The sequence below is a fragment of the Vibrio sp. YT-16 genome (assembly GCF_033337405.1).
GTDB classification, from domain to species: domain Bacteria; phylum Pseudomonadota; class Gammaproteobacteria; order Enterobacterales; family Vibrionaceae; genus Vibrio; species Vibrio alginolyticus.
Genome location: NZ_JAWOQQ010000023.1, coordinates 1 through 51,592 on the forward strand (window position 1 = coordinate 1; position 51,592 = coordinate 51,592).

The window sequence follows — 51,592 nt, forward strand, 5'->3', positions numbered from 1 at the left end:
TGAAACCTAATTTGATACCGAAGTATCGAATTGGATTATCATCAACGAGTGCCCACACAGATTGATAGGTCTATATTGTTAAAGAGCAACTCTTCTTTGTGATTGACATCACTTCGGAAGAGGCGGCCATTCTAGCGAGATAATTTATCGTGTCAAACACTTTCTTCAAATTATTTCGTTTTTCTTTTCAGCCTTATCAACTTCGCTTAAACCCTTCTGAGCCCTTGCCCTGTCGACGAGGAGGCATTATAGAGATCGCGCTCACATTGGCAAGTGTTATTTTTCAAAAATTGCAAAAACAATGGTTAAACGATGAGTTTTCGATCAAACCTTTATTTATTCAACTTTACCCCAAACTCTCACACAACTTATCCACAGAGTTGTGCTTTGAGACGTATTTTTCAAGTACCATAAATAAAGAAAGCTGCTTTATTGCAGCTATCTTTATTAAACTTAACCTAAACTCTATTTAAAGAGTATTATGGCTATATGCCAGACCCATCTTGTTCAGAGCCATCATCTTCGTGTAGGCCACATTCTCGCTTTAAGCCAAAGAATCGAGTTTCTTCCTCTGACATTCCCGGCTCCCATTTACGAGTGGTATGTGTATCACCAACTGAAAGGTAACCTTCATCCCACAATGGGTGGTATTTAAGGCCGTGTTGTTCTAAGTAGTAATGAACGTCTTTATTAGTCCAATCAATTACTGGTAGAAATTTAAACACACCGTTCTGAATTGATAGAATCGGTAAACCTGCACGAGATTTACTTTGCTCTCGACGCAGTCCAGAGAACCACGTTCCAACATTAAGCTCTTTTAACGCTCGACGCATCGGCTCAACTTTATTGAGCTTGTTGTATTTTTCAATTCCCTCTACGCCTTGCTCCCATAATTTTCCATATCGAGCTTCTTGCCAATTCGCACTTTCCTTGGCTCGATAAACTTTTAAATTTAGGTTGAGAGCATCTGTCAGCTCATCGATAAATCGGTACGTCTCAGCAAACAGGTAACCAGTATCGGTTAGAATGACGGGGATGTCCGCTTTGGCGCGAGTAACTAAATGAAGCATAACCGCGGCTTGAATACCAAAACTAGAAGAAACCGCGAACTCGCCTTCTAGATTATCTAAAGCCCACGCTACTCTCTCTTGTGCTGAAAGCTTTTCGAGCTCGACATTAATTTGAGCAAGACGGAGGATTTGCTCCGTCTTTGTTAATGTCAGTAACTCTGTGAGCTCCAGCTTGGATGCTACAGAATCAAGCATGAAAGTCCCTCTTTGATACGAGCACTTCTTGGATAATGCCAGCACGAATAGTGAAATCGCCAAAGGCTTCGCCTTCTTCACGCTCTTTCGACCATCGAGCCACCAGCAGATCAATCTCTTCTAAGATTTGCTTATCCGTGATGTTCTCTTTATACATTTTTGGTACTCGAGTACCGGCACGGTTACCACCTAGGTGCAAGTTGTAACGACCCGGCGCTTTGCCAACTAGACCAATTTCAGCCAACATTGCGCGACCACAACCATTTGGACACCCAGTTACACGCAAAATGATGTTGTCATTTTCTGGTAGGTTGTGCTTCTCCAGAATCCCCTCAACATCAGTAACAAACTGAGGAAGGAAACGTTCAGCTTCTGCCATCGCTAGCGGACAAGTTGGAAAAGCAACACAAGCCATTGAGTTCTTACGCTGTTCACTTACGCCGTCGTCCATTAAGCCATGTTCACGAGCGATCTTTTCAATCTTCGTTTTTTCGTTTTTAGGTACACCCGCAACAATTAGGTTTTGGTTTGCTGTCATGCGGAAATCGCCTTTGTGGATTTTGGCAATTTCAGCAACACCCGTCTTAAGTGGTTTACCTGGAAAGTCTAATAAGCGACCATTTTCGATGAAAAGCGCTAAATGATATTTACCATCAATTCCTTCTACCCAGCCAATACGGTCACCACGTTCTGTGAATTCATATGGACGGCTTTGCTCAAACTTAACACCAGCACGTTTCTCGACTTCCGCTTTAAAGACATCGCTACCTACACGATCCAATGTGTATTTGGTTTTTGCGTTCTTACGGTTTGAACGGTTACCCCAGTCGCGCTGAGTTGTTACTACAGCTGCGGCAACATCAAGTGTCTTGTCCAGCGGAATAAAGCCAAAGTCGTCAGCGCGGCGCGGATAAGTTGATGTATCGCCATGCGTCATCGCTAAGCCGCCGCCGACCAGGACGTTAAAACCAACCAGCTTGCCGTTATCTGCAATCGCTACGAAGTTGAGATCGTTAGCGTGTACATCTACGTCATTTTGCGGTGGGATAACCACTGTGGTTTTAAACTTACGTGGTAAGTAGTTCTTGCCTAGAATCGGTTCGTCTTCTTCTGTGCTTTCTACTTTTTCACCGTCTAGCCAAATCTCTGCATAAGCGCGCGTCTTTGGTAATAGATGCTCACTGATCTTCTTCGCCCATTCGTAAGCTTCTTGGTGTAACTCTGACTCCACTGGGTTAGTGGTACACAACACGTTACGGTTTACATCACCCGCGGTTGCAATCGAATCAATGCCAATACTGTTGAGCGTTTGATGCATCAACTTAATATTCGGTTTTAATACCCCATGAAACTGGAACGTTTGGCGAGTCGTCAGACGAATACTTCCATATAAAGAGTGCTCCGTTGCGAACTTGTCGATCGCTAACCATTGCGTTGGCGTGATGATGCCTCCAGGCATACGAGCACGAAGCATCACATTATGTAATGGTTCCAGTTTTTGCTTTGTGCGTTCATTACGGATATCACGATCGTCTTGTTGATACATACCGTGGAAACGAATTAACTGGAAGTTGTCGGCAGTAAAGCCACCTGTAATAGGGTCCTGTAAATCTTGCTCAATAGTGCCACGTAATAAGTTGCTTTCTCGCTTCAGGCGCTCGTTATCAGATAGCGGCCCTAACTCTTCACCTAATACAACCTGCTTATTATTGTCCGTAGAAAAAGTCATTAGTAAACATCCCTCTGATAACGTTTCGCTTTACGTAGGTCATTAATAAATTGTTCTGCATCGTCACGCGGCATCTTGCCTTCTTGTTCAGCAACGATAACCAATGCGTCGTGCACATCTTTTGCCATACGCGTTGCATCACCGCAGACATAGATATAAGCGCCTTCTTGGATCCACTGCCACACTTGAGCTGCGTTTTCTAAGATGCGATGTTGTACGTAAACCTTTTCTACTTGGTCACGACTAAAGGCAACATCCAATCGGCTTAGTACTCCTGACTTGAGATACTTTTGCCATTCCACTTGGTACAAGAAGTCTTGAGTGAACGTGCGATCACCAAAGAACAACCAGTTTTTGCCTTCAGCATCGCGGTTTTCACGTTCCTGAATAAAGCTACGGAATGGTGCGATCCCTGTGCCAGGACCAACCATGATAATTGGAGTACTATCATCTTCCGGCAGTTTAAAGTTGTTGTTATGCTCAACAAATACTTTAACTTCATCTCCCTCTTCGAGACGCTGAGCTAAGAAACTAGACGCACCACCATATCGTTTTTCGTCGTTTTGTTCGTACTCAACCAAAGCAACCGTTAGGTGTACTTCTTCATCGACCTCTTCTTGGCTTGATGCAATAGAGTAAAGGCGTGGAGTAAGACGACGAAGCAAACCAATCAACTCATCTGCGGTTAACTTGGTTTTCTTTTCTGCCAGTACATCAACGATTTGAGTATTTGCAGAGTACTCGCGAAGCTTATCTTTATCTTCAACTAACTTTTGTAGCTTCTTGCTACCGGATAACTCGGCAAACTTTGTGATGAGCTGCGGGTTAGATGTTGTGATTTCATATTTACTCACGAGAGCACTGTGGATTGACAAGCTTTCACCATCAACGTCAACAGTCTCAACCCCAGACAAACCGACCTTACCAAGAATGGCATTTGCAAGTTCCGAGCTATTTTCAAACCACACACCTAGTGCATCACCTGGCTGATACGTTAAGCCCGAGCCTTCTAAGTCGATTTCTATATGACGAACGTCTTTTCCAGAGTCACGGCCCGTGATTTTTTGACTGGTCAGTAACGTCGCAGTGTACGGATTTTGTTTATTGTAAGGAGAGTGCGCAGTCGCAGCTTGACCCACAGGAAGTTGAACCACATCCGCTTCAGAGCCAGAAGAAAGTGTATCTTTTACCTTGTCTAACGCATTCTTACGCCATTCAGTTGCGGGGGCTTCATAATCCACATCGCAATCAAGACGCTCGATAAATGGAGTCGCGCCTAGCTTTGATAGGTAAGTGTCGAAGTCTTTACCGGTCTGACAGAAGAACTCGTAGCTAGAATCTCCCAATGCAATAACACCATATTGCAGGTTTGGCAGCTTAGGAGCCTTCTTCGATTGCAAAAACTCATGTAGCTCAATGGCATTGTCTGGCGCTTCGCCTTCGCCGTTAGTCGATGCCACAATAATGACATGCGTTTCTTTGGCTAAGTTTTTACCTTTGTAATCGCTTGCATCAAAAAGTTCGACTGCAATTCCTTCTGCTTTTGCTTCCTGTTCCAGAGCTTCAGCAACACCTTTAGCATTGCCCGTTTGGGAAGCAAAAATAATACTCAACTTACCTGCTGGCTTCGCTGATACGGCTGCCGTTGCTTGTGCAATTGGCGTTACCGCTGTGTTTGGTTGATTTTGAGCTAATCCCCAAAAATACCCACTGACCCAAGCAAGTTGCTGTGAAGACAACTCAGAGACAGTTTGTTGGAGTGAGCTAATTTGTTGGTCATTCAGAGGGCTTGCGATTGGAGGATTTCCTCCTTGCCCATTATTATCTTCAGACACATTCTTGTGAGAATACTCATTCTTTTGAAAAGACATTATCACGACATCCCTATTCATTGCGTGACGATAGAGTACCCACTCTCCTTAATAACAAGAAAGAATAGAAGTGAATGTTTTATAACTTTTTGGAAGTAAGAACGGCTTACTTTTTGCTCATCGATCTTCAATGCGGACTTGTTGAAAGCCTACTGCCATTGCCGATTTTGACGCAGTATCCAAATCTTCATAAAGACATTCTTCGCCGTGACTGTCCGTTAGAAAAACAAAACCACCGCGCGCATGTCTGAACTCTACAACCCAACCACCCTCTTGGATTGCAGGCTCAATAATCGCTTCGATAAGCTGATTTTCACGGAATAGATGTCTTAGTTCATTTATTGTCATCGCTATCCCTGCTTTAACTTTCACATTGCTCCTAGGTAAGCATGGTCTAAGTCAGCCAAATAGGGAGAAATTTCGATTAGATATAATGAAGTGATATAAAAAAACGCCGCTTATAAAGCGACGTTTTAAGTAAATCGAATATCTAACATGGCTGAATTTAGAACGCGTATTCCGCACTCACAAAGAAGCCGTTAGCAAAAATAAACTCTTTCCCTAGATCCGACATGAATTTATCGGACTCTAAATCAATCACACGGTAACCTCCACGAAAAGCCAGTCGAGCTTTTTCGAGCGGTACATTGTATTGAACACCTGCCATGAAATCGGTGCTTTTGATACCTTTGTTGTCACCAAAGTTTATCTCACCAATCACATCAAAGTTTGTATCCGGAACTTGAATTTCTGCGTAACCATACCAAGCCCAAATCAGCTCATCAAATTCTTCTACACGCCTGCTTGAGCCAGCATCAATGTATTTAGTGTCACTTAAATTACTGAACGTGAGACCCGCATCAAAGTGCAATAAATCATGCTCTAGAACGTGGTAATACAAGGTTAAATCGAGCTTATCGAACCCCATGTAATCCGCATCAACACTTGAGTAACGAAGGCGCGCATTAGGGACATATTTAACATCATGTTCAATCGCCGCGTAAAAAGTGCCTGCGGTACTGCTATCTCGTCTCACTTCATTAACTTTAGTGTCGGCAGCCCATACCTCTGCGCCGACTTTTGTCGATACAGAGTACTCTGCAAAAACAGGAAAAGATACTGCCAACGATAATGCCGTTAAAGCGATGTTCGCTTTATTTGTCATGTAGTATTTACTCCGAGATAGCTGATATTCACGTAGAGGACGTGAGAGGAAATATACCATATTCTCACGCCTCTCCATCAACTAAATGATGTTACTCATTATTTATAGCGGGGCTGAGCAACGTAATTCTTGAAGAACCAAATACCCAATGCAATCACGATTAACCATGGTAATAGTTTGAGTACCGCTCCAACCATTCCCAGTAAAAACATCACAACTAACGCAATACCAGTTGCTGCGAATACGGTCATCATTGTGATACCCGTAACCAACAAGGTCGCCGCAAATACTAAAATAAAGATTAGCTCCAACATAATCACTTCTCCATTTGTTTTCAATAAACAGAGCAGTTTCCATACCAACTTACAGAAACGAAGTTAAGATTATGATTTTTAATAAAAAACAAAGCCATAGGCATTTCTGCACTCTGGCTTTATCATTCTTTAGTTGGTAATTTTAGCCATTCACTGGCGAATTTTACACATTCAATTCTTTTGGAATCTTAGCTAGCGCGTCTTGCAATACTTCTAGACCAGAACCTGGTTTGTGCGCATTTTCACTGATATGACGACGCCATTGACGAGCACCGGGCATGCTTTGGAACAAACCTAACATGTGACGGGTAATGTGACCAAGGTACGCACCTTTCGCTAATTGCGCTTCAATGTATGGGTACATCTCTTCAACAATTTCGCTGCGTTTCTTCACTGGAGCATTAGAGCCAAACAACTCTTGGTCTACCGATGCCAGTAGATATGGGCTTTGGTATGCTTCACGACCAATCATCACACCGTCAAGATGCTGAAGATGTGCTTTTGCTTCTTCTAATGATTTCACGCCACCGTTAATCGCAATCGTTAGGTGTGAGAAGTCTTGCTTCAATTGGTAAGCGCGTGGGTAATCCAATGGTGGGATCTCGCGGTTTTCTTTTGGGCTTAAACCACTTAACCAAGCTTTACGAGCATGGATAGTGAACTGCTCACAGCCACCCTTTTCTGAAACAATAGAAACGAAATCCGTTAGGAACTCGTAAGAGTCTTGATCATCAATACCAATGCGAGTCTTGACTGTTACAGGGATATCGACCACGTCTTTCATTGCTGCGACACAATCCGCAACTAACTGCGGTTCAGCCATTAGGCAAGCACCAAATCGACCGTTTTGTACGCGGTCAGATGGACACCCCACATTTAGGTTAATCTCATCGTAGCCACGCTCTTGCGCTAGCTTGGCACACGTAGCCAAATCTGCTGGGTTTGAACCACCAAGTTGAAGGGCTAACGGATGCTCTTCTTCGTTATAAGCCAGGAAGTCTCCTTTTCCATGAATGATCGCACCTGTCGTCACCATTTCAGTGTACAGCAGGGTTTCTTTGGTCATTAAGCGATGGAAGTAGCGACAATGACGATCAGTCCAATCTAACATTGGTGCTACGGAGAGCCTGCAAGAATGAGTCATGATATAAACACCCGTTTTTATGTTGCCAAGGTCGAGCGCAGCAGTACGCTCAAAAAATAAGTCGGGTATTGTATACCCAAGCACCTCTGGGTGCTAGTTTCAGCGAGAATGATTTGGTTGGCTGACTAGCCAAGTGCTTAGGAATACGCAGAAGTAATACGAATCTGTCATTCGTTGATTCATTCTGTGATGATTATTCCGCCTTCACACCACCACCGACTTGCTTTAATTCATGATTTTCGTTCTGATAGTGGGTAAAATGAAGCATTTCTAAACGAACTTCGTATAGAAATGATTTATCATAGAGCACGTCCGATAGTTATGGTGAAAGGTTTGAATCCAACAATCATTGAACAAATTGAAAGTATCTGCGCAGAGCGTGGAGTACGACTGACTCCGCAACGCCGACGCGTATTTGAACTCATTTGTTCTAATCGCCGCGCCTCAAGTGCGTATGAGCTATTGGAGCAACTAAAAGAGAGTGAGCCTCAGGCTAAGCCGCCCACTGTTTATCGAGCATTAGATTTTCTCCTAGAACAAGGCTTCATCCACCGAGTGGAATCGACAAATAGCTTTATTACTTGTTGTTCTTTCAATACTCAGCAGCACTTTTTCCAATTACTAATTTGCGATAAATGTGGTGATGTCGTTGAACTCGAAGATGAGACGCTGATATCCTTGTTAGCCGAAAACGCCGAGAAGCATGGATTCAAACTGACCAACCAAGTTATTGAAACTCATGGTGAATGCCAGGCCTGTTCCTCCGAGACGAAAGAAAAAGTATAGAAGAACGTTATGCGCGCTGAATTTGTAAACCCGTTTTTAGCTTCTTTAATGAACGTGCTAAAAACTATGGCTTCTCTTGAGCTGAAGCCACAAAAACCGCGAATCAAAAAAGATGAGATCGCACGAGGTGACGTTTCTGGTCTGATTGGTATGGTAGGCCCACAAACTCGTGGTTCAATGTCGATCACCTTTGATGAAGCACTCGCCCTAGAAATCATGCAGAACATGCTTGGTGAACGTCCAAATGGGCTCAATGAAGAAGTGACCGATATGGTGGGTGAGATCACCAACATGGTTACTGGTGGTGCGAAACGCATTCTGGCGGAAAGTGGTTTTGACTTTGATATGGCAACACCGGTTGTGGTTTCGGGCCGAGGTCATACGATTCGCCACAAGTGTGAAGGCTCAATTATTATCATGCCTTTCTCTTCCCAATGGGGAAATGCCTTTATCGAAATTTGCTTCGAATAAAAGAGAAAAAATAGGTTGGCACTGGCCAACCTATTTTGTTTTTGCCTCAGGCAATAAAAAGGTCAGCATTTGCTGACCTTTTCTTTATCTATTCAAACATTAAGCTTTGAACGCTTTAAATGCGTTGATTAGACCGTTTGTTGAGCTGTCATGCGAGCTGATTTGAGACTCGTCTGCAAGCTCAGGTAGGATTTGGTTAGCCAGTTGTTTACCTAGCTCCACGCCCCACTGGTCAAAGCTGAAGATATTCCAGATAACACCTTGTACGAAAATTTTGTGTTCGTACATTGCGATCAAGTTACCTAGCGTACGAGGCGTGATTTGCTTCACTAGAATAGAGTTTGTTGGACGGTTACCTTCAAACACTTTGAATGGCGCAATCGCTGCCACTTCTTCAGCATTCTTACCTACTTTCACCAACTCTTCTTTCACGGTTTCTTCATTTTTACCAAACGCTAGAGCTTCAGTTTGCGCGAAGAAGTTAGACATCAGTTTTTGGTGATGATCGCTAGCTGGGTTGTGGCTAATTGCAGGTGCAATGAAGTCACATGGGATAAGCTTAGTACCTTGGTGAATTAGCTGGTAGAACGCGTGCTGACCGTTGGTACCTGGTTCACCCCAAATGATTGGGCCTGTTTGGTAAGTTACAGCATTGCCGTCACGGTCAACGTATTTACCGTTTGATTCCATGTTGCCTTGCTGGAAGTACGCCGCGAAACGGTGCATGTACTGATCGTAAGGCAGAATAGCTTCTGATTCCGCACCGTGGAAGTTGTTGTACCAAATACCGATAAGCGCAAGGATCACAGGGATGTTGCTTTCTAGATCTGTTGATACAAAGTGCTTGTCCATCTCGTGAGCGCCATCAAGCAGCTCAACGAAGTTATCGAAACCTACTGCTAGTGCAATTGATAGACCGATCGCAGACCATAGTGAGTAACGGCCACCAACCCAGTCCCAGAATTCAAACATGTTCGCTGTATCGATACCAAATTCAGACACGGCTGTCGCGTTTGTTGAAAGCGCAGCAAAGTGCTTAGCCACATGAGCCTGATCACCCGCCGATTCTAGGAACCAATCACGAGCAGTGTGCGCGTTAGTCATGGTTTCTTGTGTTGTAAACGTCTTAGACGCGATCAAGAATAACGTCGTTTCTGGGTTAACTTTCTTCAACGTTTCAACGATGTGTGTACCATCAACGTTAGATACGAAGTGAAGGTTTAGATGATTTTTGTATGGCGCTAGAGCTTCCGTCACCATGTAAGGGCCAAGGTCAGAACCGCCGATACCGATGTTCACAATATCGGTAATTGCTTTGCCTGTGTAACCTTTCCATTCACCGCCGATAACGCGCTCAGTGAATGATTTCATTTTTTCTAGAACCGCGTTCACTGCTGGCATTACGTCTTCGCCGTCTACCATAACTGGAGTATTAGCGCGGTTACGTAGTGCAGTGTGAAGAACAGCGCGACCTTCTGTTTGGTTGATCGCTTCACCACTGAACATCGCTTCAATTGCAGATTTCAGCTCGGTCTCTTTCGCAAGAGCAAACAGGTGCTTCAGAGTTTCCTCATTGATGAGGTTCTTTGAGTAATCGACTAGGATGTCTGAGCCGAAACGTGCAGAGTATTTGTCGAAACGCGCTGCGTCTTGAGCAAACAGCTCTTTAAGATCCATATCTTGTGCAGATTCGAAATGCGCCGTTAGCGCTTTCCAAGCTTGTGTTTGCGTTGGATTGATATTTTTCAACATGGTCTTTATCCCGATGTTACAGTAGGTTCCATTCCTTACAGTCTAGCGAAAACTGTGGAATCCCCGATTTAGCAAATAGAATATAAATTAGATGTTTGGGCAAATTGCCACAAAACAAGTCTTTGTAATTTTTTTTCAGGCGCCAATTATGACCGAGAGCTTTTACACTCACATTGAGTTAGGTCACGTTCCCTGCCCTGAAATTGAACATTCATTTACGATGACAAGAATCATATCATTTACTAATGACAGGCTCTAATTGGAATAGGATAGACGCCAATTTATAAATTTCCAAAGGAACACGTATGTGGGCACAAAAAACACTGCAATTAAAAGCGAGAAGCCGCGGTTTTCACCTGATAACTGATGAAATTGAACAACAATTACCACAAATAAACGAACTTTCAGTAGGTTTATTACACTTATTTATTCAGCACACCTCCGCCAGTTTGACCTTAAATGAGAATGCTGATCCAACCGTGCGTATGGACATGGAAGCGCACTTCAATAAGTTTGTGCCAGAGCGTGCTCCTTATTATCAGCACACCTATGAAGGTGACGACGACATGCCGGCACATATTAAAGCATCACTGCTTGGCAGTAGTGTGACGGTACCAATCCAAAATGGTCGATTAGCTTTAGGAACATGGCAAGGTATTTACTTGGGTGAGCATCGAGACTTTGGTGGCGGCCGCCGCGTTATTGCTACGATTAACGGTGAGTAGATAAAACAAAGGCTAACCTTGGGTTAGCCTTTCGTTGTTTATTTGGAGTATTCCATCTCGACGCGAGGCGTTAGCTTAGTCACGAGTTCATACGCAATCGTACCAATGTGACCCGCCACTTCTTCTACTGGGAGCTCTTTCCCCCAAAGAATCGCTTCGTCGCTGACTTTATCCGTTGCGTCTGGTCCCAAATCGACCGTCAGCATATCCATGGAAACTCGACCTGCAATAGGTACTTTACGGCCATTAACCCACACCGGCGTACCGTTTGGAGCACTTCTTGGGTAACCGTCGCCATACCCTACAGCGATGACCCCAACTTTTGTATCTCGCTCACTGGTCCAAATACCACCATAGCCAACACTTTCGCCCTTCTTCACTTCACGTACCGCAATAAGGTGGGATTTAAGTGTCATGACAGGCTGATACCCAAGATCTTGCGCCGTTTTGTCATCGAATGGCGACACACCATACATGATAATACCCGGACGAACCCAATCTAAATGGCTTTGAGGCCATGCCAATAACCCCGCAGATGCCGCCAGTGAACGTTCCCCTTGGCAACCAGAAGTCAACGATTTAAACAGCTCAATCTGTTGTGGGGTAATATCGCTATCCAGCTCATCTGCACAGCCAAAGTGGCTCATGTAACGCAACGGTTTCGCTACATTTGGACACTCCTTCAGCCGCGTTACAAAGTCGTCATATTGTTCAGGACGAACCCCAAGGCGGTGCATGCCACTGTCAATCTTCAGCCACACGACAACCGGAGTTTCAAGGTCTGCTTGCTCCAAGGCGATAAGCTGCTCTTCACAGTGCACCACGGTTTGGATGTTGTTCGTCACAAGAACAGGTAAATCACCAGGAGAGTAAAAACCTTCTAGCAATAGAATCGGCTTTACTACTCCACAAGCGCGCAGTTGCAATGCTTCTTCAATGCGAGCCACGCCAAACGCATCCGCATGGTTAGCATGTTTTGCGACATGACGTAATCCGTGACCATAACCATTGGCCTTGACGACAGCCATCACTTTACTTTGTGGCGCTTGAGCTTTTACGCGCTGTAAGTTGTGCTGCAACGCAGACAAATCAATGCACGCCTTGGCCGCTTTCATATAGCTCATGGAATTACTCATCATCAATATCGAATGCAGGACCCGCGTAGTTGTCGAAACGCGAATGTTGACCTTGGAAAGTGAGGCGAACAGAGCCGATAGGACCGTTACGCTGTTTACCAATAATGATTTCGGCCGTACCTTTGTACGGACTATCTGGGTGATAAACCTCATCACGGTAGATGAACATGATCAAGTCGGCATCCTGCTCGATGGAACCGGATTCACGCAAGTCCGAGTTTACTGGTCGTTTATCCGCACGTTGCTCTAGGGAACGGTTTAGCTGCGACAGTGCCACAACAGGCACATTTAGCTCTTTTGCCAGCGCCTTAAGAGAGCGAGAGATCTCAGCAATCTCAAGAGTACGGTTATCGGTTAACGAAGGCACGCGCATCAACTGAAGGTAGTCGACCATGATCATCGATAGACCGCCATGTTCACGAGCGATACGGCGAGCGCGCGAACGCACTTCGGTCGGAGTTAGACCAGAGCTATCATCAATGTACATATTTTTCTTCTGCATCAGGATACCCATAGTAGAAGAAATACGCGCCCAATCTTCGTCATCTAGCTGACCCGTACGGATCTTGGTTTGGTCTACACGAGACAAAGAGGCCAACATACGCATCATCAACTGTTCAGCTGGCATCTCTAACGAGAAAATAAGTACGGGCTTTTCTTGTTGCATGGCCGCATTTTCACACAAGTTCATCGCAAAGGTCGTTTTACCCATCGATGGACGCGCTGCGACAATCACCAAATCAGAGCCTTGCAAACCTGCGGTTTTCTTATTGAGATCTGTGAAACCGGTATCGACCCCCGTAACACCATCTTGTGGCGTTTTATACAACAACTCGATACGTTCTAACGTCTTTTCGAGGATGTTGTCGACGTTTTGTGGTCCTTCGTTTTCACTAGTTCGAGACTCGGCGATAGCAAAAACTTTACTCTCCGCCATGTCTATTAAATCTTCAGAACTGCGACCTTGAGGGTCATAGCCCGCGTCCGCAATTTCATTCGCGACACCAATAAGGCCACGAACAATCGCACGCTCAGCGACAATATCAGCATACGCATTGATGTTAGCTGCACTTGGCGTATTCTTCGCCAAGTCAGCGAGGTAAGCAAAACCGCCTACATCTTCTAACAACTCGTGACGCTCTAGATACTCCGATAAAGTAATAAGATCGAGAGGTTTACCCGCTTCAAGAATGGTTTTTACACCTTCAAAAATCAGGCGGTGTGGACGACTATAGAAATCACTGCTCACAACACGTTCGGCAACGGTGTCCCAACGTTCATTATCCAGTAAAAGACCACCAATTACTGATTGCTCGGCTTCTAGTGAGTGAGGTGGCACTTTGATTGCGTCGACCTGACTGTCTGAAGGTTTGCGATTTCTGTTTTCCGCCATGACTTTGCTCGATAACTACTATTGACCCACGATTATAACCTTAACCTAACTGAGATGCTTCCCCGAAGCGACAATTACTTGTTAAGAAATCATCATGTGAACCACCCAGGTAATAGCCTGGTTCTTCCGCCTAGCTCTAATAAAAATTAACCTACCATTGACCCAACCAAATATCTGTATCAGTATCATGCCCCTCCTTTTTGATTACGTTCGAGGTTGATGTGTCCCGATACTGGTTACTTAGCTTTAGCCTACTGTGCGCTAGTGCATCGTATGCTGACGAATCAGTACAGCCAGAGCAAAATATTGATGTACCCGACCCACTAAAAACCGAGGTGGAGTTCGGCTATCAAGCTCACACAGGTAACACGGACTCTCGTTCCCTGAATGCTCGTTTGAGTGCTGAATATACGTCAGGTCGACACCGTTCTAATGGTGAATGGAAGTACTACAACTTGTACAAAGACGGTGAAGAAGACAAACGCTCATCCACCTACTCCCTACAGAGTGACTACAAGTTAGGCCCTAAGACATATTTGTATGGCAGCTTTAAAGGGGTGGATTCTCGCTACAGTGCTTATTTTAAAGACTATACGTTGTCAGGTGGTTTGGGTTACCAGTTCTCCTACACTGAGAACTTCATTTTAGAGGTAGAGGTAGGCCCTGGTTTTCGCTATCAAGAGCCAAACTTAGACGAAATAGATGATGACGATATTGTCTTTCCCGATATCGTTAGAGAAGGCATTTTTCGAGGAAATATCAACACAACTTGGCATGCGTTGGATAATTTAAGTTTCGCAGCTGATATTACGTTGGTAACAGGTAGAAGTAACACACGTACTGATAGTGAACTCAGTGTAACCAATGATATTACTGAAGATATTGCACTGAAACTGGCGCACTCTCGTCAGTATCACGATAAAGTGCCTGAAGGCTTAAGCAAAGCAGACAGCGTATTTTCCGTTAATTTACTTTTCGCTTTTTAACCCTTTTTCTCTCAGTTTTAGAAATAAAAAAAGCACCTCCAAGGAGGTGCTTTTTAGTATTTCGTCTTGATACTGAATTACTCAGCAGCAACAACTTGTAGGTTCACAGTTGCGAAAACTTCAGAGTGAAGTTGAACGCTGATCTCGAACTCACCAGTTGTACGTAGAGCACCTTCAGGAAGGCGAACTTCGCTCTTAGCAACTTCAACGCCTGCAGCTGTGATAGCGTCAGCGATGTCACGAGTACCGATAGAACCGAATAGTTTGCCTTCGTCACCAGCTTTAGAAGCGATAACTACAGCTTCTAGAGCGTTAACTTTCTCTGCGCGAGCTTCTGCAGCAGCTAGTTGCTCAGCAACTTTAGCTTCTAGTTCAGCACGACGAGCTTCAAACATTTCAACGTTAGCTTTAGTTGCCATAACTGCTTTACCTTGTGGGATAAGGAAGTTACGAGCGTAGCCAGATTTAACGTTTGCAGTATCGCCAAGACCACCTAGGTTACCAATTTTATCAAGTAGAATAACTTGCATTGCTTAATCCTCTTTCTTAATAAAATGAACCGATTACTGATGCTTGTCAGTGTACGGTAGTAGAGCTAGGTAGCGTGAACGCTTGATAGCACGTGCTAGTTGACGCTGGTACTTAGCGCTTGTACCAGTGATACGGCTAGGTACGATTTTACCAGCTTCAGTGATGTAGTTTTTAAGAGTTGCTACGTCTTTGTAATCAATCTCTTGTACGCCTTCTGCAGTGAAACGGCAGAATTTACGACGACGGAAGAAACGAGCCATGGGCTATCTCCTGATCTTAAATTTGAGTAATGTTGTCGGCGTGTAACACTAATTTTCCCACGCCATTTCGGCCGGTTTGATAAGTGACAAAACCACTTACCTTAATGTTACTGCCTTGAACTAAATTCTGAGTTAGTGCTTGTGACCCAAGCCCGCTGACGACTACCGGCATACGACAATAAACTTGTCGAGGTAAGTCAGCTTCGATAATAGTAGAGCGATGCTCCAGCCAAAACCGACAGTGTTCAATGCCACCAGGGCTTTTACTACGAATGGGCGGTTTGGCAATGGTGCCGCTCAGCTCCATTCGATTGGCCATAAGAAAACTTACTCAGCAGCTTCTGACTTAGCTTCAGGCTTAGCTTCAGAACGCTCTTCACGACGTGGAGCACGCTCTTCTTTTTGCTTAAGCATGATAGATTGCTCAGTGATCGCTGCTTTAGTACGCATGATCATGTTACGTAGAACTGCATCGTTGAAACGGAAAGCAGTTTCTAGCTCATCAATTACAGCTTGGTCAGCTTCAACGTTCATAAGAACGTAGTGAGCTTTGTGAAGCTTGTTGATTGGGTAAGCCAGTTGACGACGGCCCCAGTCTTCTAGACGGTGGATTTTACCGCCAGCTTCAGTGATTGAACCAGTGTAACGCTCGATCATGCCAGCAACTTGCTCGCTTTGATCTGGGTGCACCATGAATACGATTTCGTAATGACGCATTGGTTGCTCCTTACGGATTATTCAGCTTCCACAAATGGCTCAGTCGTCCAGAGGAAGCAAGGAACTAAAGATAATTGACTGAGTTTAAGGAGCACGAATAGTACAGAAAGGGCGTAAAATAGGCAAGTGATTATTTGCTCATCGCAGCGGATATTTAATTTCTTCTAATACTAGAAAACACAAAGGCTGCCAACAACATGGCAGCCTTTAAAATCAGTGTGTTATTGCGCTGGCTTATCGGTGCTTATTTAACTTCAGCCAGTTCAGCGCGCATTTGATCGATCACTTGTTTGTAATCTGGCTCACCGAAAATCGCCGAGCCTGCGACAAACATGTCTGCGCCCGCTTCTGCAATTTCACGAATGTTGTCAACCTTTACACCGCCATCGATTTCTAAGCGGATATCACGACCAGACTCGTCAATCATCTTACGAACGGCACGCAGTTTATCTAGTGTATGAGGAATGAATGATTGACCACCAAAACCAGGGTTTACCGACATCAGTAGAATCATGTCGACTTTATCCATAATAAACTCAAGACTTGCAAGTGGCGTTGCTGGGTTTAGTACCACACCAGCCTGACAGCCGTGCTCTTTAATTAACTGCAGTGTACGGTCTACATGATCAGAAGCTTCTACATGGAACGTAATCATCGACGCACCCGCTTTTGCGAAATCAGGAATAATACGGTCAACGGGTTTCACCATTAGGTGAACATCGATTGGCGCCGTGATGCCATAATCGCGTAGTGCTTTACACACAGGCGCACCAAAAGTCAGGTTTGGTACATAGTGGTTATCCATAACGTCGAAATGCACCACATCCGCACCCGCTGCGAGTACTTTTTCTACATCTTCACCGAGACGAGCAAAATCTGCCGATAAAATGGATGGAGCAATAAGAAAATCTTTCATACCTGACCTCAGTAGTAATGAGCAAACAATCTGCGCGCAATTCTACCGAAGCCAGTGGGGAGATCCACTATTTAGATATAATAGTGTGAGAATTAAGAGTTTGATTTATCCATGTCTGGGGCATGAAAAAGCGCAAGTAGCTCATCAACTTTATTACGACCGTTACCATTACGGCTAATGGTACGCTTTACTTTAACCACATTAAGATCCGCACCGTGATACAACCGACGTGTCAAGGTAGTGTCGTGGTTAGAAATCAACACAGGAATGCCACGTTCAGTCGCTGTTCTTTCAGCAATGTCGGCTAATGCAGCTTGGTCGTCCAACGTGAAACCATTACCTGCGTATGAGGTGAAATTTGCCGTATTTGAAAGCGGCGCATAAGGTGGATCGCAATACACGACGCTCCCTTTGCGCGCACGACGAAATGTTTCAGGATAACCTTCACAAACGAACGTAGCTTTTTTGGCTTTTTCTGCAAAAAACTCCAGTTCCGCCTCAGGGAAATACGGCTTTTTGTAAGAGCCAAACGGTACATTGAAGCCACCTTTTTTGTTGTAACGGCATAGGCCATTAAAACCAAAGCGGTTCATATACAAAAACGCTAAAGAGCGGTACATCACGTCATCGGTTTTATTAAATTCAGCGCGAATGTGTAGGTAGGCTTCTTTGCGGTTGTTCTCAGCGACAAACCAACGCTTCGCTTCAGAGATATACTCTTCAGGGCGTTCTTTCAGCAGGTTGTACAGATTGATCAAATCTGGATTGATATCTGCAAGTAGATAATGGTCATAATCGGTATTCAGAAACACTGAGCCCGCACCAACAAAAGGTTCAACTAGCTTTCGAGCCGGCGGCAAATGACGTTGGATGTCTTCAACCAGTCCGTATTTTCCTCCTGCCCATTTAAGAAAGGCTCGTTGCTTTTTCATCTACTGCTCTATCTATCGACCAAAAATTAAGGCTGCGGAATGTAACATATTTTTCAGGGAAGCTCAGGTTTATTTCACTCGTTCAATTTCACGGTGAACCTGACGGAGTGATTTTGCCCAAGGACTCACCGACTTAACCGAATCTGGCAAGCTTGCGACGGCATCACGAGCCATTTGAATTGTCGGATAATCTTGATATGTGATGATATACCACTCGGTGTCATTACGAACGGTAGGATAAATTCGCACTTGATTATTCAGTTGATGCTCATTGAGAAAGGATTGTACATCTTCCATTGAGGTCATAGCTGCGAGTTGTAAAGTGTAAGCTCTTGGCGATAGCGCTTTTAGTTCTTCACGAGCAAATGAAAACTTCACAACAGGTTGGTTTGCGTCACCCTCTTCTGACTGAGCAGGTGCTTGCGTCATATCTTGATTCGGTTTTACGACTTTAATCAAAGGGGAGCTAGTTTCATCGGCGGTTTCTGTCTTCTCAGTACCTACGACATCATCAATCGCTTTTGTGTCTGCTGAATCAGCTTTACCTTCAAGCAATGCATCGACCACATTCGACTCAATCACCACTCTTTGTTGATTGTCATCACTGCCTACGCTCGCTACTTCTTCTGTCACTGCTGGCGGTAATGAATCAGAATCATCAACCGCACCAGACTTATCAGGACTGCTAGAGCCATCGGTTACAGGTTGCAGTGAAGACTGCGCTGCACTGATTCCTGACTCTTCAAAAGTTGGAATAGCCGTTTGCTCTAAACTGCCAGCAATTTGCTGCGCTTTATCATCAGGACTTGGTTGACTAAGCATCCACCAATAGCCACCAGCAGCAAGCAACAGTAAGACTAATACCACCAACGCAATATTCAGGGGTGAACCGACAATCGAGCGGATAATGATCCTTTTTTCCACTTTCATCTCTCCTAACGCCATGATGTCACCCGGTACTGGGTCGACTTTTTTAAATGCATCTCGAACCCGTTTCTCAGACTCATCATCGACGTAGCGCGCAACAAGTGACTCAAAGAAACGACGAGCTTCCACTTCGGACAACATATCAATATCAAGCTCAACAGGCTTTATCTCTTGTCCATAACTGAGACGTGCTAGCAAACCGTCTAAACGTCCAGACTGTGTAAACAGTAAGACATTGATGGTCCAATTTGGCTTATGGTGCGCCTCTAAGACCAGCATCCAAAGCTCAGAGATAAGTGTCTCACTCAATAAATGCGCATCATCTACAACAATTGCAATGTCACACGGCTCATCACCTAAAAGCCTTTCAAGGCTATCAAGTAAAGGCTCTTGCTGATTAAACAATGCGTCTGAAACCAGTTGATTCAAAATAAGGACGCGATGCTGCACATCGTCTTGATTAGAATGACAAAGTAACAAACATTGATTCTTGTTACTGGCACCCACTTCAAGGTATCGCTGCGCTAACCAAGATTTCCCGTACCCATCATGACCATTAATCGCAATGAGATTGGAACCAAAGTTAGTCAGTAGACCTAATCTATCAAGCAACTCGATTTGAGAATCTAATTCCAGTACGTGAGCAACACTCATCTAATAACCTTAATACACTACAAGAATGACGCCCAAAGGCGCCATTACAAGGTTAAATATCGCGACCGAAGTCTATTGCCTGTTTGAGTACGTCTTGTGTCGTATCAGCAATTACCTCGGCAGTGCCAATGCCTGTAGGCAAAACCAATCGTAATTGACCAGAGAGGACTTTCTTATCTCGCATCATGTGCTTGATGAAGTCATCGAAATTCATACTGTCTGGAGTATGCACAGGCAGTTTTGCACGACGCAAAATCGCAACAATACGCTCAAATTGCTCTTCCGAGATCAGACCGCGTAGATGCGACGTTTTGGCCGCCATAACAGTGCCGGAAGATACCGCTTCACCATGCAGCCAATTGCCATAGCCAAGTTCCGCTTCAATCGCATGACCAAAGGTGTGACCTAAGTTAAGCAAAGCACGGATGCCCGATTCTTTCTCATCCTGAGCCACCACTTCCGCTTTTATTTCACAGCAACGTGCGATCGCATAAGTTAGTGCTTCTTCATCCAACGCATACAAGCGCTCAAGATTGTCTTCTAACCATACAAAAAAATCTGCATCGTAAATAATGCCGTACTTAATGACTTCGGCGATACCCGCAGCGAACTCACGTTCAGGCAACGTCGACAGGCAGTTGGTATCAATGATCACGGCTTTAGGTTGGTAAAACGCACCTATCATGTTCTTACCCAACGGATGGTTAACCGCGGTTTTTCCACCAACCGAAGAGTCCACTTGGGATAGTAATGTGGTCGGTATTTGAATAAAATCGACCCCACGCTGGTAACAGGCAGACGCAAAACCCACAAGGTCGCCAATAACACCACCACCTAACGCGATGATCACAACATCACGAGCATAACTCCCTTCCAGTAAGAAGTTCATTACTTGATTAAATACATCCAAGTTTTTGTACTGTTCACCGTCAGGCAATTCTAACAAGGATGCACTACAACCGAGCTGCTCGAGTTGCTTTAAAATTTTGTCTGCATACAAAGGCGCCACTGTGACATTACTGATCACAACAACTTTTTGTTTTGCATTTTTGTTTGAGAGAACTTGAGAGAGGTACGCCGGGTCCTCAAATAACCCGGCGCCAATAGAGATTGGGTAGCTACGCTCAGCTAGGTTGACCGTAATCCGTTCCATCGGTTTGCTCCAATTAAAAAAAAGATAAAGACTTATCTCTCTTCTAGCATTTTTACGATCTGGTTGGCTACCACTTTTGCACTTTGATCGTCAGTGCGAACAGTGTAATCCGCTACTTCTTCATATAAAGGATTACGTTCTTCAGCTAATTGCTCCAGTACTTCGCGAGGGTTATCCGTTTGAAGTAAAGGACGCTTCTTGTCGCGGTTTGTACGCGCAAGTTGCTTTTCAATCGTCGTTTCTAAGTAAACAACAACACCACGTGCCGAAAGACGATTGCGGTTTTCTTTGCTCTTAACAGAGCCACCGCCAGTCGCAAGCACGATGCCTTGCTCTTGTGTTAGGTCTTCAAGTACCGCTTCTTCACGCTTGCGGAAGCCTTCTTCACCTTCTACATCAAAAACCCAAGAGATGTCTGCACCAGTGCGTTCTTCGATCACTGTATCGGAGTCAACAAACTCCATATGCAGTTGCTGTGCTAGATGTCTACCAATTGTACTTTTGCCGGCGCCCATTGGGCCAACAAGGAAAATATTACGTTTCTCAGCCATGTTTAGCAGTAATTTACAACATTGATTCAATAAGATCGCCACAAGAAAACACAGCTAAACTGCTGTTCTACAAGGCTTGTGGCACCAGTTCCTCACAGATAATTCGTGATAAGACCCGAAATTATCCAAGCATGGTGCCACTATTGCAACTTTATTTTTGATTTAATCAGTTTTTCCCGAGACAGAACTACTGAATCACCACCTTAGGCGTGACGAAAATTAACAGCTCACTTTTGCCAACATTCTCATAACTTCGACGAAAAAGAGCACCTAATAGCGGCAGGTCGCCCAACAAAGGTACTTTGTCCACCGAGTTAGTAATGCTGTGCTGAAAAATACCACCAAGAACGACCGTTTCACCGTTATTCACTAACACTTGCGTCCCGATACGTTGAGTATCAATCGCAACAGCTTCACCAGTGCCTGTCTTCACGACTTGTCCAGGTCTATCTTGCGTGACACTTAAATCCAACACTAAGCGGTTATCCGGTGTGATTTGCGGGGTCACTTTCAAACTTAATACCGCCTTTTTGAACGTCACCGTCGTTGCACCACTTGATGATGACTCAAGATAAGGAATCTCTGTACCTTGTTCAATATAGGCAGGCTTCTTATTGGTAGTGATCAAACGTGGGCTCGAGATAATCTCAGCTTTAGACTCTTGTTGCAGAGCAGAAAGCTCAAGATCCAACAAGGTGTCTGAACCTAACTTCGCAACTTGGAAAGCAAGACTGGTCGCATTCGGACTGGTTGCAGCTAAGTTTACATTTAGGAAGTCATCGATCCCTACTCCATCACCGTCACCACCGTCATCACCCCCTTCTCCATTATAGAGACCGATCGTGGCAAGGTTGTTCTCAATAGAACCGCCCACTGTATTACTGCCATTAATAGACGTAAAACCCCAACGAATCCCTAACTCATCCATGTTACCTTCATTGATGGTCACAATACGCGCCTCAATTTGAACCTGTTTAACTGGAATATCCAAAGACTCAATAATTTCTCGAATCACCTCGATGTTTTCAGGTAACTCTCTAATCAATAACGAGTTAGTTCGCTCATCAATGGTCATACTGCCGCGCTCTGACAGCATGCTGATATTTCCTTCTCCATTGATCATCTCCGCAATGTCTGATGCTTTAGCAAAATTAACTTTGATGATTTCAGATGAAAGCTCTCCCATTTCTTCCGTCAGTTTTTGTTTTTCTAACTGCTGCTTCTCACGCAAGTCCAGCTCATCAGTCGGAGCAACTAAAATCACGTTGCCATCAACACGCTTATCTAACCCCTTAACTTGCAAAATAATATCCAGCACTTGCTGCCAAGGGACACCATCAAGACGAAGCGTGAGGTTGCCTTCTACAGAGTCGGAGACAACCAAATTGAATTGGTTGTAATCAGCAATAAGCTGCAAGACGTTTCGCACAGGAATATCTTGGAAGTTAATCGAAATAAGCTTACCTTCTCTTTCTAAAATGCTTTTATCTGGGGCTTTCTCATTGGGTTTGATCTTCGCTACTTTGATTTCCAAAAAACGCCCCGTTAAACGGTAATCATGCATGTATTCTTCATTGATGTGCGCAACCAAGCGCGTCGTCGAGGTGTCGCGAAACACTTCTACGCTCTCAACCACAGTCGAAAAGTCTTTCACGTCTAGGAGATACAATTGCTCGTCTTTTACTGAAGTGTTAAGCAAATCGATACTTAACCCTTCCTGTACACGCTTGATATCTACAATCGCGGCCGGTGACGCCAATTCGACGACAATCACGGCGTCTTTATCTTTATTAGTTCGAAAGTCGATACTTTTTAGGGCATTGGACGAAACTTCTTCTGCTGCAGCTAAAGGGGCTAAAAATACAAACAACCATAAGGAGAAGAGCCCAGTAAGTATCCTTGGTGTACGTGTTAATCCTTGTCTCATTTTCATTACTCAATATCAAAAATAAATGGGGCTATCTCAAAGCCAACTTAACTTTACGTTTTTGCCAACATCCTAAGCCGTCGGGCAACGTTTCATTAATCAACAAATAGGAGTGGCTGACATGGGTCACTTTGCCATTATTGCGTCCAAGGTATTGACCCGGCTTAACTTTATAGACGGTGCCATTGGGAGCCTGAACGAGGCCAGAAACCGTGTTATCCATGCCCATGACCCCTTTCAAACGTAATTGGCTTAATGGGAATCTTTCTAATTTTCCAGTTCGCCTTCTTGAGGGCGGTTGCCAACAATCTTTTCTTGCAACTGGCTGAGTCGCGATGGTGGCTTCTTTGGGTAATTCAAAGGGTGCACGCTGTACTTCCGGTGCGTACGTGACTGCAACATACTTGTCTACGGGCTTAAGCTTCTCGACCTCTCGACGCGCCTGTGTTTCCACTCCTCGAATAAAATCCGTCAATGATTCATCATTCGCCTGGCAACCCATCAATAGAGAACCCATCAGTACCAGCAACAAAGACTTACTTGTCATTTTTCGTCTCCTCCGGCTTAAACTGATAGGTGTTAGCGCGCACCCGAAAGTGCAGGGTTTCGCTTTCTTGGCTGACACGTTGCCAAGTCACATCTTTAAACGTGATGATTCGAGGTAGCGTCGCTATCGCCTGAGAAAAATGGCCGATGTCATGAAAGTCGCCCGTTAACTCTATGTTTAAAGGGAGACGATAAAGGAAGTGCTCTGATTGTTTTTCGCCCCAGTCGATTCGGGTGAAAGTCAGCTTATTGTCGATGCCAAGTTCATTCACTGAAGCGAGCATTGTAGCCAGCTCTTTTTGCGCAGGCAGTTGCTGCAGTAATAACTCGTAACGGGTGGTAAGTTCATCCAATTGAGATTGAAGCTGAGGCAACGCTGCCACTTTGTTCGCTTTGATCTTCAATGCCACCTTGAGTGTCTGCTCCTGCTGGATCAAGTGATTCAACTGTTCGTCTTTCGGTTTAAGGTAAAACCAATAACCTAAGCCTTGAATCACCATGATCAGAAGCGCGATTACTACAATCTGGGGCAACAATGGCCACTCGGCCATTTCATCTATTTCGAGATCCTGCCAATCAACCACGTTGAGCCTCCAATTTCTTCTCCGTTACTTTGAACATGAAAGACACTTTGAATGTTTGAAACTCTTTCCCAAAACGGGCTTTGCCGTGAACGATGGAATGCATTTCTACGTCGTTCAACTTGGCCGAGCGCTCCATGTTGTCCAGCATCGTGGCAAGTTTTGGAGTGCTATCAGAGATCCCAGAGATCTCAATTTCCAGATCATTCATTTTGATCTTGTCGACATATACACCTTCAGGGATAACGGCAGGCATTAAGTTCATGAACTCGGTCGTTTTGTTTCGTCCGTTTTGTAAACCTTCAACGACCTTTAGACGTTCGAGGATTTTGCTGTGCTCTTGCTCTGCAATTTTCATTGCTTCAATACGCTGGTCGAGTTCGGCAATGTAGTGAGTGAGGTAATCGAGCCGCTCCTGTTGTTGATCTTGTTGGTACTCAAAAAACTTTCCAATACCCCACTGGATGCCAACAGCGACCAACATGCCTAATGCGACCAAACTGATGAAACGACGTCGGTGCTCTTCTCTTTGACTCTCTCGCCAAGGAAGTAAATTAATGCGATAAAGCACGGGCGCCTCCTAGCCAATGAATGCCACGAACGGCCAGTCCGGCTGCTGTTGAGAAATGCTGCCAATCCACAGCACGACGCTTACGCTTAGACACCTTCATCTCAAATAGCCCTAGCGGATTTAACAATTCACACTCTAACGACAATTGTTGAGACAACTCCTCTGCGAGCATGGGAGTGGAGGCCCCTTCCCCTGATAACCAGATACCCTTGATGTTTTGTGAGCCATTGATTGAGGTATAGAGCTGCATCTGGCGCTTTACTCGCTCTACGATTTGACGGTTAAACAGCTCTGTTTTCTCCTGAGCATCATCGGACAGAAAATCGACTGGAGAAGCGCTGTTTACTCCGCGTGTGCCGTAAGCAAACTCTTTGTGAAACAGTTCACCTTGTTCGGTAAACATAGTGAAGGAGCTCGATAAGGTGCCAATATCGAGTAAGCAGTATTTGTTTTTGTCAGGAAAGCGATCGGCGGTGAGCTTCCAGATATGACCAAGGCTTTGCGAATGCACGTCCACTAAAACAGGTTTTAGTCCGGACTTTTGTAATGCATCGACTCGGCCTTCTACCACATCTTTTCTTGTCGCAAACACTTGATAGCTATCACTGCCACTCTGCCCGCCCTCAGCGCGAAGACGAACGAAGTCTAAACTCAGCTCTTCGACAGGGAATGGCGATTGATGAGAAAAGGCTTGTATCACTGCAAACTCAACTTCACTCTCTTCAAGATTTTGTTCTATTTGCAGTTTCTTGCTAATTACCGAGTTATCAGGAACTGAAATCGCAACTTTTTTAGCGCCAAAAGGCAGTTCTTTTTTTATCTGCTTGAGGGTCTTTACAATTTCTTGATGATTTATGGTGTTATTTTCAGCGACAATACCTTCCTTTAGTAATATTTCTTTGTAACCCAACAGAGCGTAATTGTTGCCTGTGGGTTTAAGTACTACGGCTTTGAGGCTGTTATGGCCTATATCGATGCCGGTAACGATTAGCTTATCCATCTCTTACTCTCGCTCCGAAATTTCTTCGTGCAAAGGTTGTTATTAGCATCCAAATAAGAGTTAATATCTCTTATGTGCTAAATTTTTGACCTAAGAGTACAAGGGTTTGCCGTTACACAGCCTCAACCAATCAGGGATTCTCCGGTGAAGTTCATAAAGCGTTTATTATTTTTAACATTGATTTGCATAATTCTTGGAGTCACCACAATATTTGGCTTCTATCAGTACGTGAAGCCTGAATTGCCAGATGTTGCAACTCTAAAAGACGTTGAATTACAAACACCTATGAAGGTGTTTAGTCAAGACGGGAAGCTGATCGCACAGTTCGGTGAAAAGCGTCGTATTCCTGTTACTTATGACGAAATTCCTCAAGACTTAATTCACGCGCTCATCGCAACCGAAGATAGCCGTTTCTACGAGCATCCCGGTATCGACCCTATCGGCATCACTCGTGCAGCTGTTGTTGTTGCGGTTTCAGGCTCGGCTAAACAGGGTGCAAGTACGATTACGCAACAGCTAGCTCGTAACTTCTTCTTATCTAATGAGAAGAAGATCATGCGTAAGATTAAAGAGATTTTTATTGCTATCCATATTGAGCAGCTTTTAAGTAAGCAAGAAATCATGGAGCTTTATGTCAATAAAATCTTCCTTGGTTACCGCTCATATGGCTTTGGTGCTGCCGCTCAAGTGTATTTTGGTAAGAGCCTTGATGAATTGACGTTAAGTGAGATTGCAACACTCGCTGGTATGCCAAAAGCGCCATCAACCATGAACCCAATTTACTCTCTTGAGCGCGCAACAAAACGCCGTAACGTTGTATTAATGCGAATGCTTGATGAGAAATACATTACACAAGAGCAGTATGACGAAGCACGCAATGAACCTATCGTGGCGCGTTATCATAGCGCTGAGATTGAGCTTTCCGCACCTTACGTAGCAGAGTTGGCTCGTGCATGGGCAGTAAAAGAGTACGGTGAAGAAGAAGCTTACACCTCTGGCTTGAATATCTACATGACTGTGGATTCTAAACTGCAAGATGCTGCGAATACGTCTGCGGTAAATAACCTCTTGTCATACGATGAACGTCACGGCTACCGTGGTGCAGAAAGTGTGCTTTGGAAAGAAGGGGAAGCGGCCTGGGGCAATGAGCAAATAGAAAAGCACCTGAAGAAACAGCCAACTTATGGTGACCTTTACCCTGCGGTTGTGACGAAAGTCGATGATAAGACGGCGCAAGTATGGGTTAAGAACCATGAAGAGCAAACCATCCCTTGGACTGGAATGCACTGGGCGCGTAAGTACATTACTGATAACCGCCAAGGCTCAACACCAAAGTCAGCGCATGATGTGCTAGCGACAGGTCAACAAGTTTGGGTTCGCGAAGTAAGTGAAACCGATGAAGATGACAACACAACACTGAGCTGGAAACTGAGCCAAGTGCCGACAGCAAACACCGCGTTTGTTGCGATGAACCCAGAAAATGGCGCGATATTGTCGCTGGTTGGTGGTTTCAACTTTGTTCACAGCAAGTTTAACCGTGCAACCATGTCAGTGCGTCAGGTTGGTTCAAGTATCAAGCCTTTCATCTACTCGGCAGCAATTGACAAAGGGCTGACTCTAGCGACTTTGATTAACGATGCGCCAATTAACAAGTGGGATGCAGGTTCTGGTTCAGCTTGGCGACCAAAAAACTCACCACCAACTTATGGTGGCCCAACGCGTCTTCGCCTCGGCTTAGCTCAATCAAAAAACGTCATGGCAGTGCGTACACTCCGTGAAGTTGGCCTCGAGGAGACACGTCAGTACCTTACTCGTTTCGGTTTTGATATTAACCAAGTACCACGCTCTGAGACCATCGCACTCGGAGCTGGCAGCTTAACACCAATGAAAGTGGCACAAGGTTACTCTGTGTTTGCAAACGGTGGTTATTACGTTGAACCATTCTATGTAGAACGCGTGGAAGATGCATTCGGTGAAGTACTGTTTAAAGCCAATCCAAAGAGTGTTTGTCATAAGGATTGTCCGCAAATGAGCGAGCAGCCAGAAAATCGCTACGCTGATGAATTTGGCGAACAAGACGTCGCGATTGATGGCCTAGCAACAGACAATGCCCTTGAAAATGATGAACCTCAATATGCACCGCAAGTTATCTCCGAACAGAATGCATTCTTAATGCGTGAGATGATGTACAGCAACATTTGGGGTGGCGGTAACTGGCGTGAAGGCACAGGTTGGAATGGTACAGGCTGGCGCGCGCAAAAACTTGGTCGTCGTGATATCGGGGGTAAAACGGGTACAACGAATGATTCCAAGGATGCTTGGTACAATGGCTATGGACCTGGTGTCGTTGCGATAGCTTGGGTTGGCTTTGATGATCACTCACGTGCACTTGGCCGCACCACTGTTAACAGCAACCTAGGGCAAGGCCAAATTTCTGGTGCCGAGTCGGGTGCGAAAACCGCAGAGCCTGCTTGGATTGACTTCATGCGTGTTGCGCTAGAAGGGACGCCGGAGCAAGGTAAAAATATTCCAGAGGATATTATTCGAGTTCGTATTGATCGCAACAGCGGTATGCTAACGCATAAGGTAGATAGCACATCAATGTTCGAATACTTTGAAAAAGGCACGGAGCCTACCGAATACGCTGGCGACCGTTTAGAAGATAGTATTTACTCTTCAGGCTCTGGCGCAGAAGAACTGTTCTAAATCACAAAAGCACAAGGGAGAGCATCAAGCTCTCCCTTTTTTATGTCTGCTTCTTATGCTGCAGCATTCAATGATGGATAAGAAGCCAACACCTCTTTAATCTTCGCTGCTAAAGCTTCAAACCTAGCTCGTAATGGTGAGCCCGGACGATATACGAGAACGATATTACGCGAGGGTGTTGGGTTAACAGCTGGTACGTAGCATACGCCATCTTTTTGCTTCTCATTAGGGATAGAAAGCTGAGGCAATAACGTAATCCCCGCACCGGCAGCAACCATATTGCGTAACGTCTCCAAGCTGGTGGCTTTAAAACGCTCATCGTCTTTTGCACCAGCGGCAAAACAAAAACCTAACGCTTGATCTCGCAGACAGTGGCCGTCTCCCAACGCTAAAACGGTTTTACCATTCAGCTCCAACATATCAACATGGTCGAGAGAGGCCCACTCGTGGTCACATGGCACTGCGACACTTAATGGCTCTTGATACACTTCGATCTCTTTAAATGGCGCAGTTTCATCAACCGAAGCTAAAACTAAGCAATCTAGTTTGCCTTCTTCCAATTGACGCACTAATTGATGTGTTTGAGCTTCGTGCAGAAATAGCTCCAGCTCAGGAAATGCTTCTTTTATCTGCGGCAGAATTTTGGGTAGTAGATAAGGCCCAACCGTCGGGATGAAACCAATATGCATCGGTCCAGTCATGGCTCCGCTTTGACCGCTTGCCATATCTCTGAAGGTTTTCACTTCACTTAAGATGCGCTTAGCCTGCTCCACCAGCTGTAACCCTGAATCGGTAAACAAAACACGTCGGCTGCTTCGCTCTAAAAGCGTGGTCCCGAGTTCGTCCTCTAGTTTACGAATTTGCCCACTCAATGTTGGCTGGCTAACAAAACATGCCTCTGCCGCTTTGCGAAAGTGCTTATGTTCCGCAAGTGCAACTAAGTACTCAAAATCTCGAATATTCATACTTCACGCTTCGCTTCTTTAACAATAGCTAATACCTATCAAAACCATAACACCAAACGATTAGAGCTATCAAAGGATTTTTACAATAATGGGCTCAACAAAACGAAACAGAGCGACGAAAAACGCTAAGCTCTATACGCATAATTTAAAATAGTTAAAGGAAATCATTATGTTTGTATCTAAAGAAGGTCAACAAGTCCCTCAAGTTACTTTTCCAGTTCGTCAAGGTGACTCTTGGGTGAATGTAACGACCGATGAGCTATTTAAAGGTAAGACCGTTATCGTATTTAGCTTACCGGGTGCATTTACTCCAACCTGTTCATCAAGCCATCTACCTCGTTACAACGAATTGTTCCCTGTATTTAAAGAGCACGGAGTGGATGAGATTATTTGTGTCTCGGTCAATGATACGTTCGTGATGAATGCATGGAAACAAGACCAAGAAGCAGAAAACATTACCTTCATCCCGGATGGTAATGGTGAATTCACCGATGGCATGGGTATGTTAGTGGATAAAAACGACATCGGCTTTGGCAAACGTTCATGGCGTTACAGCATGCTAGTAAAAGATGGCGTAGTGGAAAAAATGTTCATTGAGCCAAACGAACCAGGCGACCCATTCAAGGTGTCAGACGCAGATACGATGCTGAACTACATAGCGCCTGACTACAAAACGCAAGAATCCATCACGGTGTTCACTAAACCAGGCTGCCCTTTCTGTATGAAAGCGAAACAAAATCTGATTGACCACGGTCTTCAATATGAAGAAGTGATTCTGGGTAAAGACGCAACAACAGTTAGTCTACGAGCTATATCTGGTCGCACGACTGTTCCACAAGTCTTTATCGGTGGCAAGCATATCGGCGGTAGCGAAGAGCTAGAAGCGTATCTAGGCTAAGCTGTCCATAGCCTACACCCTCGGTCTCCGGTGCCTTTTGGCTCGGAGGCCAACCCTAAACCACTTCTTCTACTAGTCTAGATAAGTAGTCATCTGCCAATAAGGTGACTACTTATCCAGATTCAACTATCCAATTCACTCTCCAAGCTCAATGTAGCTAGCTTGGCTTAAAACAAAAGCGAGAGTTCACGATGAAACAAGTTAATGTCGACGTAGCGATTATTGGTGGCGGGACGGCTGGTCTTGGTGCTTATCGAGCAGCAAAAGCTCATACCAACAGCGTGGTAATCATTGAGGGCGGTCCCTACGGAACAACCTGTGCTCGTGTCGGATGCATGCCGTCTAAGCTGTTAATTGCGGCAGCAGAAAGTGTTCATCAAATCGAAAAAGCACCTGGATTTGGGATACACCCGCAAGGTGAAGTACGAATTAACGGACGAGAAGTTATGGATCGTGTAAAGCGCGAACGCGATCGTTTTGTTGGCTTTGTGCTTGAAAGTGTCGATGATATTCCCGCTGAAGACAAACTATCGGGCTACGCGAAGTTTGCCGATGACCACACTCTCATCATAGATGATCATACTCAGGTCACCGCACAGCGCATTGTTATTGCGACAGGATCTCGTCCAGCATATCCGGCAGCTTGGAATGAACTGGGTGATCGCCTAGTGATTAACGATGATGTATTTGACTGGGATGACTTACCAGAGTCCGTTGCAGTATTTGGCCCAGGAGTCATCGGCCTTGAATTGGGTCAGGCTTTACACCGCCTAGGAGTAAACGTGAAGCTCTTTGGCCTTGGAGGACAAGTGGGCCCACTGACAGACCCAGAGGTGATGGCGTATGCAGATAAAGCCTTTAAGGAAGAGTTCTACCTAGATGCAGATGTAAAAGTCGAAAGCATGAAACGCATTGCTTCGTCAGACAATGACGGCGAAGACAAGGTCGAAATCCAATTCATCAACCATGATGGTGAATTAGAAACTTTCGTTGTCGATTACGTATTGGCCGCAACGGGTCGTCGTCCAAACGTCGATAAGCTGGCGATCGAGAACACCAATGTGGCTCTCGATGAACGTGGCGTACCAACGGCGGATCACTACACATTGCAAACTTCGGTAGAGAGCATCTTCATCGCAGGTGATGCAAGTAACCAAATTCCACTGCTGCACGAAGCCGCTGACCAAGGCCGTATTGCTGGAGACAACGCAGGCCGTTTCCCAGATATTCGTGCGGGTCTGCGTCGCTCACCAATTTCAGCCGTGTTCTCCGACCCTCAAATTGCTATGGTTGGCGAAACATATAAACAACTAGAAACACGTCTAGGCACATGTGGATGTTTCGCAACCGGTGAAGTCTCGTTTGAAAATCAAGGACGTTCGCGCGTCATGCTTCGTAATAAAGGCATTCTGCATGTCTACGGAGAGCAAGGCACTGGACGTTTTTTAGGTGCAGAAATGGTGGCCCCGAATGCAGAGCATCTTGCGCACCTTTTAGCGTGGGCGCACCAAAATAGGATGACGATTTCTGAGATGTTAGATATGCCCTTCTATCACCCAGTGATTGAAGAAGGCGTCCGCACCGCTCTACGTGATTTGAATGCAAAACTACACTTAGGGCCAGAAATGGTGAAACATTGTCTTGACTGCGGCCCTGGCTGCTAACGCTTTCAGGCTTCTATCTAAATATAAGCAAAGCCTCGTCATCAACGAGGCTTTGCTTTACTACTTTGGCGCAATGAAATCTCTCTTACGCTGCCATCATTGCATAGCGGCTGACCATACAAATCGCGACAACACCGATCATAAAGAACCCACCAGCGATACTCAGCGCAAGTTTCAACTCTGTCGACATCATTATATTTCCTGTTAAAGACTGACAGCGCACCATACATCAATTACGTGCCACAAAGCTTTTACAAAGCTAACTTTCCATTTTTGGTTGTGTCATGGCGATCTAAGCCCGTGTAAGAAACGCTTTCCACCATTTAGTTAGATATATAATCTGAAGCAACACTAATGGTTTGGAAAACACTATGACTTGTCGCCGCTGCGAGGAACATTGGTTTTGGAAAAAACTTGGACGTTGCCAACGATGCTTGGATCAATTGACGGTGCTTTCTGTACTGTGTTGGATTGTGTGGTGGTTTACGCTCAAAGATGATCCACAAAGCATCGAGTCGATCGCTTTGATCTTTGCCGGCTTCGCTTTCAACGTTTTGTTGTTTCTACACTTATGGATGCGTTTTGTCATCTTGCCTTGGCAGCGTCGAAAGGGACAAAAAAAGGCGAATAAAAAAGAGAAAAGTGACAGATAGAAAAAAGCCCCAAAACCAATGTCAGTTCTGGGGCTCTCTTAGATTCTTCTAAGAAAAAGCAGTGGTACTTTAATAGACCGGGCTTCCTCTCAAAGGTTCCAAATTTTTTCGATTTTTTTAGCGAATACTGATGTAAGTAAACAGGAAAATGACTATGTCATTGAATGCTAATAAAATCACTCCACAACTTCAGTTCATGCCACATGCGTTTTTTGGATCACTTGCTCCATTAAATTGATCTCAAGCGCTACCTCATCACATGCATGTTGACGTGGGCACTGATCGCAATCTTTCAGAACTTTCTCCGGCAGTAATGACTTCGATGTCGGTAAAAAGCTTTGCTTCATAAAGAACTCAGGCGTTCGCGTTAGAACAAAGACTTTCTTGATCGCCATCTGGCGCGCTTTCTCAACCAAATAGTTCACAATCGCACTGCCCTGCCCTTGGCCTTGCCAGCCCGCTTCGATACCAAGAGAGCGTATTTCAGCCAACCCTGAGTCATACACATATAGAGAAGCGCAACCCGTCACTTCACCATGATGCTCAGCCACCGCGAAAGAGCCAATATCTCTCACGAGCTCATTACGAGAGCGCGGAAGATTCTCACCAAGGTTCGCCCAGTAAGCAACCATACCTTCCAATGTTTCAATGTCCGTCAAACGTGCAGGACGCACTTTCACCGCAGAGCTATCACGTTGGCTCAGGCGCTTATCCGCTTGTTCTACCGCGTAAGCGACCTGGTGAGGCGAAACACCACCCAAAGCACAACGCTTTTCCAAACACGAATCGATAGTCAGGATGTCATACACATCCGCTTCAATGACCTCTGAGAAGGCTTTTAACTCTTCGATAGACAGTTCTTCTAGCGCACAACCTTTAGCAATAGCACCAACGACCGCGACACCGACGATGTGGTGAGCTTCACGGAATGGGATGCCTTTCGCCACTAAGTAATCAGCTAACTCCGTCGAGTTTGCGTAACCTTGTTTCGCCGCTTCTAGTGTGCGCTCGCCATTCACTTTAATACCGTCAAAACACAGAGCTGCCATTTCCATGCAGTCGTTCCATGTATCTAAAGCGTCAAACAACCCTTCTTTATCTTCCTGCATGTCTTTGTTGTACGCCAATGGCAAGGCTTTAACTGTCATCATCATGCTCGATAATGCGCCATAGACACGCCCTGTCTTACCACGGATCAACTCAAGTGCATCTGGGTTTTTCTTCTGTGGCATTAATGACGAACCAGATGTCACCGTATCCGCTAACTCAATGAAGTTTGACTCGCCTGAATTGTAGAAGATCATATCTTCGGCGAGACGAGAAAGGTGCAGCATAGAAATCGAAGCCACCGACATCAGCTCCATCACATGATCACGATCTGAAACCGAATCGAGTGAATTACGCGTAGCACGGTGGAAACCGAGATTATGTGCTAATTGTTCGCGATCAATCGGATAAGCCGTTCCCGCTAACGCACCCGAGCCAAGTGGACAAGTATCGAGACGCTGTAAGGCATCATTCAGACGAGAGTAGTCACGCTCGAACATTTCAACATAAGCCAAGCACCAGTGAGCAAAGGTTACAGGTTGAGCACGCTGAAGATGAGTATAGCCTGGCAATACGGTGCCTTGGTGCTGTTTAGCAACATGGACCATTTGTGCTTGTAGGCGATCTAAAGCAATCAATAATTGCTGACCTTGCTGACGACACCAAAGTTTCAAGTCTGTGGCGACTTGGTCATTACGAGAACGCCCAGTGTGGAGTTTTTTACCTAAATCTCCCACTTTACTGATTAGCTGCTGTTCAACCCAAGAGTGGATATCTTCTGCATCAGAGCGAAGAATTTGGTGAGGGTCTTCCATCACTTCTAACTTCAGCTCATTTAAAGCAAGTTCCAGTTTTTGCTGTTCTTCTGCCGATAGCACATCAACAGAAAGCAGAGCTTTAGACCATGCGATTGAGCCTACGATGTCTTGCTCAGCCAATCGGTAGTCAAAACGCAACGAATCATTGAACTCTTTAAATCTGGTGTCTGCCGCTTGGGTAAATCTTCCGCCCCATAATGCCATTGCGTCTCTCCTGATGACTATTGCTTACTCTAACGTTCTCGAATGAGTAGTAACCAATTTGATGGTCATTTGCTCACTTTTTCTTATGGGTCAACGTTACGGCAATTTCGATAAAAAATAAAGTATAAATTCAATATTTTTACATATATATTCAAGTCAAATTTAGGTACCCGCTTTTAGAAACCAAAAGACCCGCCTATAAATGGCGGGTCTTTATTCAATCCAAGATGGATGTTAAGGGATTATTTCTTCTGGCTGTTCAATGCACGAATACGGCTTGATAGCGAGTAAAGACGGATGAACCCACCTGCATGGCTTTGGTCGTAAACTTCATCTTCACCAAAAGTCGCGAACTCTTCTGAATACAAGCTGTTGTCAGAACGTTTTTGCGTGACTGTCGCTTGACCTTTGTAAAGCTTAACAACCACTTCACCGTTAACGTCTTGCGCTAGCTCTTCTGAAGCAGCAAGGATCGATTTACATAGTGGCGTAAACCAACGGCCATCGTATACAAGGTGAGACGCTTTTAGACCTAGCTCCTCACGGAATTCGAATGATGATTTGTCTAGCACAAGCTGCTCTACAGCGCGCAGCGCTTCCATCATGATGGTGCCTCCCGGTGTTTCATAGCAACCACGAGACTTCATTCCAACAAGACGGTTTTCCACGATATCGATACGGCCAACACCGTGCTTAGCGCCCTTCTCGTTTAGGTAAACCAGTGCGTTGTATGGTGTCATTACTTCACCATCAACTTCGACCACTTCACCTTTTTCTACTTTCAGCGTGACGTATTCCGCTTCATTTGGCGCTTGCTCTGGGTCGACAGTCCACACCCAGCAGTCTTCGTTTGGTGCGTTCCACGTATCTTCTAAAACGCCGCCTTCCGTCGAAATGTGCCATGCGTTTGCATCACGTGAATAGATCTTAGTAAGAGACGCAGAGCAAGGAATATTACGCTCAGCTAGGTAATCCAAACACTCTTCACGGCTCACTAGGTCCCACTCACGCCAAGGTGCAATCACTTGTAAGTCCGGTGCTAGTGCTGCGAATGCGCCTTCAAAACGTACTTGGTCGTTACCTTTACCTGTACAGCCATGACACAGAGCGTCCGCGCCCACTTTACGTGCCACTTCAACCTGCGCTTTGGCAATGATTGGACGCGCCATTGATGTACCTAGCAGGTACTTACCTTCGTAGTACGCGCCGGTTTTTAGCGTTGGGTAAATGTAGTCTGCGACCATTTCTTCTTTCAGGTCAGCGATGTAGCATTCAGAAGCACCGGAGGCTTTTGCTTTCGCTTCAATGCCTTCTAGCTCTTCGGCACCTTGACCAACATCGGCAACGAAAGCCACTACTTCACAGTCGTAGTTCTCTTTTAGCCACGGGATAATTACTGAAGTATCTAGACCGCCTGAGTATGCGACTACCACTTTATTTACGTTCACTTTGCTCATGTTTTTTCTCCAAACTTAACTGGCGCTGCGCTCGGCGGTCAGTGCCAACTACGACTTCCTAATATTGAATTCTTTTGCTGATGCTTATTGAGGCAAGAATTGAGTACCAATACTTTCACCAGCGAATAACTGTGCTAATTTTTCTGGGTAACGCCAGGTCGCGACTTCAATTGGACGGCCAAGATCATTGGCGGCGTCCAAAGCGGCTTTAACTTTGACGATCATGCCATCGGTGATCACATGTCCATCGATCAACGAGTTAGCTTGCTGCTCTGACAGGGTTTTGATCAAATGGCCTTTTCCATCTAATACACCACTCACGTCTGATAACAGGACTAACTCCGCATCTAATGCGCCCGCAACCGCGACTGCTGCTTGATCAGCATTCACATTCATCATCTGGCCATCTTTGGTTAAACCAATTGAACTGATGATCGGCAGTGCACCTGTGTTTAGCACCGCTTGTAATAGTGCTGAGTCACCCGGTGATGCTTTGCCTACCGCGCCGAGTTCTGGGTCAAGTTCTTCAACAAGACACAAACCACCATCCGCAAGGCTAAGGCCCACAGCGTTAAGACCGTCCGCAATCGCTTGACCTTGAAGTAACTTATTCGCAGTGCCTGCAAGCGCGCCTGCAATCACAGGAATTTGATCGTAAGGCGTTACGCGTAAACCGTTTTTCTTAACGGTTTCAAGCTGAAGCTTTGCCATCAACTCATCAACTAGGTAGCCACCGCCATGAACGATGGCGATTTGTCGCTGTGCCGATTTTTGGTAAGCCGCAATGGCACCAAAAAGTTGGCTTAAGGTTTGAGTGCATGATAGAGCTGCACCACCTAGCTTAATGACTAAAGGAGCTTGATTGGTTTGCGTCATCGCATTTCCCTCTTTCAACGACTACAGCAACGCTGTCAGTTCTGGGTAACCGTAATGAATATTGAGACATTGCATCGCTTGACTCGATGCACCTTTAAGTAGGTTGTCGATAGCTGAAATCACAATGATGTGTTCGCCTTGTACCTTCCAGCCGATATCACAGAAAGGGGTATTTTCGACATCCTGAATACGTGGAATACCGTCGCCTTTAAGACGCACCGCAGGCTTGCCTTGATAAGCTTGTTCAAACGCCTGTGCCACTTGTGCTTCTGTCACACCTTGCGCAAGCTTCATGGTGATAGTGGCAAGAATGCCGCGTTTAAAGTTGCCGAGGTGCGGAGTAAAAATCACATCGCAACCCAAGTGCTGAGCAATCTCTGGCTGGTGACGATGGTTAAATACACCATAGGGTTGCAAGCTCACTTCACAGAAGCTGTTAACCATGGAGGCTTTACGCCCTGCACCTGATACACCACTGGTTGCGTTGATCACTGGCCATTGGTTGGTATCGAGCAACGCATGTTCTAATAAAGGTTTGATTGCAAGCTGTGAAGCGGTTGGGTAGCAACCTGCTACTGCAATCAAAGGAGTGGTTTTTATTGATTCTTGGTTCCACTCAGCTAAGCCGTATGCTGCTTTATCTAGCCAGTTGTTATGTTGATGTGCGAAGCCATAAAAAGTGTCGTAAAAGCCTTCACTTTTCACACGGAATGCACCCGATAAATCGAATACCTGACAGCCTGCCTCCAAGAAAGTTGGGGCTAAATCATGGCTGACTTCGTGAGCCGTTGCCAAAAACACCACGTCCGATTCTTGAGCGATTTGCAGTGGATCCGTTAGTGGTAAAACTGGCATATCAATGATGCCCGCTAGCTTACCGTGCAGCTGCGCGATGCTCTTTCCCGCATCAACACTGTTGGCGGAAACGTATAAACCTGATAGCGTGAGTTGTGGGTGTTTATTAACCATTAACGCTAACTCTGCGCCGGTGTAACCGCTGGCTCCAATAATCGTGGTTTTTAGCATTGTGTGACATCCATATACTTAAAGGCTCAAATGACTATTCATATTTAATTTTTGCTTTATTTTGATTTTTTATTCATTAAATATGATTTAATATGTTTTTTACATTTTTGTGGTCTGTCTGTCAACAGGAGATTTGAAGAATCCATGCAATTACCAACTTTTCTAGAGGTCTATGAAGGACTCGTCAGCACCTCTTCTATCAGCTCCACGGATCCGAGCTGGGATCAGGGCAATGCAAAAGTCATCGAAAAACTCGCATCTTGGTTTAAAGATCTGGGTTTTAGCGTTGAAGTGATCGAAGTCGAGCCAGGCAAGCACAATATGATCGCACGTATGGGAGAGGGAGAAGGTGGCCTTTTACTTGCTGGCCATAGTGATACCGTGCCATTCGATCAAGGGCGATGGAATTTTGATCCGCATAAACTGACGGAAAAAGACAACCGCTTCTACGGTTTAGGCACAGCAGACATGAAAGGCTTTTTCGCCTTTATTTATGAAGCAGTGAAGAAAGTCGATTGGAGCAAGCAGAGCAAACCACTTTACGTATTAGCCACTTGTGACGAAGAGACCACCATGCTGGGCGCGCGACATTTCACAGCAAACGCCCCATTTAAGCCGGATTACTGCATCATTGGTGAACCCACCAGCCTTGTACCAATTCGAGGTCATAAAGGGCATGTGGCAAATGCCATTCGCGTAACAGGCAAGTCCGGTCACTCATCGGACCCAGCGCTTGGCGTTAACGCTATTGAGATCATGCATGAAGTCATGTTCGCCATGATGCAACTGCGTGACAAATTGATTAAAGAATATCACCATCCGGGTTTTGCCATTCCAAGCCCTACCCTAAATCTTGGACACATTCACGGTGGTGACAGCGCTAACCGTATTTGTGGTTGCTGTGAGCTGCATTACGACGTGCGTCCTCTTCCCGGCATTAGCCTTGATGGTTTAGAGAACATGTTGCGCGGAGCATTAAAAGAAGTCGAAGCGAAATGGCCTGGGAGACTGGAGATTATTCCATTGCATGAGCCTATTCCGGGTTACGAATGCCAACATGACCACCCATTTATTGGTGGTGTTGAAGAGATCTGCCAAACCAGTTCAGAAACCGTGAACTACTGTACTGAAGCACCATTTCTACAGCAGTTGTGTCCAACCTTGGTGCTCGGCCCTGGGTCAATCGACCAAGCCCATCAACCGGATGAGTTTCTATCCTTCGACTTTATCGACCCCACAATTGATGTGCTTTCAAAGGCGATGGTCAAGTACTGCTGTTAATACGCGTTTAAGCTCAAAAGTCTGTGCAGCTCGATTGAGCTGCATCTTTTTATCTTCACAATTTAGCGCTAGTCTTAACACTTATTTAACTTGTTATTTTGTAATTAATTTTCACTTCTTACTCTATGGCTGCCGTAAATTTGCTCTAAATCAGGAGACAGCGGAATAATTGCAAACTTAGTCTGCTTTATTTGACTATAACTGGTGCTTTTCGCTAGATTGGAGTCTTAACAAGGACAATGGATGTAGTTTTTTTACGAGGCAGGACGACAATGAACGAGAAATACGCCGCACTCAAAAGTAATGTGCGCATGTTAGGCCACTTATTGGGTAACACCATTCGCGATGCCCATGGCGAAGAAATCTTCGAGAAAGTGGAAACCATTCGTAAATTATCCAAATCAGCTCAAGCAGGGAATCAAGCAGACAGGGACAGCTTGATCGAAGAAATCAAACATCTACCTGATGAGCAGCTAACGCCCGTTACTCGCGCGTTTAACCAATTTCTAAACCTCACCAATATCGCTGAGCAATACCACACGATTTCACGCCATTGTGAAGAGCACATTTGTGAACCAGACGCGATTAACTCGCTGTTTTCTAAACTGGTACAAAACGATGTGAGCAAACTGGACACTGCCCAAGCGGTTCGTGATCTAAATATTGAATTGGTATTGACGGCTCACCCAACAGAAATTACGCGCCGTACGATGATCAACAAACTGGTCAAGATAAACGAGTGCTTATCAAAGTTGGAGCTAAGCGATCTTTCTTCTAAAGAGCGCAGAAAAACCGAACGCCGCCTAGAGCAACTGATTGCCCAAGGCTGGCATTCAGACGTGATTCGACAACAACGCCCTACTCCGTTGGATGAAGCAAAGTGGGGCTTTGCGGTCGTTGAAAACTCGCTATGGGAAGCGGTACCGGACTTCCTACGTGAGATGAATGACCGTCTAAAATCTTACCTTGGAGAAGGTTTACCCATTGATGCTCGCCCAGTGCACTTCTCCTCTTGGATGGGCGGTGACCGTGACGGTAACCCGTTTGTTACTCACAACGTTACGCGTGAAGTCTTACTATTGTCTCGTTGGAAAGCCGCCGATCTTTATCTCAATGACATCAACGAGTTGATCAGCGAGCTGTCAATGACAGTTTCAAACGATCAAGTCCGTGAACTTGCTGGCGAAGATCAGCACGAACCATACCGTGCGATCCTGAAGCAATTACGCACTCTGCTCAATGAAACCAAAGATATTCTCGATGCTAAGATCCACGGTCAAAAGCTGGCTGTTAAAGCACCACTGCAAAAAGTCGAGCAACTTTGGGAACCGCTGTATGCCTGCTACCAGTCACTAAACGAATGTGGCATGGGTGTAATAGCCAACGGCTCACTACTGGATACACTACGCCGCGTAAAAGCATTTGGTATCCATCTTGTACGTCTTGATATCCGCCAGGAGAGCACGCGTCACTCAGACGTCTTGTCTGAACTGACTCGCTACTTAGGTATTGGTGATTACGAACAATGGAGTGAGCAAGATAAGATTGCTTTTCTAACTAACGAGCTGGCATCTAAACGTCCGCTTCTCCCTCGTGATTGGGAACCGTCTGAACCCGTCAAAGAGGTTTTGGATACCTGCAAGATTGTTGCAGCACAACCGCGTGAAGCGTTTGGCGCTTACGTTATTTCAATGGCACGTACCGCCTCTGACGTACTAGCCGTTCATCTACTGCTACAAGAAGCTGGTTGCCCTTACCGCATGGATGTGTGTCCTCTGTTCGAAACGCTAGACGATTTGAACAACGCGGAATCGGTCATCAAGCAGCTTATGGGGATTGACCTTTACCGTGGTTTTATCCAAAACCACCAGATGGTCATGATTGGTTACTCTGACTCAGCGAAAGATGCAGGTGTTATGTCTGCAGGTTGGGCTCAGTATCATGCGATGGAATCGTTAGTTAAAGTGGCTGAAGAAGAAGGCGTTGAGCTAACTCTATTCCATGGTCGTGGGGGCACAGTCGGTCGCGGTGGCGCACCTGCGCATGCTGCGCTTTTGTCGCAACCACCAAAAAGCTTGAAAGGCGGTTTACGTGTAACAGAGCAAGGCGAGATGATCCGCTTTAAACTGGGTCTCCCAGATGTCGCAGTAAACAGCTTTAACCTATACGCAAGTGCGATTCTGGAAGCCAACTTGTTACCGCCACCGGAGCCAAAACAAGAATGGCGCGACTTGATGGAAGTGCTATCAGAAGTAAGCTGTGAGTCTTACCGAAATGTGGTTCGTGGCGAGCCAGATTTCGTGCCTTACTTCCGCCAAGCAACACCAGAACTCGAACTCGGTAAGTTGCCACTTGGTTCTCGTCCTGCAAAACGCAACCCTAAGGGCGGAGTAGAAAGCTTACGTGCAATCCCGTGGATCTTCTCATGGAGTCAAAACCGTTTGGTACTTCCTGCATGGCTAGGCGCAGGTGAAGCGATTCAATACTCGATCGATAAAGGCCACCAAGCATTGCTCGAAGAGATGTGCCGCGAATGGCCGTTTTTCTCTACTCGTCTCGGCATGCTAGAGATGGTGTACTCGAAGTGTAATATTGATATCTCTCGCTACTACGATGAGCGATTGGTGGATGAGTCGCTCCGTCCACTCGGTGAAAAACTTCGTGCTCAGCTTCAAGAAGACATCAAAGCGGTACTGAATGTAGAGAACAATGAAAACTTGATGCAGCATGACCCTTGGGGACTCGAGTCGATTCGCTTACGCAATATCTACGTTGAGCCATTGAATATGCTACAGGCAGAGCTACTATACCGCACGCGTCAAACCGAAGAAGCTTCTGCAAACTTGGAAGAAGCGTTGATGGTGACGATTGCTGGTATTGCTGCTGGTATGCGCAACACAGGCTAATCGTTTCATTTTTAATAAAAAGCTGGGCAAATGCTCAGCTTTTTTTTATCACAGGATAATCGCACCAAAACAAAGGCAGTTAAATATACCACTATAGACCCAAAAAATACCAAAATAAAAGAATAAAAAACCACAAGTTAACACTATTGATTATTATGTTAGTTTTTTAGGGTAATTTTGTCCTACTATTCCACTTCATGCTTATTATTTATATACTACTTGCCTGCTGAGAGCTCATAAATCCAATCATACCTGCTCCAGCCTTGATGGGACTCCCCATCTCTCTAGGTGATAAACGGCTTTAAGGTGACAGGACCAACATTGTTGGTGCTACTTATACATTAAAAAACTCAAGTGCCAGTAAGAGCGCAGCTGAAAGTATAAGTAGCTTGTTTACAAGTTTATTGACCATTTGGATTGAAGACATGTCATTACCACACGTAATCTTAACTGTTCTTAGCACTCGCGACGCAACCGGTTACGATATCACTAAAGAATTCTCTGCTAGCATCGGTTACTTCTGGAAAGCAAGCCACCAACAGGTGTACCGTGAACTCAACAAAATGGCTGAGAAAGAACTGGTTACTTGCGTATTAGAACCCCAAGAAGGCAAACCAGACCGCAAGGTTTACTCCATTACAGACGCTGGTCGCAGCGCTTTAGGAGAGTGGTTTGATCAACCAACTGCACACCCAACAGTTCGTGATGAGTTTTCAGCGAAATTGATGGCATGTGCCGTTCAACCAGCGGCTCCATTCCGTGACCAACTCGCCGAGCTAGTTGAAGAGTCTCGCAAACTGGTTTCTCACTACAAAGAAATTGAAGCGGCTTACTACGCAACGCCGTCAACTTTAGATAAACAAGCTCGCCTAGAACGTCTAACGCTTCGCCGTAACCTACTGTTACGTGAAACTTGGATCACTTGGGCAGAAGAAGTTCTAACTGAACTTGAAGTGATTGGTTAAACTCCTTTTGCTTTGATAAAACGAAAAAGGCTTGCCACTTGGCAAGCCTTTTATCTTTTTGAAACTAGGTTTACGCACCGACTACTGCGCGAGGACGAACACCCAACGTATGGCATAACGCGTAAGTCATCTCTGCACGGTTTAGTGTGTAGAAGTGAAAATCCTTAACCCCTTCACGACTCAGTACACGCACCATATCAATAGCTTGGCTAGCTCCTACAAGCTGGCGAGTCACCGGATCATCATCCAAGCCATCGAATTGTTTGCTCATCCATCCTGGTACTTTCACATTGTTCTGTGCCGCAAAGCGAGAAGCTTGCTTAAAGTTCGATACAGGCAAAATTCCTGGCACAATTTCTACGTCAATTCCTGCTGCGACACAACGGTCACGGAATCGCAGGTAAGACTCAACGTCAAAAAAGAACTGAGTAATAGCACGGTTTGCACCTGCATCTACCTTACGTTTTAGGTTCAATAAGTCAGACTGAGCGCTTTTAGCTTCAGGGTGAACCTCAGGGAATGCAGCAACGGAGATATCGAAATCGTGGCGTGATTTCAGCAGCTCAACCAAATCCGAGGCATACATATCAGGCGCACCGCCACCTGGAGGAATATCACCACGCAGAGCGACGATATTTTCAATACCATTGTTCCAATAATCATCGGCAATATTAATCAACTCTTCACGAGTCGCATCAATACAAGTGAGATGGGGAGCGGCAACCAATCCGGTTGTTGCTTTAATTTCTTTAATGATGGAGTGTGTTCTGTCACGCTCGCCGGAGTTCGCACCGTAAGTCACAGAAACAAATTTAGGTTGAAGCGTTTTAAGACGGTGCACTGAATTCCAAAGTGTTTCTTCCATCTTAGCGCTGCTTGGCGGAAAAAACTCAAACGATACATTGATGTTATCTGATAACTCAGCAATATTCTGGTTCAAGGCGTCGATATGGCCTGCGTGCGTATATCCCATCTTACTCTCCCTGCGGCACTCCGCCACGAAAACAAATCCTTAAAATCGACGTTTAGACGTCTATATGTCTACAGAATGTATTGAATACGATTTAATGTCAACCTTGTAATTATGAATTTTTCTCAAGTTAATAATGAAGATAGTTCAAGTTTCTACTTGAGCATCATCTCGCCATTTTGCACGGGTTATGACTTCAGTATGGCACTGATAGGGGAATAAAAAACCCTGGATTAATTCCAGGGTTTTTAGGTCAATCGCAACTTTAAAATAAACCAGCCAATCGGTTGAGGTCGGATTGAATAGCGCCGGCTGTCACTTCTCTGCCTGCGCCTGGTCCTCGAATGACCAGAGGGTTATCTTTGTACCACTTGCTCTCTATGGCAAAAATGTTATCGCATGGCAATAAGTTGGCGAGCGCGTGCTCACGAGATAACGCTTCGACTCCCACCGTTGCTTTACCATTTTTTTCTAAACGCGCCACATAGCGAAGCACTTGATCGTTTCTCTGTGCTTTTGTCAGACGCTCTTGAAGTATTTCACTCAACAACGCTCCATTATCGAAGAAATCATCTAAGCTCAGTTCTCTTAATTCTTCTGGCACCAAAGACTCAACTTTAACGCTGTCTGGTTCAATATCTAGGCCCGATTCTCGAGCCAAGATGACTAACTTACGCATTACATCGGAGCCATCTAAATCAGAACGAGGGTCAGGTTCGGTTAAACCTTGCTGCCAAGCAAGATCGACTAAATCATTAAATGGCACAGAACCATCAAACTGTTGGAACAGCCATGATAACGTCCCCGAGAAAATCCCCGATAGAGCAACGATTTCATCCCCACTTTCACGAAGATCTCGCACGGTATGGTTTATCGGTAACCCAGCACCAACCGTTGCGTTGTATAGCCAATGACGACCAATTTTAGCGAATGCATCTTGAACCTGATGGTAGTACTGACTATCTGCGGAACCGGCCACTTTGTTAGCGGAAATCAAATGAATGCCTTGCTGTGCGATTTCTACGTAGCGCTGAGCTAACTCTTTACTCGCGGTAACATCAAGCACGACGGCTTCATCATAGCTTTTAAGCGCTCCCAAACGTGCCAGCCAATCCCCATTGTTGGCTATGCTTTCATCATCAAATCGTTCAGCAACACTCGCCGCCTCAATACCTTGCTCATCGAACCAATAGGTTTGGCTATCCACAACCGCGACAAGATCAAAGCTCATACCATGACGTTTTTCGAGCTCACTTTTTTGCGTCGCAAATAAATTTAACCAACTAGAACCAATATTACCCTTGCCACATAAAGCCACTGCCACGCGTTTTTGCGCTTGGAACAACTGGCTATGAATCGTTTGAACCAACGCCTCGGTATCAGTACGGCGCAAAACAGCGACTAGGCTCAGCCCTGAGTCTGTTTCAGAGATAAATTCTACCGGAGAGTGCTTTAGCTTCTGATAAAAGCCAAAGCAATGATTGGCGTTTTTCGTAACGCCTGCACCTACCGCAGCTAAGAGCGAGTAACCTTCTTTTAGCTTAATTTCTGCCTCTACCGCAAGCTCTTGCAAGTGTTTCAATGCACCACCGGCGATTTCTGCGGTGTAAGCCAAGCGTAGCGTATGCTGATCGGATTGAGCTTCAAATGCCAGTGGCTCTAATTGCGCGCGCTGCAACGCTTGTAATACATCACTCTGTGTTTTTTCGAAGTCGTGCCCATGCATGAAAGACAACTGCACCAATAAAACATCATCCAGTGAAGTAATAATTTTAGCGCCACGACCAGATGCCAATACACGCTCAATACGAGTAGAACCCGACTCTGGCAGATAGCTACACTTGAGATTAAGGTCCATGGTACTTTGCGCCACAGGCTGAAGCGTACGACTGTGTAGCACTGGGGCAGCTAAGCGAGCAAGTTCACTGGCTTCATCCAATCGAAGTAACGGTAATAAACAAGCGTCAGACACCAAACGTGGATCGGCACTATAGACACCAGCAACATCACTCCAAATCGTGACAGTACTGACTTCAGCAAGCGCGCCTATGACCGTTGCAGAATAGTCAGAGCCGTTACGACCAAGTAGAATGGTTTCTCCTGCCTCGTTCTGAGCCATAAAGCCAGTAATTACCACACGTTTATGGTTATGCTGCGCGAGGATCTCTTTAATTAAAGGGTATGAACGAGCACGATCAACCTCTGGTTGAGTTCCCGCTTCTGCACGTAAAAACGCTCGTGCATCTTGTGCAACCGCAGGGATAGAACGTTGAGATAATAACGCGGCCAATAGGCGAGCAGACCATACTTCTCCGTGCCCCAGTACCGCGGCTTTTTGCGCATTAGTGAGTGGTGCAGTCAGCTCCGAGAGAGTACTGAACTCATCATGTAATAAAGCTAACAGCTCTTCTTTTGTTTCACTCTCCAACAAGCTTTCTATTAGCTCAGTTTGAAACTGTCTTAAGCTTTGAAGCGCTTCATGCGCAATTCGGCCATCTTTATTTAACCCTTCCAAAAACTCAATCAAGCGGTTAGTGGTTTTTCCTGCAGCAGAGACGACCACCAGATCATTTTCTGTCGAATACTCCTTGAGAATACCCACAACGCGTAAGTAGCATTCTGGGTTTGCTAAGCTACTGCCACCAAACTTATGCAGCTGACGTTGTACAGTCATTGTTATCGTCTCCTATTACTGGGTAGCTTTAGCGAACGCTTGTTCTAAATCTGTGATGAGGTCTTGTACATCTTCCAAACCGACAGACAAACGCAATAGTTGATGAGAGACCCCAGCCTCCGCCAGCGCCTCCTCACCCATTGCACGGTGCGTCATGGATGCTGGGTGGCAAATCAAACTTTCTACACCACCTAATGACTCTGCTAATGAAAACAGTTGGAGCTCTTTCACAAACACCTTTAACTGCTCAAACGAACCAGCAAACTCAAAACTCAACATAGAGCCAAAGCCCGTTTGCTGCTTTTTAGCAATGTCGTGACCTGGATGTTCCGGCAGGCTTGGATGATAGATAGTTTTAACTAACGCTTGTTTCTGTAGGTAAGCCAGTACCTGCTGTGAGCTCTCTTCATGTACTCTCATACGAGCAGCAAGCGTACGAATACCTCGCAGTGTCATGTAACTATCGAAAGGTGTGCCCGTTGCACCAATACAATTACCCCACCATGCAAGCTCTTCTGCATGCGCTTCTGTGTTGGTGATGATTACCCCACCAATTACGTCCGAATGACCGTTGATGTACTTTGTTGTGGAGTGGATAACAAAATCCGCACCTAACTCTAAAGGTTTTTGGTACACGGGTGTCAAAAAGGTATTGTCCACCGCAACTAACGCGCCGATTTGTTTCGCTTTTTCACAAGTAGCTGCAATATCCACTACGCGAACCAGAGGGTTTGACGGAGTTTCTAGCAAAATGAGTTTTGGTTTTTGTGCCAATGCAGCATCTAAAGCCTGTTCGTCTGATTGATCGACAAACTGAACCTTAAAATCGCCTTTGTTAGCTCGGGTATTAAAAAGACGATAGGTACCACCATAACAATCGTGAGGAGCAATAATGAGATCATCTGGGCCGAGAAAAGCGGAAACCCATAAATTTAATGCCGACGTACCGCAGTTAGTAACAACCGCTCCTTTTCCAGACTCAAGTTCAGATAGCGCACTTTCCAACAGTCCGCGGTTTGGATTACCAGATCGTGTGTAATCATACTTGGGCACTTCACCAAAAGCAGGAAAACCATAGTTAGTGGAAAGATAAATAGGTGGAACGACAGCATGATATTGGCTGTCTGATTCAATACCAGTGCGTACTGCAATGGTCGCAGGTTTGCGAGTGCTCATGGGTGTATCCTTTCACGGGTAATGACTTCTAAATAGGAATGCGCTATATCTAATGAGTAACATAAAGTGATCAACACGCTTCCTTTGCTGTTATGTTCACTTTACTCGTCAAAAAATGAGACGTCAACACTTCTAGACGTCTATATGTCTTTGCTTATGGCGGTAAATGCAGCTAAAATCAGCACCTAAATTATTTTTAACCGATTACATAAATGAAGGTGTGCAATGGCTGACTGGAATGGCGAATACATTAGCCCATATGCAGAGCACGGCAAAAAAAGCGAACAAGTAAAAAAAATTACCGTCTCTATCCCGCTAAAAGTTTTAAAGGTGCTAACTGATGAGCGTACTCGCCGTCAGATCAATAACTTACGCCATGCAACCAATAGTGAATTGCTATGCGAGGCATTTTTGCACGCGTACACAGGTCAGCCACTTCCGACAGATGAAGACCTTCGTAAAGACCGTCCTGATGATATTCCAACAGAAGTAAAAGCGCTGATGACGGAAATGGGCATCGAATTTGAGTCATTCGACGAAGAATAAAAAAGCCTGATAAGAGGTTTCAGGTAATAACTCTTGCCTCGAGCCAAATGAATGACATAAAAAATGGGACGCAATAGCGTCCCATTTTTGTGTATCACATCTGAAAGATATATTACTCTGCCATGTAGTTTTCAGGCATCTCGATACGAGCTACACCTGAATTAACCGCCGCCTGAGCAACCGCTTTTGCAACACGTGGTAGCAAACGTGAATCCATTGGTTTTGGAATAATATAGTCCGCACCAAACTCTAGCTTATCAACACCTGCAGCCTTCAATACGGCTTCAGGTACAGGCTCTTTTGCTAGCTCACGAATCGCCTCAACGGCTGCAAGTTTCATTTCATCATTGATTTCACTTGCACGCACATCAAGAGCACCGCGGAAAATGAATGGGAAACACAATACGTTGTTAACTTGGTTAGGATAATCACTACGGCCAGTACCCATGATCAAGTCATCACGAACTGCGTGAGCAAGTTCCGGCTTGATTTCAGGATCCGGGTTAGAACATGCGAATACGATTGGCTTATCTGCCATCAACTTCAACGCTTCCGCTGGCAATAGGTTTGGACCAGATACACCTAGGAACAGATCTGCACCTTCAATCACGTCTTCTAGTGTGCGCTTATCTGTATTGTTCGCAAATAGCTGCTTATATTCATTAAGATCATCACGACGAGTGTGAATCACACCTTTGCGATCTAGCATGTAGATTTTTTCGCGCATTGCGCCGCATTTGATCAGAAGCTCCATACACGCTACAGCGGCAGCGCCGGCGCCAAGACAAACAATTGTTGAATCTTCAAGTTTCTTACCTTGAAGTTCGATTGCATTCAGCATACCCGCTGCCGTTACAATAGCAGTACCATGTTGATCATCGTGGAATACTGGTACATCACAACGTTCAATCAGACGCTTTTCAATCTCAAAACAGTCTGGTGCTTTAATATCTTCAAGGTTGATACCGCCAAAAGTGTCTGCAATGCTCGCAACAGTATCAACAAATTCATCGATCGTGCGGTGCTTAACTTCAATATCAATAGAGTCAAGACCTGCAAAACGCTTAAACAGTAACGCTTTACCTTCCATCACTGGCTTAGATGCAAGTGGACCTAGGTTACCTAGACCTAGAATAGCGGTACCGTTAGAAATAACAGCAACCATGTTCCCTTTTGCAGTGTACTTGTACACGTTATCCGGGTTTTGTGCGATTTCACGCACTGGCTCTGCAACACCAGGGCTGTAAGCAAGGGCAAGATCACCCGCCGTTTCCGCAGGCTTTGTCAGTTCGACAGCAATCTTTCCTGGAGTTGGATAAGCATGGTAATCCAATGCTTTTTGGCGATGTTCTTCTTCTGGAGTGGCTGCTTGGTGGTTGTCTTCAGACATGGACGTTTCTCTTTTTTATTTTTAGGTAAGGGGGCATAAATTCTATCGGATAGAAATCAAACTTCATAGGCAAGATTGCGAGCAATATCCTTAAAAAGCCGATAATAAAAGAGATTAGACCAGATAACGGGGTTAAGCACCTGATTTTCGAGTCAGGTGCTCTTTCTTCTTACTATTATTGGAGTATGCAAACTCAGAAAGTATCGTTACTCTTCGTCCACGTATTGCGCTTGGAGATAATTCTCAATACCAGACATTTCAATCAAGCCAAGTTGCGTCTCTAGCCAATCAACATGTTCTTCTTCATCTTCAAGAATATCTTGGAAGAGATCTCGAGACACATAATCTCGAATGTCTTCAGCGTAGGCAATCGCATCTTTTAAATCTGGAATAGCCGCCATTTCAAGCTTTAAATCACACTCGAGCATTTCCTTGGTATCTTCACCAATCATCAACTTACCTAAATCTTGTAGGTTCGGTAGGCCTTCAAGGAACAAAATACGCTCAATTAGATGATCGGCATGCTTCATCTCATCGATAGATTCGTGATATTCCTTGTCTGCTAGGTGCTTTAAGCCCCAGTCTTTATACATTCGGGCGTGAAGAAAATACTGATTAATAGCGACGAGCTCGTTACCGAGCACTTTATTGAGATGTTGAATGATGATTGGATCGCCTTTCATGACAAAACCCTCCTCTTTGGCTTCATTTAAATGTAGAAGCAAATGAGAAGGTGTCAAAATGTAAGGCAAATAATTACTGCATACTTACAGCAATTAGCTGGCTTGTTTAAATTCCGTGTAACTAGTTTCCGCTAAAATTTCCTTGGCCTGTCTGATGCACTTACCACATTGGCTGCCCAATGCCGTGCACTTTTTGATTCCTTTAATATCTGTTACGCCTTCATCTATCGCCAACTTCCTAATTTTTTTGTCGGAGACACCATGGCAAAGACAAACGTACATACTCAAAAAACCTATAAAACTAATCTGTGACAAACAATATAAACAAGAATAGTTCTTGTTACCAGTCGCATTATGGTGTCCGCTCAGAATATTTGGTTATAACGATTTTACCGCTGCAGGAAAAGATCAAAGGGTTAAGAGGGGTGAGTAAAAGCGTTAAGAAAAAAAGCCGGTAAAACTCTGTTTTTAAATCGAAAAAGTGACGTCTTTTATTTCAACACTTATAACTAAATGTAATCTAGAAATGAAAAAGGGAAGCCTAAGCTTCCCTTTTCGATGCGCTTTCTTCAAAAAGAAGAACAGTGCAAGATTTCGTTTAATTCGTTATGAATTAGTCGAAGATCTTAGCAACAACACCAGCACCTACTGTACGGCCACCTTCACGGATCGCGAAACGTAGAC

47 protein-coding genes and 1 pseudogene are annotated in these 51,592 nt (G+C 45.1%); 12 read left to right on the plus strand and 36 right to left on the minus strand.

Annotated features, from left to right (window positions below; translation table 11 throughout):
- Nucleotides 1-485: 485 nt before the first annotated feature.
- The 7 genes from R7F07_RS22765 to dusA form a co-directional block, all read right to left on the minus strand.
- Nucleotides 486-1,265: a phosphoadenylyl-sulfate reductase gene (locus R7F07_RS22765; protein WP_005382748.1), complete on the minus strand. Its 780-nt coding sequence runs from the start codon at nucleotides 1,263-1,265 to the stop codon at nucleotides 486-488.
- Nucleotides 1,258-2,994 (minus strand): assimilatory sulfite reductase (NADPH) hemoprotein subunit, encoded by a 1,737-nt coding sequence (gene cysI / locus R7F07_RS22770; RefSeq protein WP_171343375.1) that lies wholly within the window; start codon nucleotides 2,992-2,994, stop codon nucleotides 1,258-1,260. The genes R7F07_RS22765 and cysI overlap by 8 nt, the downstream gene beginning before the upstream one ends.
- A complete protein-coding gene (locus tag R7F07_RS22775) occupies nucleotides 2,994-4,865 on the minus strand; it encodes an assimilatory sulfite reductase (NADPH) flavoprotein subunit (RefSeq protein WP_005381262.1) in 1,872 nt (623 codons plus the stop codon). Before R7F07_RS22775 ends, cysI begins: the two co-directional genes overlap by 1 nt.
- Nucleotides 4,866-4,982: 117 nt before the next feature.
- Nucleotides 4,983-5,213, minus strand: coding sequence for a hypothetical protein (locus R7F07_RS22780; RefSeq protein WP_005381264.1), 231 nt, complete (start codon nucleotides 5,211-5,213; stop codon nucleotides 4,983-4,985).
- 157 nt (nucleotides 5,214-5,370) lie between these two features.
- Nucleotides 5,371-6,030, minus strand: coding sequence for a TIGR04219 family outer membrane beta-barrel protein (locus R7F07_RS22785; protein ID WP_005381265.1), 660 nt, complete (start codon nucleotides 6,028-6,030; stop codon nucleotides 5,371-5,373).
- 98 nt (nucleotides 6,031-6,128) lie between these two features.
- Entirely contained in the window at nucleotides 6,129-6,344 is a 216-nt protein-coding gene (gene pspG / locus R7F07_RS22790; protein WP_005381266.1) for an envelope stress response protein PspG, read from the minus strand.
- A 163-nt stretch (nucleotides 6,345-6,507) separates the two neighbouring features.
- Nucleotides 6,508-7,488, minus strand: coding sequence for a tRNA dihydrouridine(20/20a) synthase DusA (gene dusA, locus R7F07_RS22795; protein WP_017821727.1), 981 nt, complete (start codon nucleotides 7,486-7,488; stop codon nucleotides 6,508-6,510).
- 321 nt (nucleotides 7,489-7,809) lie between these two features.
- Here dusA and zur point away from each other — a divergent pair, with 321 nt between their 5' ends.
- Together zur and R7F07_RS22805 are read left to right on the plus strand one after the other, a co-directional pair.
- A complete protein-coding gene (gene zur, locus R7F07_RS22800; RefSeq protein ID WP_005381268.1) occupies nucleotides 7,810-8,274 on the plus strand; it encodes a zinc uptake transcriptional repressor Zur in 465 nt (154 codons plus the stop codon).
- Nucleotides 8,275-8,283: 9 nt separating this feature from the next.
- Nucleotides 8,284-8,745, plus strand: a complete 462-nt coding sequence (locus R7F07_RS22805) for a chemotaxis protein CheX (protein WP_005381269.1) — start codon at nucleotides 8,284-8,286, stop codon at nucleotides 8,743-8,745.
- Between the two features lie 99 nt (nucleotides 8,746-8,844).
- Here the strand turns inward: R7F07_RS22805 and pgi are convergent, their stop codons facing one another.
- A complete protein-coding gene (gene pgi, locus R7F07_RS22810; RefSeq protein ID WP_005381270.1) occupies nucleotides 8,845-10,497 on the minus strand; it encodes a glucose-6-phosphate isomerase in 1,653 nt (550 codons plus the stop codon).
- A 305-nt stretch (nucleotides 10,498-10,802) separates the two neighbouring features.
- On the opposite strand from pgi, the gene R7F07_RS22815 reads away from it, so the two are divergent.
- Complete coding sequence (locus R7F07_RS22815) at nucleotides 10,803-11,222, plus strand: secondary thiamine-phosphate synthase enzyme YjbQ (RefSeq protein WP_005381271.1); 420 nt, start codon at nucleotides 10,803-10,805, stop codon at nucleotides 11,220-11,222.
- 38 nt (nucleotides 11,223-11,260) lie between these two features.
- On the opposite strand, the gene alr is transcribed toward R7F07_RS22815, so the two are convergent.
- Together alr and R7F07_RS22825 are read right to left on the minus strand one after the other, a co-directional pair.
- Complete coding sequence (gene alr / locus R7F07_RS22820) at nucleotides 11,261-12,337, minus strand: alanine racemase (protein WP_005381272.1); 1,077 nt, start codon at nucleotides 12,335-12,337, stop codon at nucleotides 11,261-11,263.
- A 13-nt stretch (nucleotides 12,338-12,350) separates the two neighbouring features.
- On the minus strand, nucleotides 12,351-13,751 hold the full coding sequence (locus tag R7F07_RS22825; protein ID WP_005382759.1) for a replicative DNA helicase: 1,401 nt from the start codon (nucleotides 13,749-13,751) through the stop codon (nucleotides 12,351-12,353).
- Nucleotides 13,752-13,972: 221 nt separating this feature from the next.
- On the opposite strand from R7F07_RS22825, the gene R7F07_RS22830 reads away from it, so the two are divergent.
- Nucleotides 13,973-14,737, plus strand: coding sequence for a DUF481 domain-containing protein (locus R7F07_RS22830; protein WP_005381276.1), 765 nt, complete (start codon nucleotides 13,973-13,975; stop codon nucleotides 14,735-14,737).
- Nucleotides 14,738-14,814: 77 nt separating this feature from the next.
- Here the strand turns inward: R7F07_RS22830 and rplI are convergent, their stop codons facing one another.
- The 14 genes from rplI to pilM all read right to left on the minus strand — a co-directional run bounded on the left by rplI (nucleotide 14,815) and on the right by pilM (nucleotide 26,003).
- The gene (gene rplI / locus R7F07_RS22835) at nucleotides 14,815-15,267 is read right to left on the minus strand and encodes a 50S ribosomal protein L9 (RefSeq protein WP_005381278.1); all 453 of its coding nucleotides are present in this window, start codon (nucleotides 15,265-15,267) and stop codon (nucleotides 14,815-14,817) included.
- 33 nt (nucleotides 15,268-15,300) lie between these two features.
- Nucleotides 15,301-15,528, minus strand: coding sequence for a 30S ribosomal protein S18 (gene rpsR, locus R7F07_RS22840; RefSeq protein WP_000090472.1), 228 nt, complete (start codon nucleotides 15,526-15,528; stop codon nucleotides 15,301-15,303).
- Between the two features lie 16 nt (nucleotides 15,529-15,544).
- The gene (gene priB, locus R7F07_RS22845) at nucleotides 15,545-15,847 is read right to left on the minus strand and encodes a primosomal replication protein N (protein ID WP_005381298.1); all 303 of its coding nucleotides are present in this window, start codon (nucleotides 15,845-15,847) and stop codon (nucleotides 15,545-15,547) included.
- An 8-nt stretch (nucleotides 15,848-15,855) separates the two neighbouring features.
- A complete protein-coding gene (gene rpsF / locus R7F07_RS22850) occupies nucleotides 15,856-16,245 on the minus strand; it encodes a 30S ribosomal protein S6 (RefSeq protein ID WP_005381299.1) in 390 nt (129 codons plus the stop codon).
- A 244-nt stretch (nucleotides 16,246-16,489) separates the two neighbouring features.
- Nucleotides 16,490-17,161 carry a ribulose-phosphate 3-epimerase gene (gene rpe, locus R7F07_RS22855; RefSeq protein WP_005381300.1) on the minus strand — a complete coding sequence of 224 codons (672 nt, stop codon included), beginning with the start codon at nucleotides 17,159-17,161 and terminating at the stop codon, nucleotides 16,490-16,492.
- A gap of 92 nt (nucleotides 17,162-17,253) precedes the next feature.
- Entirely contained in the window at nucleotides 17,254-18,093 is an 840-nt protein-coding gene (locus tag R7F07_RS22860) for a Dam family site-specific DNA-(adenine-N6)-methyltransferase (protein ID WP_005381301.1), read from the minus strand.
- A 69-nt stretch (nucleotides 18,094-18,162) separates the two neighbouring features.
- Complete coding sequence (locus tag R7F07_RS22865) at nucleotides 18,163-19,674, minus strand: SPOR domain-containing protein (RefSeq protein ID WP_053307552.1); 1,512 nt, start codon at nucleotides 19,672-19,674, stop codon at nucleotides 18,163-18,165.
- 52 nt (nucleotides 19,675-19,726) lie between these two features.
- Nucleotides 19,727-20,827: a 3-dehydroquinate synthase gene (gene aroB, locus R7F07_RS22870; RefSeq protein ID WP_005381318.1), complete on the minus strand. Its 1,101-nt coding sequence runs from the start codon at nucleotides 20,825-20,827 to the stop codon at nucleotides 19,727-19,729.
- Nucleotides 20,828-20,859: 32 nt separating this feature from the next.
- On the minus strand, nucleotides 20,860-21,378 hold the full coding sequence (gene aroK, locus R7F07_RS22875; protein WP_005381319.1) for a shikimate kinase AroK: 519 nt from the start codon (nucleotides 21,376-21,378) through the stop codon (nucleotides 20,860-20,862).
- Between the two features lie 187 nt (nucleotides 21,379-21,565).
- A complete protein-coding gene (locus R7F07_RS22880; RefSeq protein ID WP_031779065.1) occupies nucleotides 21,566-23,311 on the minus strand; it encodes a type IV pilus secretin PilQ in 1,746 nt (581 codons plus the stop codon).
- A 25-nt stretch (nucleotides 23,312-23,336) separates the two neighbouring features.
- Nucleotides 23,337-23,852 carry a pilus assembly protein PilP gene (locus R7F07_RS22885; RefSeq protein WP_005381321.1) on the minus strand — a complete coding sequence of 172 codons (516 nt, stop codon included), beginning with the start codon at nucleotides 23,850-23,852 and terminating at the stop codon, nucleotides 23,337-23,339.
- Nucleotides 23,842-24,435: a type 4a pilus biogenesis protein PilO gene (locus R7F07_RS22890; RefSeq protein ID WP_005381322.1), complete on the minus strand. Its 594-nt coding sequence runs from the start codon at nucleotides 24,433-24,435 to the stop codon at nucleotides 23,842-23,844. Before R7F07_RS22890 ends, R7F07_RS22885 begins: the two co-directional genes overlap by 11 nt.
- Complete coding sequence (locus tag R7F07_RS22895; protein ID WP_017821732.1) at nucleotides 24,428-25,003, minus strand: PilN domain-containing protein; 576 nt, start codon at nucleotides 25,001-25,003, stop codon at nucleotides 24,428-24,430. Before R7F07_RS22895 ends, R7F07_RS22890 begins: the two co-directional genes overlap by 8 nt.
- Nucleotides 24,987-26,003: a type IV pilus biogenesis protein PilM gene (gene pilM / locus R7F07_RS22900; protein WP_005382774.1), complete on the minus strand. Its 1,017-nt coding sequence runs from the start codon at nucleotides 26,001-26,003 to the stop codon at nucleotides 24,987-24,989. Before pilM ends, R7F07_RS22895 begins: the two co-directional genes overlap by 17 nt.
- Nucleotides 26,004-26,147: 144 nt before the next feature.
- On the opposite strand from pilM, the gene R7F07_RS22905 reads away from it, so the two are divergent.
- Complete coding sequence (locus tag R7F07_RS22905; protein WP_025768081.1) at nucleotides 26,148-28,709, plus strand: penicillin-binding protein 1A; 2,562 nt, start codon at nucleotides 26,148-26,150, stop codon at nucleotides 28,707-28,709.
- A 53-nt stretch (nucleotides 28,710-28,762) separates the two neighbouring features.
- On the opposite strand, the gene oxyR is transcribed toward R7F07_RS22905, so the two are convergent.
- The gene (gene oxyR / locus R7F07_RS22910; RefSeq protein ID WP_005381326.1) at nucleotides 28,763-29,674 is read right to left on the minus strand and encodes a DNA-binding transcriptional regulator OxyR; all 912 of its coding nucleotides are present in this window, start codon (nucleotides 29,672-29,674) and stop codon (nucleotides 28,763-28,765) included.
- A 169-nt stretch (nucleotides 29,675-29,843) separates the two neighbouring features.
- On the opposite strand from oxyR, the gene R7F07_RS22915 reads away from it, so the two are divergent.
- The 3 genes from R7F07_RS22915 (at nucleotide 29,844) to R7F07_RS22925 (ending at nucleotide 32,889) form a co-directional block, all read left to right on the plus strand.
- The gene (locus R7F07_RS22915; protein ID WP_005382781.1) at nucleotides 29,844-30,572 is read left to right on the plus strand and encodes a redoxin family protein; all 729 of its coding nucleotides are present in this window, start codon (nucleotides 29,844-29,846) and stop codon (nucleotides 30,570-30,572) included.
- Nucleotides 30,573-30,763: 191 nt separating this feature from the next.
- Nucleotides 30,764-32,236 carry a dihydrolipoyl dehydrogenase gene (locus R7F07_RS22920; RefSeq protein ID WP_171343377.1) on the plus strand — a complete coding sequence of 491 codons (1,473 nt, stop codon included), beginning with the start codon at nucleotides 30,764-30,766 and terminating at the stop codon, nucleotides 32,234-32,236.
- A 371-nt stretch (nucleotides 32,237-32,607) separates the two neighbouring features.
- Nucleotides 32,608-32,889 carry a DUF3624 domain-containing protein gene (locus R7F07_RS22925; protein WP_025768083.1) on the plus strand — a complete coding sequence of 94 codons (282 nt, stop codon included), beginning with the start codon at nucleotides 32,608-32,610 and terminating at the stop codon, nucleotides 32,887-32,889.
- A gap of 194 nt (nucleotides 32,890-33,083) precedes the next feature.
- Here R7F07_RS22925 and argH read toward each other — a convergent pair whose 3' ends face one another.
- The 4 genes from argH to argC all read right to left on the minus strand — a co-directional run bounded on the left by argH (nucleotide 33,084) and on the right by argC (nucleotide 38,317).
- Nucleotides 33,084-34,958, minus strand: coding sequence for an argininosuccinate lyase (argH, locus tag R7F07_RS22930; protein WP_005381331.1), 1,875 nt, complete (start codon nucleotides 34,956-34,958; stop codon nucleotides 33,084-33,086).
- A gap of 242 nt (nucleotides 34,959-35,200) precedes the next feature.
- Complete coding sequence (locus R7F07_RS22935) at nucleotides 35,201-36,415, minus strand: argininosuccinate synthase (RefSeq protein ID WP_005381332.1); 1,215 nt, start codon at nucleotides 36,413-36,415, stop codon at nucleotides 35,201-35,203.
- 84 nt (nucleotides 36,416-36,499) lie between these two features.
- Nucleotides 36,500-37,291 (minus strand): acetylglutamate kinase, encoded by a 792-nt coding sequence (argB, locus tag R7F07_RS22940; RefSeq protein WP_149191987.1) that lies wholly within the window; start codon nucleotides 37,289-37,291, stop codon nucleotides 36,500-36,502.
- Nucleotides 37,292-37,312: 21 nt separating this feature from the next.
- A complete protein-coding gene (gene argC / locus R7F07_RS22945; protein WP_017633525.1) occupies nucleotides 37,313-38,317 on the minus strand; it encodes an N-acetyl-gamma-glutamyl-phosphate reductase in 1,005 nt (334 codons plus the stop codon).
- 144 nt (nucleotides 38,318-38,461) lie between these two features.
- Between argC and argE the strand changes: the two genes are divergently transcribed.
- The 3 genes from argE to R7F07_RS22960 all read left to right on the plus strand — a co-directional run bounded on the left by argE (nucleotide 38,462) and on the right by R7F07_RS22960 (nucleotide 43,469).
- Entirely contained in the window at nucleotides 38,462-39,598 is a 1,137-nt protein-coding gene (gene argE / locus R7F07_RS22950; RefSeq protein ID WP_171343378.1) for an acetylornithine deacetylase, read from the plus strand.
- Between the two features lie 272 nt (nucleotides 39,599-39,870).
- On the plus strand, nucleotides 39,871-42,504 hold the full coding sequence (gene ppc / locus R7F07_RS22955; RefSeq protein WP_005381336.1) for a phosphoenolpyruvate carboxylase: 2,634 nt from the start codon (nucleotides 39,871-39,873) through the stop codon (nucleotides 42,502-42,504).
- A 425-nt stretch (nucleotides 42,505-42,929) separates the two neighbouring features.
- Nucleotides 42,930-43,469, plus strand: coding sequence for a PadR family transcriptional regulator (locus tag R7F07_RS22960; protein ID WP_005382791.1), 540 nt, complete (start codon nucleotides 42,930-42,932; stop codon nucleotides 43,467-43,469).
- A gap of 70 nt (nucleotides 43,470-43,539) precedes the next feature.
- Here R7F07_RS22960 and metF read toward each other — a convergent pair whose 3' ends face one another.
- The 3 genes from metF to R7F07_RS22975 all read right to left on the minus strand — a co-directional run bounded on the left by metF (nucleotide 43,540) and on the right by R7F07_RS22975 (nucleotide 48,289).
- Entirely contained in the window at nucleotides 43,540-44,442 is a 903-nt protein-coding gene (gene metF / locus R7F07_RS22965) for a methylenetetrahydrofolate reductase (protein ID WP_005381345.1), read from the minus strand.
- A gap of 262 nt (nucleotides 44,443-44,704) precedes the next feature.
- A complete protein-coding gene (locus R7F07_RS22970; protein ID WP_171343379.1) occupies nucleotides 44,705-47,113 on the minus strand; it encodes a bifunctional aspartate kinase/homoserine dehydrogenase II in 2,409 nt (802 codons plus the stop codon).
- 15 nt (nucleotides 47,114-47,128) lie between these two features.
- Nucleotides 47,129-48,289: an O-succinylhomoserine (thiol)-lyase gene (locus R7F07_RS22975; RefSeq protein WP_171343380.1), complete on the minus strand. Its 1,161-nt coding sequence runs from the start codon at nucleotides 48,287-48,289 to the stop codon at nucleotides 47,129-47,131.
- Between the two features lie 225 nt (nucleotides 48,290-48,514).
- Between R7F07_RS22975 and metJ the strand changes: the two genes are divergently transcribed.
- On the plus strand, nucleotides 48,515-48,835 hold the full coding sequence (gene metJ, locus R7F07_RS22980; RefSeq protein WP_005381353.1) for a met regulon transcriptional regulator MetJ: 321 nt from the start codon (nucleotides 48,515-48,517) through the stop codon (nucleotides 48,833-48,835).
- Nucleotides 48,836-48,947: 112 nt separating this feature from the next.
- Here the strand turns inward: metJ and R7F07_RS22985 are convergent, their stop codons facing one another.
- The 4 genes and pseudogenes from R7F07_RS22985 to R7F07_RS23000 all read right to left on the minus strand — a co-directional run.
- Complete coding sequence (locus R7F07_RS22985) at nucleotides 48,948-50,225, minus strand: malic enzyme-like NAD(P)-binding protein (RefSeq protein WP_005381358.1); 1,278 nt, start codon at nucleotides 50,223-50,225, stop codon at nucleotides 48,948-48,950.
- A 206-nt stretch (nucleotides 50,226-50,431) separates the two neighbouring features.
- Nucleotides 50,432-50,908, minus strand: coding sequence for a bacterioferritin (bfr, locus tag R7F07_RS22990; RefSeq protein WP_005381359.1), 477 nt, complete (start codon nucleotides 50,906-50,908; stop codon nucleotides 50,432-50,434).
- 93 nt (nucleotides 50,909-51,001) lie between these two features.
- Nucleotides 51,002-51,190 (minus strand): (2Fe-2S)-binding protein, encoded by a 189-nt coding sequence (locus R7F07_RS22995; RefSeq protein ID WP_005381360.1) that lies wholly within the window; start codon nucleotides 51,188-51,190, stop codon nucleotides 51,002-51,004.
- Nucleotides 51,191-51,521: 331 nt separating this feature from the next.
- A pseudogene (locus tag R7F07_RS23000) lies at nucleotides 51,522-51,592 on the minus strand (elongation factor Tu); the annotation flags it as partial.

Excerpts from the sequence above, each read along its gene's own strand:
- pspG (WP_005381266.1), bottom strand. The coding sequence starts at position 6,344 with ATGTTGGAGCTAATCTTTATTTTAGTATTTGCGGCGACCTTGTTGGTT.
- cysI (WP_171343375.1), bottom strand. The coding sequence starts at position 2,994 with ATGACTTTTTCTACGGACAATAATAAGCAGGTTGTATTAGGTGAAGAG.
- R7F07_RS22815 (WP_005381271.1), top strand. The coding sequence starts at position 10,803 with ATGTGGGCACAAAAAACACTGCAATTAAAAGCGAGAAGCCGCGGTTTT.
- R7F07_RS22880 (WP_031779065.1), bottom strand. The coding sequence starts at position 23,311 with ATGAAAATGAGACAAGGATTAACACGTACACCAAGGATACTTACTGGG.
- R7F07_RS22915 (WP_005382781.1), top strand. The coding sequence starts at position 29,844 with ATGTTTGTATCTAAAGAAGGTCAACAAGTCCCTCAAGTTACTTTTCCA.
- R7F07_RS22780 (WP_005381264.1), bottom strand. The coding sequence starts at position 5,213 with ATGACAATAAATGAACTAAGACATCTATTCCGTGAAAATCAGCTTATC.
- R7F07_RS22865 (WP_053307552.1), bottom strand. The coding sequence starts at position 19,674 with ATGAGTGTTGCTCACGTACTGGAATTAGATTCTCAAATCGAGTTGCTT.
- R7F07_RS22785 (WP_005381265.1), bottom strand. The coding sequence starts at position 6,030 with ATGACAAATAAAGCGAACATCGCTTTAACGGCATTATCGTTGGCAGTA.
- aroB (WP_005381318.1), bottom strand. The coding sequence starts at position 20,827 with ATGGAACGGATTACGGTCAACCTAGCTGAGCGTAGCTACCCAATCTCT.
- R7F07_RS22765 (WP_005382748.1), bottom strand. The coding sequence starts at position 1,265 with ATGCTTGATTCTGTAGCATCCAAGCTGGAGCTCACAGAGTTACTGACA.
- rpe (WP_005381300.1), bottom strand. The coding sequence starts at position 17,161 with ATGAAAGATTTTCTTATTGCTCCATCCATTTTATCGGCAGATTTTGCT.
- argH (WP_005381331.1), bottom strand. The coding sequence starts at position 34,958 with ATGGCATTATGGGGCGGAAGATTTACCCAAGCGGCAGACACCAGATTT.
- ppc (WP_005381336.1), top strand. The coding sequence starts at position 39,871 with ATGAACGAGAAATACGCCGCACTCAAAAGTAATGTGCGCATGTTAGGC.
- R7F07_RS22825 (WP_005382759.1), bottom strand. The coding sequence starts at position 13,751 with ATGGCGGAAAACAGAAATCGCAAACCTTCAGACAGTCAGGTCGACGCA.
- priB (WP_005381298.1), bottom strand. The coding sequence starts at position 15,847 with ATGGCCAATCGAATGGAGCTGAGCGGCACCATTGCCAAACCGCCCATT.
- bfr (WP_005381359.1), bottom strand. The coding sequence starts at position 50,908 with ATGAAAGGCGATCCAATCATCATTCAACATCTCAATAAAGTGCTCGGT.
- R7F07_RS22920 (WP_171343377.1), top strand. The coding sequence starts at position 30,764 with ATGAAACAAGTTAATGTCGACGTAGCGATTATTGGTGGCGGGACGGCT.
- R7F07_RS22995 (WP_005381360.1), bottom strand. The coding sequence starts at position 51,190 with ATGTACGTTTGTCTTTGCCATGGTGTCTCCGACAAAAAAATTAGGAAG.
- dusA (WP_017821727.1), bottom strand. The coding sequence starts at position 7,488 with ATGACTCATTCTTGCAGGCTCTCCGTAGCACCAATGTTAGATTGGACT.
- R7F07_RS22985 (WP_005381358.1), bottom strand. The coding sequence starts at position 50,225 with ATGTCTGAAGACAACCACCAAGCAGCCACTCCAGAAGAAGAACATCGC.
- metJ (WP_005381353.1), top strand. The coding sequence starts at position 48,515 with ATGGCTGACTGGAATGGCGAATACATTAGCCCATATGCAGAGCACGGC.
- R7F07_RS22775 (WP_005381262.1), bottom strand. The coding sequence starts at position 4,865 with ATGTCTTTTCAAAAGAATGAGTATTCTCACAAGAATGTGTCTGAAGAT.
- metF (WP_005381345.1), bottom strand. The coding sequence starts at position 44,442 with ATGGGATATACGCACGCAGGCCATATCGACGCCTTGAACCAGAATATT.
- R7F07_RS22975 (WP_171343380.1), bottom strand. The coding sequence starts at position 48,289 with ATGAGCACTCGCAAACCTGCGACCATTGCAGTACGCACTGGTATTGAA.
- alr (WP_005381272.1), bottom strand. The coding sequence starts at position 12,337 with ATGAAAGCGGCCAAGGCGTGCATTGATTTGTCTGCGTTGCAGCACAAC.
- argE (WP_171343378.1), top strand. The coding sequence starts at position 38,462 with ATGCAATTACCAACTTTTCTAGAGGTCTATGAAGGACTCGTCAGCACC.
- argC (WP_017633525.1), bottom strand. The coding sequence starts at position 38,317 with ATGCTAAAAACCACGATTATTGGAGCCAGCGGTTACACCGGCGCAGAG.
- zur (WP_005381268.1), top strand. The coding sequence starts at position 7,810 with ATGGTGAAAGGTTTGAATCCAACAATCATTGAACAAATTGAAAGTATC.
- oxyR (WP_005381326.1), bottom strand. The coding sequence starts at position 29,674 with ATGAATATTCGAGATTTTGAGTACTTAGTTGCACTTGCGGAACATAAG.
- argB (WP_149191987.1), bottom strand. The coding sequence starts at position 37,291 with ATGACGCAAACCAATCAAGCTCCTTTAGTCATTAAGCTAGGTGGTGCA.
- R7F07_RS22960 (WP_005382791.1), top strand. The coding sequence starts at position 42,930 with ATGTCATTACCACACGTAATCTTAACTGTTCTTAGCACTCGCGACGCA.
- rplI (WP_005381278.1), bottom strand. The coding sequence starts at position 15,267 with ATGCAAGTTATTCTACTTGATAAAATTGGTAACCTAGGTGGTCTTGGC.
- R7F07_RS22925 (WP_025768083.1), top strand. The coding sequence starts at position 32,608 with ATGACTTGTCGCCGCTGCGAGGAACATTGGTTTTGGAAAAAACTTGGA.
- rpsR (WP_000090472.1), bottom strand. The coding sequence starts at position 15,528 with ATGGCTCGTTTCTTCCGTCGTCGTAAATTCTGCCGTTTCACTGCAGAA.
- pilM (WP_005382774.1), bottom strand. The coding sequence starts at position 26,003 with ATGGATAAGCTAATCGTTACCGGCATCGATATAGGCCATAACAGCCTC.
- R7F07_RS22860 (WP_005381301.1), bottom strand. The coding sequence starts at position 18,093 with ATGAAAAAGCAACGAGCCTTTCTTAAATGGGCAGGAGGAAAATACGGA.
- R7F07_RS22935 (WP_005381332.1), bottom strand. The coding sequence starts at position 36,415 with ATGAGCAAAGTGAACGTAAATAAAGTGGTAGTCGCATACTCAGGCGGT.
- aroK (WP_005381319.1), bottom strand. The coding sequence starts at position 21,378 with ATGGCTGAGAAACGTAATATTTTCCTTGTTGGCCCAATGGGCGCCGGC.
- pgi (WP_005381270.1), bottom strand. The coding sequence starts at position 10,497 with ATGTTGAAAAATATCAATCCAACGCAAACACAAGCTTGGAAAGCGCTA.
- R7F07_RS22805 (WP_005381269.1), top strand. The coding sequence starts at position 8,284 with ATGCGCGCTGAATTTGTAAACCCGTTTTTAGCTTCTTTAATGAACGTG.
- rpsF (WP_005381299.1), bottom strand. The coding sequence starts at position 16,245 with ATGCGTCATTACGAAATCGTATTCATGGTGCACCCAGATCAAAGCGAG.
- R7F07_RS22885 (WP_005381321.1), bottom strand. The coding sequence starts at position 23,852 with ATGACAAGTAAGTCTTTGTTGCTGGTACTGATGGGTTCTCTATTGATG.
- R7F07_RS22970 (WP_171343379.1), bottom strand. The coding sequence starts at position 47,113 with ATGACTGTACAACGTCAGCTGCATAAGTTTGGTGGCAGTAGCTTAGCA.